Genomic DNA, 55,290 nt, shown 5'->3' with positions numbered 1-55,290 from the left:
GGTCGCGGCGAGCATCGCCTCCTTCGCCGCGGTGTAGTCGTCCCACTTGTCGAGCGAGGCGAGGTCCATCGGCGAGAGCTTCCACTGGCGCACCGGATCGATCATGCGGATCGTGAAGCGCGTGCGCTGCTCCTCCGCCGACACCGAGAACCAGAGCTTGACCAGGTCGATGCCGTCGCCGGCGAGCATGCTCTCGAAGAGCGGCGTCTGGCGGATGAACTCGTCGTACTGAGCCGGGGTGCAGAACCCCATCACGCGCTCGACTCCCGCGCGGTTGTACCAGGACCGGTCGAACAGCACGATCTCGCCCGCGGCAGGCAGGTGCGACACGTAGCGCTGGAAGTACCACTGCGACGCCTCGCGCTCGGTGGGCTTCTCGAGCGCGACCACGCGGGCGCCCCGGGGGTTCAGGTGCTCCGTGAAGCGCTTGATGGTGCCGCCCTTGCCTGCGGCGTCGCGGCCCTCGAAGACGACGACCAGTCGGCGCCCGTGCTTCTTGATCCAGTTCTGCAGCTTCAGCAGCTCGATCTGCAGGAGGCGCTTGCCCGCCTCGTACTCCTCGCGCGACATCCGCTCGTCGTAGGGGTAGCCCTCGCGCCAGGTGTCGATGCGCGTGCCGTCGCGGTGCAGGAGCACCGGGTCGTCGTCGTCCTCGTCGAGCACCACGAGATCGCGGGCGTCGTCGGGAGTCAGGGTGCGGAGGAGCTCGGGGTCGACGCGAGCGGTCTCGGAGGCAGCGGTCACGCGCCGAAGATAGACGGCTCGGGCGACGCGGGAGTGAACGGCCGGTGTCCTGGCGCGGGGCCGGCGCCGGACGTACCCTCGTCGCATGTGCCGGAACATCCACACGCTCCACAACTTCGAGCCCGCCGCCACCGACGACGAGGTCCAGGCCGCCGCGCTCCAGTACGTCCGCAAGATCAGCGGGACCACGAAGCCCTCGAAGGCCAATCAGGAGGCGTTCGACCACGCCGTCGCCGAGATCGCCCACATCACGGGGCACCTCCTCGAGGACCTCGTGTCGTCCGCTCCGCCGAAGGACCGCGAGGTCGAGGCGGCGAAGGCGCGCGAGCGCTCGGCGAAGCGGTTCGCGACGGCCTGAGCGTCAGGCGGCGAAGGAGGCGGGCGGCAGGTCCGTCTCTCCGCCGTCGAGCGCGTCCACGATGCGCTTCGCGACGGCGTCGGGAGCGAGTCCCGCCCCGAAGCGGGGCGCCTCTCCCGCCAGCGGATGCTGCGACAGCTCCGTCTCGGTGTGGCCGGGACGCGCATCGAGCAGCAGCACTCCCGCCTTCTTGTACTCGCGCGCGGAGGCCTTCACGAAGGAGTGCAGCGCGGCCTTGGACGCCGAGTACGCGGCGAGACCGGCGGTCGGCGCCTCGGCGACCACTCCGCTGATCGTGACGGCGAACGGCTCGCGCCCCTCGGAGGCGGAGGCCGCGAGCGCAGCGAAGGCGGCGGTCAGCACGCGGATCGGCGCCAGCGCGTTGACCTCGACGAGCTCCTCCAGCACGGTCTCGTCCAGCTCGGCCGACGGCCCGAAGGCGACGACGCCCGCGGCGATCACGACGCCGTCGAGCCGTCCGTGGCGCTCGATCGCCTCGGCGATCAGCCGAGCCAGCGCGTCCTCGCCTCGGAGATCGGCGACCAGCGGCTGCTCGCCCAGCGCGGCGGCGTCGCGACCGGACCGGACGGTGCGGGCGCCCCGACTCTCGAGCTCGTCGGCGATCAGCCGCCCGAGCCCTCCGGAAGCACCGAGGACGAGGACGACAGCGTCGTCGAATCTGCTCATGCCCGGAGCCTATCCGGGCCCTCTGGCGCGGATCGCTACTTCCGCGTCGCTCCCGCCGCCCCTACCCTGGGCGCCATGCCGCGACCCCAGACCCGTACCGTGCTGCGGACCCTCGTCGACGTCCTCGCGGATCCGGCCCCGATCAACGCCGGCCACGCCCGGCACGTCGCGGAGCTGATCGAGGACGTCCTCGAGGAGGACGTGCACACCGGCAGCACCCCCGCGGCGCTCGCGGCGATTGTCCTCGAGGACGAGTCCGTGGAGGACCCGGCGCTCTGAGCGCGGCGGCGCACCTGCACAGCTGAGGCGGCGAGCCGCGATTCACGGGCGAACTCCGCATTCCTGCCGCTGAGCCTTACTTCCCCGGGCTTGGCTCCGCAGACCCGTGCCGGCGGCCTCTCGATGCCCGGGCCCTCCTCACCCCGCCGCTAGACTCGTCGGGCTGAGACGAGGGGGGCTCCGGTGCAGCAGGACTCGACGGCCGCGGCCGGCTGGTATCCCGACGGGGCCGGAGCGATGCGCTGGTGGGACGGCGAGCGCTGGACCGGGGACCGGAAGTCGGCGAGCGACCACTCCCCCGCCCGGATCGTCGACGGAGCGGCACCCCACTACCGGCTCCCGAACGCCGACGCCACTCCCACCGTCGACGTCGTGGGCGAGTCGGACCGCCTCGAGGAGATCGCCGCGGTGCTCGGTCGCGCCCTGCAGAAGGACGAGCGGCACGAGCAGCGGATCGACGTGCAGCTGGTGCCGGAGCCCGACCGACCCGGAGACCCCACCGCCGTCTCCGTCCGCGCTCAGGACCGCGTGATCGGCTACCTCGCCGACTCCGCGGCTTTCCAGCCCGCCCTGGCCCGAATCACGGCGAGTGGCCTCGTGTCGACGACCGGCGCGCACCTCAGCGCGACACGGACGACTCTCGGACTGCGCGCCTCCGTCCGCCTCGCGCTGGTTGACCCGGAGCTACTGACCCCCGTGAACGCCCTGCCGACCGGCCCGTACTCGCTCATCCCCTGGGGCCGCGGCCTGCAGGTGCTGCGCGAGGACGAGCACTTCGCCCGGCTCGTCGACGTCCTGCCCGGCGGTGGCCGCGGTCTCGTCATCGTGACGCTGCATCCTCTCGAGGGCCGCATCGAGGTGCGGCTGGACGGCGCCCGGGTCGGCGAGCTCTCCCCCGCCGTCTCGCAGCACTTCGCGCCGACCGTGCGGCACCTGGGGAGTCTCGGCCTGACCGCGGCCGCGTACGCCGCGCTGCGCAGCTCCCCGCTGCAGGCCGAGCTGACCCTGCAGGCGGCCCGCGCCTCCGAGCTGCCCGAACACTGGGTCGACGGGCCTCCCGTCACTCTCCCGCCGCTGACACCGCCCGCGTCCGCCTACGACCTGCCCGCCGCGTACATGAAGCCGATGCGCCCGACTCCGCTGACCTCGGCGGAGGCGGCACGCGCGACCCGGAGGCTGATCGCGTGGATCGTCGTCGGCACCTCGCTGCTCGTCGGCCTCTCGAGCTGGATCCTCGGCGACGTCCTGAACTGAGGTCGATCAGGATCCGGATCGAGTGATCAGCCGACCGGCCTCGTCCAGTCGCCGAGCTTCCCGGCGCTGTCCTCCGCCACCACGCCTCCTGTGGCGACGCCGATCACGAGGTCGTACGCTTCGTCGTCCGGCGCGTCGAGATCGAGCCCGTCGAGCCCGAGGAATACCCCCGTCGAGAGCCAGCCGAGCCGCTTGTTCCCGTCGACCAGCGGCTGGTTGCGGACGATCGACTCGAGGAGTACCGCTGCCTTCAGATGGATGCCCGGGTAGGCCTCGCGACCGTACAGCGAGGACTGCGGTCGGTGGGCGGCGGAGTCGAGCAGTCCGAGGTCCCGCACCGATGCGACTCCGAGGTCCTCGGCGATCGCGAGCAGATCTTCGAGTCCGAGGTAGCGCACTACTGGGCGAGCCTGTCGAGCAGCGCCGCGTACCGCTCGCGCCCACGGGCCGAGAGCTCGGCGACATCTGCCCGCTGCACTCGCCGATCTGCCGCCTCGAGGATCGCGCGCACCGTCGCCTCCTGCTTGCTGATGCCCTGCGAGTCGGCGAGAGCCGCGAGGACGCGTTCCTGTTCGTCGGTCAGCCTCAATGTCATCGCCATGCGTCTATGATACCAACCTGATACCACACCGCGGTCAACAGCCCGCTGCGGATGCCGTCGTCGCGCCGATACTCCGGCCCGTGGAAACAGCTTCGGCTCGCAGGAATCCACAGATCCTGCGAGCCGAGAGCGGTTCGACGAGCCGAGGCCCGCCTACACGTTGAAGCGGAACTCCACCACGTCGCCGTCCTGCATGACGTAGTCCTTGCCCTCGATGCGGGCCTTGCCCTTCGAGCGGGCCTCGGCGATCGAGCCGGTCTCGACCAGGTCGTCGAACGAGATGATCTCGGCCTTGATGAAGCCCTTCTGGAAATCGGTGTGGATCACGCCGGCCGCCTGCGGAGCGGTCCAGCCCTTCCCGATCGTCCACGCGCGGGTCTCCTTGGGGCCGGCCGTGAGGTAGGTCTGCAGGCCCAGCGTGTCGAAGCCGATGCGCGCGAGCTGGTTGAGGCCCGACTCCGTCTGACCGGTCGACTCGAGCATCTCGGCCGCGTCGGCCTCGTCGAGGTCGATCAGCTCGGACTCGATCTTGGCGTCGAGGAAGATCGCCTGAGCCGGAGCGACGAGTGCCGAGAGCTCGGCCTTGCGGGCGTCGTCGGTCAGCACGGCCTCGTCGACGTTGAAGACGTAGATGAAGGGCTTGGCGGTCAGGAGCCCGAGCTCGCGGATCGGCTCGAGGTCGATCGTGGTCGCCGAGAGCGGCTTGCCGGAGTCGAGGAATTCGCGCGCCTTCTTCGCCGTCTCGAGCACGATCGGCTCGATCTTGCGGCCCTTGAGCTCCTTCTCGTACCGCGCCTCGGCCTTCTCGAGGGTCTGCAGGTCGGCGAGGATCAGCTCGGTGTTGATGGTCTCCATGTCGCTCGCGGCGTCGACCTTGCCGTCGACGTGCACGACGTCCGAGTCCTCGAAGCCGCGGATGACCTGCGCGATGGCGTCGGCCTCGCGGATGTTGGCGAGGAACTTGTTGCCGAGCCCCTCCCCCTCGGAGGCACCGCGGACGATGCCCGCGATGTCGACGAACGAGACGGGCGCGGGGAGGATGCGCTCCGAGCCGAAGATGCCCGCGAGCACCTCGAGGCGCGGGTCGGGCAGGTTCACGACTCCCACGTTCGGCTCGATCGTCGCGAACGGGTAGTTCGCCGCGAGCACCGTGTTCTTGGTCAGCGCGTTGAAGAGCGTCGACTTGCCGACGTTGGGGAGACCGACGATTGCGATAGTGAGAGCCACGGGCATCCATCCTACGGCGTGGCGGAGCGGGACCCGCGTGCCGCTCGCGGGCCGCGTCGGAGGTGCGTGAGAGGGTGAAGTCGTGCCTATCGACTTCACCGCCATCGACTTCGAGACCGCCAACTCGCACGGAGCCTCCGCCTGCTCGGTCGGGCTCGTGAAGGTCCGGGACGGCCGCGTCGTCGACCGGGCGGGCTGGCTCATCCGCCCGCCGCTCGGCTACGACGACTTCCTCGAGTGGAACACGCGGATCCACGGCATCCGCAAGGCCGACGTCCGCACCGCGCTCGGCTGGAGCGACCAGTTCGCCGATCTCGCCGCGTTCGCCGACGGCGACGTCTTCGTCGCGCACAACGCCGGCTTCGACATGGGCGTCATCCGCGCGGCCTGCGCGGCGACGGCGCTCGACCACGCCGAGTACGACTACCTCTGCTCGCTGCAGCTCGCGCGCAGGACGTACGAGCTCGAGTCCTACCGCCTGCCGTTCGTCGCGCGGGCCGCCGGCTTCGACGACTTCCGCCACCACGACGCGTCCGCCGACGCCGAGGCGTGCGCCGCGATCGTCGTCCACGCCGCCCGTCGCCACGGTGCGGGCAGCATGGCCGAGCTCGGCGAGCTGGCCGGAGTGGCGCTGAAGCGGCTGCGTCCGGCCGCAGCCGTCGCCGCCTGACTCAGGCCTCCGCGCGCGGGTCGCCGAACCAGTTGCTGAACAGGCGCCAGAAGTTGCGATTGCCGTAGGCGGAGCAGGCGTCGCCCTCGCCGTACAGGTTCTCGAGCGCCGCCGCGTTCGGCTGGTACGGCGTGTAGTAGTAGAGGCCCGCCGTCGCCGCGTTCTCGATCAACACGGGCGCGGTGCCGCAGGAGGCGTCGGGCGAGTACTGCACCTCGCTCGTCTCCCCCACGGGGTACCAGTCGAAGCTGCTGTCCGGGTTCGCGTAGCGCTGGAACTGCCACGCCGCTCCGTAGACCTGCCCGAAGAAGCCGAAGTAGTCGCTGTCGCAGTCGGCCGTGTCCGGGCAGCCGTAGCCCGTGGCGCTGCGGAACTGCCGCTCGCTCGGGGCGCTGTCCGAGACCAGCGACTGCTCCTTCTGCAGGAGCACCAGGAGCACCGCCGGGCTCACGTCGCACGCGGCGGCGACACCGCCGATGATCTCGGCGGCCGACTGCGCCTCGCCGCCCGCGTAGGCGGCGCACTGCTCGTCGGCGGCGACATCGCCCGTGTCCTCGGCGTAGTCGCGCAGGCACGGCACTCCCTCGCCCTCGCACTCGAGGACCCGCGCGTCGAGGAACGCCTGGATCGCGGTCGGAGCCAGCGCGTCGCCGTCGAAGAACACGGCGTCCGAGACGATGTCGCCGGGCGCGAAGCCGGAGCCGTCGACACCGCCCGAGAGGTCCGTCCACATGCGGATGCCGGCGCTCGGGGCGGGAGTCGCCGCAGCCGCCGCGAGGTCGCTCGACCCTGCGAGCAGCACCGCCGCGACGAGCGCGGCGAGCACCGCCGCTCCTCCCCGCCGACGTCGCACGTCGCGCGGGGAGGGATCGGTCGAGCTCATCCCTCCACGCTAGCGGGCACCCCCGACGCGCTCAGCCGCAGGAGACGAGGCGCGCCACGGAGTCCGAGAGCGTGCTGGGTCCGCCGAGCAGGACGACCTTCTTCGCGCCGAAGCGGGTGAGGTCGTCCAGCACCGCCTGGGGGACGCAGTCCTTCCGCACCGCGAAGAGCGGGCTCGAGGTGTAGCCGGCGGCGGTGGCGCCCGCGAGAGCATCCGGGAAGTTCTCGCCGGTGGCGAAGTACACCGTGCGCGCGGTGCCGAAAGCGGCCCGGTTGAGCTTCTCGGAGGTGTCGTAGCGGTCGCTGCCCCCGATCCGCGTCGAGGCGATCGGGAGGGAGTTCTTGATCCCCTCGCTGACCGAGAGGGCGCTGCCCGCGATCGTGAGCGTCGTCACGCCGAGTCTCGTGATGAGGTTCTTCGTCGTCGCGTCCGCGGCGGGCAGACCGCCGTTGACCAGGATCACCGGCGCCTTCGCCGTGCCGGCCGCGGCTCCGGCGCTGAGAGCGTCGGGGAACTTCTCGCCCGTCGCCATCCACGCCTTCGAGGAGCCCTGCGGGAAGGCGTACTCGATGATCTTGCGCGAGGTGTCGTAGCGGTCGCTGCCGCCGATGCGCTGGATCGAGCCGGTGTAGCGGGCGAGGTCGTTCTTGAGCGCCTCGCTCACGCTCAGCGGCGAGCCGACGACGACGATCTTCGCGGGCTTGAGGCGCGACAGCTCGTCGCGGACCGGCTGCGTCATGGAGTCGCGGTCGACCAGGAGGAGGGGGCCGCCCTGCTTCGCGGCAGCGGGCCCGGCGCTCAGCGCGTCCGGCGCGGAGACCCCGGTCGCGATGTAGACGACCGGGACCCCGGCCGAGAACGTGGACTGCGAGACCTTGACCGCCGTCTCCTGGCGGTCCTTGCCTGCGAGTCGGTCGACCTGGATCGAGCCCTGGCTGCTGGCCGTCGAGCAGCCGAGGTCCTTCGAGCCGGGGCCGCGGGAGTCGCCGGTGCCGACCCAGCGGTTCCACTCCACGGAGGCCGCGCTGACGCAGACCGTGTAGGTGCCGACGGCCGGCGCCGGCGCCGTGACGGTGAACCCGTGGTTCGACCCGGCGGCGGGGTACTCGCCCGGGATGTCGTTGCGATTGCCGTTCGCCGTCGCCGTGCGGACCGTCTTCGACCCGTCCGGCGCGGTGATCGTGACGGTCGTCGCGAGGGCGGCGCGCTGGGTCGTGGGATCGACGGTCCAGCCGGCGGCGGTCAGGGTGCCGCCCGAGATGCGGGGCGTGTCGACGCGACCGGCGGGCGCGACTCCGGCGTTGGCGAGGGAGCCGTTCCAGTCGCTGAAGATGTACCAGAAGTTGATGTTGCCGTATGTGGCGCAGGCCTGGTTGCCGGTGTTCGTCAGGGCGTAGTCGTTCGGCTGGTAGGGCGTGTAGTAGTAGAGGTTCGCCGTGGCCTGGTTGCGGATGGCGACCTGCGTCGAGCCGCAGGAGCGGTCGGGGTTGAACAGGATGCTGGGCGAGGTCCCCGCCGCGTAGGCGGTGAAGTTCTGGTCGGATCCGGGCGGGTTCGCGTACTTCTTGAACTGGCGCGCCGCTCCGTAGACCTGGGTGAAGAAGCCGGCGGAGCCGTTGTTGCAGCCGGTCTCGTCCGGGCAGTTGAAGCCGGTCGCGCGGTTGTAGAGGCGCTCCGTGGGGCTCGTGGTCGAGACCAGGCTCGTCTCCTTCTGCACGAGCACCGCGAGGACGAGCGGATTGATGCCGCAGGCCTCGCCGACGCGGACGAAGATCGTCGCCGCCGACTCGCTCGCGCTGCCGCGGTACTCCTTGCACATCGGGTCGGCGGCCTTCGTCGGCGTCGCCTGGCTGAACGCCTTCAGGCACGGGACCCCGTTGGGCGTGCCGGAGCAGTTGCGCCCCTTGTCGTCCAGCGTCGCCTGGATCTGGGCGACGGTCTTCGCGTCGCTGTCGAAGAAGTTGGCGTCGCTGAAGATGAAGCCCGCGCGGAAGCTCTTCGTGCTCTCGGCCGCGTACTGCACCTTCACGTCGCCGGGTTCCTCGTCGGCGACCGAGACGGAGGCGTCGGCCGTGCCGGGCTCGACGAGCACGGACGCGGGCGGCAGCACGTCCTCGGCCGCGGAGGCCGCGGTGACCGGGACGAGAGCGGTGCCCAGCCCTACGGCGACGGCGAGGACGGCGGTGAGCAGGCGCGATGGACGGCGGTGATTCCCCATGATTCTGAAGCCTATTCGCACCGGGACGACCCCTTTGGCCCTCGTCCGGGCGCCGCGCCGCTGACGTCCCGCTCGGATGTCGGACGTCCGTGGTGTCATCGCCGCATGGACACCTCCTTCCTCGTCGGACTCGTCATCGGCGCCCTGCTGGCCGGTCTCGCCGTCGCCCTGTGGGCCCGGTCCCGCACCCCCGATCAGGCGATCGCCCTCGAGCTCGCCACCGCGAGCGCCCGGGCCGACGGCCTGGAGGAGCGCCACGAGGCCGTGGTGGAGCAGTACCGCGAGCAGCTGGGCAGCGCCCGCGACCAGGTGCGCGAGCTCCAGGAGCAGCTGCGCGCGGTCGCCGAGCGCGAGCGGCACGACGCCCGCATCCTGCAGACCCTCTCCCCCGTCGCCGAGAGCCTGCGCGGCATGCAGGAGGCGGTCCGGCGGCTCGAGAGCGAGCGGGCCGAGCAGTTCGGAGCGATCACCGAGCAGCTCGAGGGCCAGCGGGCGGCGGGCGAGCGGCTGCGCTCCACGACCGAGACCCTCGCGTCGGCGCTGCGCTCGAACTCCAGCCGGGGTGCCTGGGGCGAGACGCAGCTGCGCAACGTCGTCGAGGCGGCCGGACTCGTGCAGCGGGTCGACTTCGACGTGCAGTTCGGCCTCGAGGGCGAGGCGGGACGCGGCCGGGCCGACATGGTGGTGAGGCTCCCCGGGGGCAAGGCGATCGCCGTCGATGCGAAGGTCCCCTTCGACGCCTACCTCGAGGCGAGCGCGATCCCGGCGGGGGCCGGCGCCGAGGAGGAGGCGCGCCGCGCCGCCCTCCTCCGGGCGCACGTGCGCGCGCTCCGCGGGCACGTCGACGCCCTCGCCGCGCGGTCCTACTGGTCGGGCCTGCCCGCCAGCCCCGAGTTCGTCATCGCCTTCGTGCCGAGCGAGCCCCTGCTCGCGAGCGCGCTCGACGCCGATCCGACCCTGCTCGAGTACGCGTTCCGCAAGCGGGTCGCCCTCGCCTCCCCCGTCACGCTCTGGTCGGTGCTCAAGACCGTCGCGTACACGTGGCAGCAGGACGTCCTGACGGACGACGCGAAGCGGCTGCTCGACCTCGGCAAGACCCTGTACTCGCGGCTGAGCACTCTCGCCGATCATGCGGAGGGACTGCGCCGGTCGATCGAGAAGACGGTCGACTCCTACAACGCCTTCGCCGGCTCCCTCGAGTCGCGCGTGCTCGTGACCGCCCGGCAGTTCGACACCCTCGATGAGACGCGCGTGATCGCTCCCGCCCAGGGCGTGAGCTCCTCGCCGAGACGCCTCACGGCCGTCGAGCTCGTCGAGCCGGAGAGCCTCTCCGACGAGCGCACCGCCTGACGCCCGCACCGCGCACGACGGAGGGGCCCGGCGCCGCAGCGCCGAGCCCCTCCGTGGAGACCTGTCCGAAGTCCTAGATCCACTTCTCCGCGAGGTGCTGCGCGGTGACGCGGCGGATGGTGCCCGAGCGCGAGCGCAGGACGATCGACTCCGTCGTGATGACGTGGCCCTCCTTGCGCACGCCCTTCACGAGCCCGCCGTTGGTCACGCCCGTCGCCACGAAGTAGGTGTTGTCGCTGCGGACGAGGTCGTTCGCGTGCAGGACGCGGTCGAGGTCGTGCCCGGCGTCGAGGGCGCGCTGGCGCTCGTCGTCGTCCTTCGGCCTCAGGATGCCCTGGATCACGCCACCGAGCGCGCGGATGGCGCAGGCGGTGATGATGCCCTCCGGCGTGCCTCCGATGCCGACGCACATGTCCAGTCGCGAATCGTGACGGGCCGCGTTGATGCCGCCCGCCACGTCGCCGTCGAGCAGCAGCCGCGTCCCCGCGCCCGCGGCGCGGATGTCCTCGATCAGCTTCGCGTGGCGCGGTCGGTCGAGCACCGCGATGCGCATCTCGTCGACCGGCTTCCGCTTCGCGCGGGCCAGCGCCCGGATGTTCTCGCCGATCGGGCGCTCGATGTCGATGATCCCGACGCCCTCGGGCCCGGTGACGATCTTCTCCATGTAGAAGACGGCCGACGGATCGAACATGGCGCCGCGGTCGGCGACGGCGATCATCGAGAGCGCGTTCTGGCGGCCGGCCGCGGTGAGCGAGGTGCCGTCGATCGGGTCGACGGCGATGTCGGCCGCCGGGCCCGAGCCGTTGCCCACGTGCTCGCCGTTGTAGAGCATGGGCGCGTTGTCCTTCTCGCCCTCGCCGATCACGACGACCCCGTCGAAGTTGACGGTTCCGAGGAAGGTGCGCATGGCGTCGACGGCGGCACCGTCGGCGGCGTTCTTGTCGCCCTTGCCGATGAACGGCACGGCGCGGATGGCCGCGGCCTCGGTGGCCCGGACGAGCTCCATGCCGAGGTTGCGATCAGGGTGGAGGTAGAGCGAGTCGTGGTCGGTATCGGTCACAGCGCGGAGTCCTTCGCGTTCGATGTTCGTGCAGACGGCGTCGTCGCAGGACCCGCGAGAGCGGGTCCCCATCCCGCTCGAAGCCTAGCGGAGGCACCACTCGGCGCCCCGGGGGAAGGCTGGCACCCGCCTCGCTAGACTCGACCGCGACGCGGGCCTCGCCCGACCCCCTCCCGTTCATCCGTCAAAGGAGATGCCATGCCCGTCGCTACCCCGGACCAGTACGCAGAGATGCTCGACAAGGCCAAGGCCGGCGGTTTCGCCTACCCCGCCTTCAACGTGTCGTCCTCGCAGACGATCAACTCGGTCCTGCAGGGCCTCACCGAGGCGGGCTCGGACGGCATCATCCAGGTCACCACGGGAGGCGCCGACTACTTCGCCGGCCACACCGTGAAGAACCGTGCCGCGGGAGCGATCGCCTTCGCGAAGTTCGCCACCGAGGTCGCCAAGAACTACCCGGTCACGGTGGCGCTGCACACCGACCACTGCCCGCAGAACGCGCTTGAGGGCTTCGTCTACCCGCTGATCGCCGCCTCCGAGGAGGAGGTCAAGGCCGGTCGCGAGCCCCTGTTCCAGTCGCACATGTGGGACGGCTCGGCCGTGCCCCTCGACGAGAACCTGGCCATCGCCAAGGAGATCCTCCCCCGCGTCAAGAACATCAACGCGATCCTCGAGGTCGAGATCGGCGTCGTCGGCGGCGAGGAGGACGGCGTCTCCCACGACATCAACGAGCACCTGTACACCACGCTCGACGACGCGATCGCGACCGTCGAGGCGCTCGGCTTCGGCGAGCAGGGCCGCTACATGGCCGCGCTCACCTTCGGCAACGTGCACGGCGTCTACAAGCCCGGCAACGTGCGGCTGCGCCCCGAGCTCCTCCGCGAGATCCAGGACGGCCTGCAGGCGAAGTACGGCACCGCGGCCCTCCCGCTCGACCTCGTCTTCCACGGCGGATCGGGCTCGACCGATGAGGAGATCGCCGAGGCGGTCCGCAACGGCGTCGTGAAGATGAACATCGACACCGACACCCAGTACGCCTTCAGCCGCTCGATCGCCGACACCGTGCTGAAGAACTACGACGGCTTCCTCAAGGTCGACGGCGAGGTGGGCAACAAGAAGATCTACGACCCGCGCGCCTGGGGCAAGATCGCCGAGACCGCCATGGCCGCCCGCGTCGCCGAGGCGACCCGTCAGCTCGGCTCCGCCGGCAACTCCGGGAAGTAGGACTCCGCTCCGTGACGAACGCACACGACCAGTCGGGCGGCTCCGAGCGCCCGAAGCCGCAGTACGGCGAGTACGCGCCTCCCGGCTGGTCGTGGAACCCTCCGGCCGACACGGTGGTCCCCGATCCCCGCGGGTCCGAGACCGAGCCGCGCCCCGCGACGGCTCCGTCCAAGCCCACGGCCGCGCATCCGGTCGACCGGCTGCTGACGATCGTCCTGCTGGCGCTCGGCGTCTTCTTCGCCGTGCCGACGCTGCTCGATCCCTCGAGCTTCGCGACGACGCTCGAGGACCTCTACACGAGTCAGGGGATCGGCACGTACGCGTCCCCGGATCTCGCGCGCACGCTCGGAGTGGCGATCGCGCTCGCGCAGTCGCTCGTCGTGGCCTTCGCCGTCTGGATCTCGATCCGCCGGCTCCGCGCGGGCAAGCGCGCCGTGCTCGTCCCGATCCTCGGGATCGTGGCCACGGTCGTGCTCTCGATGATCGTCGCCGGCATCGCGATCCTGGGCGACCCGACGTTCGCCGACTACGTCTCGCGCATGTCGAGCCAGGGCGCAGCGGGCCTGGACGCCTGAGGCGCGCCGCACTCACGCACGAGAGGCCGCCCTCCCCTCGGGGAAGGCGGCCTCTCGTGCGTGAGGGAGCGGTCAGCCGCGGACCGGCGCCGTGGTGCGGCCGCCGATCGCACGGGCGTCGCGCTTGCCGGCGACGTCCTTCCGGAGCTCCTTGGGCAGCGAGAACATGAGGTCCTCCTCCGCCGTCTTGACCTCCTCGACGTCGCCGTAGCCCGCGGCCGCGAGGTCGTCGAGGACCTCGCGCACGAGGACCTCGGGCACCGACGCGCCGCTCGTGACGCCCACGGTGCGGATGCCCTCGAGCCACTCCTGCTTGATCTCGCTCGCGTAGTCGACTCGGTACGCGGCCTTCGCGCCGTACTCGAGGGCGACCTCGACGAGGCGCACGGAGTTGGAGGAGTTGGCGGATCCGACGACGATCACGAGCTCGGCGTCGGCGGCGACCTTCTTGATCGCGACCTGGCGGTTCTGCGTGGCGTAGCAGATGTCGTCGCTCGGCGGATCCTGCAGGTTCGGGAAGCGCTCGCGGAGGCGGCGGACAGTCTCCATGGTCTCGTCGACCGAGAGCGTGGTCTGCGAGAGCCAGACGACCTTGTCCGGGTCCTTCACGACGATGGTGTCGACCTCGTCGGGGCTGCCGACCAGGGTCACGTGATCGGGGGCCTCTCCGGCGGTGCCCTCGACCTCCTCGTGGCCCTCGTGGCCGATCAGGAGGATCTCGAAGTCGTCGCGGGCGAAGCGGACGGCCTCGCGGTGCACCTTCGTGACGAGCGGGCAGGTGGCGTCGATCGCCTGCAGGTTGCGGTCGGCCGCTCCCTGCACGACGGCGGGCGACACCCCGTGCGCGCTGAAGACGATGTGGGAGCCCTCGGGGACCTCGTCGACCTCGTCGACGAAGATCGCTCCCTGGCTCTCGAGCGTCGAGACGACGTGCACGTTGTGCACGATCTGCTTGCGCACGTAGACCGGGGCGCCGTAGTGCTCGATGGCCTTCTCGACGGCGACGACCGCGCGGTCGACTCCGGCGCAGTAGCCGCGCGGAGCGGCGAGGAGCACGCGCTTCGCGCCGTCGACGGGGACGTCGCGGAGGCGCCCGGTGGCGCGGGGCATGCGCGGCATGGGCAGGCTGATAGAGACGTGACTCACCCCCCGATTCTATGCGCTCGCAGCTGAGCAGGGGCCGATGCGCTGTCGGAGGCATCCCGTACGGTGGTCGACGCGGGATCGCCCCCGCTCCCCCACCGCCCGCCCGAGCGAAGGCACCGATGACAGACGCCCCTCCCACCGCAGAGAACCCCTGGCCGGTCGGCCTGCTCGCGAGCAAGCTCAAGGGCTGGATCGAGCGCCTGGGCACGGCGTGGGTCGAGGGCGAGATCACCCAGTGGGGCGTCTCGGGCGGCAACGTCTACGGCAAGCTGAAGGACGTCTCGGGCGACGCCACCGTCGGCTTCACGATCTGGTCCTCCGTCCGGTCGCGCATCCCGGCAGATCTCGCGCAGGGTGCGCGCGTGATCGCGCTCGTCAAGCCGAATTACTGGCTCAAGGGCGGCACGCTCACCATGCAGGTGTTCGAGATGCGCCACGTCGGCCTCGGCGATCTGCTCGAGAAGCTCGAGCGCCTGCGACGGCAGCTCGCCTCCGAGGGGCTGTTCGAGCCGGGTCGCAAGAAGCGGCTCCCGTTCCTCCCCCACGGCGTGGGCCTCATCACCGGCAAGGACTCGGACGCCGAGAAGGACGTGCTGCGCAACGCCCAGCTGCGCTGGCCGGCCGTCCGCTTCCGCGTCGTGCACGCCGCGGTGCAGGGCGAGCGCACGGTGGCCGAGGTCACCGCGGCGCTGCGCACGCTCGACGCCGACGAGGGGATCGACGTCATCGTGATCGCCCGGGGCGGCGGCGACTTCCAGAACCTCCTCGGCTTCAGCGACGAGTCGCTCGTGCGGGCCGTCGCGGCCTGCGCGACCCCCGTCGTCAGCGCGATCGGCCACGAGGCCGACCGCCCGCTGCTGGACGACGTCGCCGATCTGCGCGCCTCCACCCCGACCGACGCGGCCAAGCGCGTGGTCCCGGACGTCTCCGACGAGCTCCTGCGGGTGCAGCAGGCACGACTGCGGATGACCACCCGGGTGAGCGGTCTCGTCTCGCACGAGGTCGACCGGCTGTCGCAGCTGCGCTCCCGACCCGTCCTCGCCAACCCCCGGGTCCTCGTGGATCAGCGCTCCGAGGAGCTCACCCGCTGGGTCGCCCGCGGGGCCGAGCTCGTGGAGCGGCGGATCGAGCGCGCCCACCTCGAGGTGGAGCGCCTGCACGGGCACCTGCGCGCCCTGTCGCCGCAGCACACGCTGGACCGCGGCTACGCGATCGTGCAGAACGCGGCGGGCCACGTCGTCCGCTCGCCCGGCGACGCCGGCGCGGGCGAGGCGCTCGTCCTGACCCTCGCCGAGGGAGCCGTCGCCGCCCGCTCGGAGGGCCCCGCGGACGATCCCGCCGGCCGCGGCTGACCACTCGCCGACCTCCCCCGCCGCGCCTCCCCCGCATGCCCCGATCGATAGGATCAACACCATGGCCGACGCCCGCACCGACTCCCCCGCTCCCGAGGGACTCGACTCCGACGTCTCCGAGTTCAGCTACGAGCAGGCCCGCGACGAGCTCGTGCGCGTGGTGTCCGAGCTCGAGCAGGGCAGCTCCACCCTGGAGCGCTCCCTGGCGCTGTGGGAACGCGGCGAGGCCCTCGCGGCGCGCTGCGAGGAGTGGCTGATCGGCGCCCGCGCCCGCCTCGAGGCCGCCCGCTCGGGATCGAGCGCCGGATGAGCCGCCGCAAGGAGCCGCGGGTCGTCGCCGAGCTCGGCCGTCCCGAGACGCCCGCCGAGATCGCCGCCCGCAAGGCCGAGAACTCCCGGCTCTACCGCCAGCGCAAGACGGTGAACAACCTCGTCTTCTCGCTGCTCGCCACCGTCGGCGTCGTCGCTCTGATCGTCCTGATCGTCCCGCGCGGCGACGGCACCGACCGCCCCGCCATCGACGTCCCGCTCGTCGCCTCGCAGCTCCAGCTCGGCGAGACCGAGACGCTCGTCGTGCCGGACATGCCGGAGGGCTGGTCGGCCAACGCCGCCGAGCTCCGCACCGACGGCGGCATCGACTACTGGTACATCGGCCTGCTGACCCCCGCCCCCGACTCCGGCTACATCGGCGTCAGCCAAGGCTTCGACGCCGACGAGGCGTGGGTCGCCCGCCAGCTCGACCGCGCCGGAGCGACCGGGGTCGAGCAGATCGACGGCCGCGAGTGGACGGTCTACGACCGCCGCGACTCCGGACAGGACACCGGCAACACCCCGTACGCGCTCGAGACGACCGAGGGCGCCAGCACGTACCTCGTCTACGGCACGGCCCCCGTGGAGCGCATCCGCGAGGTCGTCGACGCCGTCTCGCCCCAGATCGGCCAGGAGGAACAGTGACGAACCACGACGACAGCCTCGAGAGCGGCGCTCCGCAGACCATCCCGGTGCCGCGGGAGTCCCGCCCGCCCGCCTGGGTGTGGAAGGAGATGCTGCGCGGCAACCAGCGCTTCGTCGCCGGCGAGCCCCGCCACCCCCGCCAGGACGTCGAGCGCCGCGCCGAGCTCGCCTCCGAGCAGCGTCCGCTGGCCGCTCTCTTCGGCTGCAGCGACTCCCGCCTCGCGGCCGAGATCATCTTCGACCTCGGTCTCGGCGACCTCTTCGTCGTGCGCAACGCCGGCCAGGTCATCGCCGACTCCATCCTCGGCTCCCTCGAGTACGCGGTCGCCGTGCTCGGAGTGAAGCTGATCCTGGTCCTCGGCCACGACGAGTGCGGAGCGGTGAAGGCCGCGATCGAGTCGCAGGCACCGGGCGCCCAGCGCCTCCCGCCGCACATCGAGCACCTCATCGAGCCGATCATCCCCGCGGTGCGCCGCGTCGTCGGGCCGCAGCCCGACGGTCGCGTCCTCGTCGACCCCTCGGCCACCGACACCCTCGTGGTCGGCCGCGAGCACCTGCGCGACACGGTCGCCGAGATGCTGCAGCGCTCCCCCCTCATCGCCGATGCGGTCGCCACGGGCGCCCTCGCCGTGGTCGGAGCGAACTACCGGCTCTCGGACGGCACCGTCGTCTCGGACGTGGTCCTCGGAATCGACCCGCCGCAGCTGAGCCCCTACCTCTCGGAGCAGGAGCGCACGCTCAGCCCCCTCCAGTCCGCCGCGTCCCCCGACGCGGCGGTGCCCGGCGCCGAATGACCGGCTCCGGCGAACCGCACAGACGATCAGACAAGGACGAACACAGCGTGGTGGATCACCTCCCGACCGACTCCGGCGACTTCCGCATCGAGCACGACACGATGGGCGAGGTGCGCGTCCCGCGCGACGCCCTCTACGCCGCGCAGACCCAGCGCGCCGTCGAGAACTTCCCGATCTCGGGGGCCGGACTCGAGTCCGCCCAGATCAAGGCGCTCGCGCGGATCAAGAAGGCGGCGGCTCTCGCCAACGCCGAGCTGGGCGTGCTCGACGCCGACATCGCACGGGCGATCGCCGAGGCGGCCGACCTGATCGTGGCCGGCGGCTACGACGAGCACTTCCCGATCGACGTCTACCAGACCGGCTCGGGCACCTCCTCGAACATGAACATGAACGAGGTGCTGAGCAGCCTCGCGACGACGGCGCTCGGCCGGCAGGTCCACCCGAACGACCACGTGAACGCCTCGCAGTCCTCGAACGACGTCTTCCCCACCTCGGTGCACGTCGCCGTCACCGGTGCGCTGATCGAGAGCCTCATCCCCTCGCTCGAGCACCTCGCCGAGGCGCTCGAGGCCAAGGCCGAGCTCTGGAGCGAGGCGGTCAAGTCCGGACGCACGCACCTGATGGACGCGACTCCCGTCACCCTCGGCCAGGAGTTCGGCGGCTACGCCGCGCAGATCCGCCTCGGCATCGAGCGGGTGCAGTCGGCGCTCCCCCGCGTCGCGGAGGTCCCGCTCGGCGGCACCGCCGTCGGCACAGGGATCAACACGCCGGCCGGATTCCCGCAGAAGGTCATCGCGCGCCTCGCGGAGGAGACCGGCCTGCCCGTCACCGAGGCCCGCAACCACTTCGAGGCCCAGGGCGCCCGCGACTCGCTGGTCGAGGCGTCCGGCGCGCTCCGCGTGCTGGCCGTGAGCCTCACCAAGATCAACAACGACCTGCGCTGGATGGGCTCCGGACCCAACACCGGTCTCGGCGAGCTGCACATCCCCGATCTCCAGCCCGGCTCCTCGATCATGCCCGGCAAGGTGAACCCGGTGATCCCCGAGGCGGTCCTCATGGTCTGCGCCCGCGTCATTGGCAACGACGCCACCATCGCGTGGGCGGGCGCCTCGGGGGCCTTCGAGCTCAACGTCGCCATCCCCGTCATGGGCACGGCGCTCCTGGAGTCGATCCGCCTGCTCTCCACGTCGTCCGTCCTTCTCGCGGACAAGACCGTCGAGGGGCTCGAGGCCAACCTCGAGCGCGCTCGTGCCCTGGCCGAGTCCTCGCCGTCGATCGTCACTCCGCTGAACAAGGTGATCGGCTACGAGGCCGCCGCCAAGGTCGCGAAGAACTCCGTCGCCAAGGGGATCACGGTCCGCGAGTCGGTCGTCGACCTCGGCTTCGTCGAGCGCGGCGAGGTCACGGAGGAGCAGCTCGACCGTGCTCTCGACGTGATGAGCATGACCCACCCCGGCTGAGTTCTCTGGTTCGTCCTGCGCGATGCGCAGGACGAACCGCGGTCGGCTTCTCAAGGTGGGGGCGCCCCGCAGAGCGTCCTCCGTGCGGCTAGGGCGAAACGCTGGCACGCGTTTCACCCGTTCGCCTCGAGGGGGGCGGCTGGTCGTCCGCTGTCAGTGCACTTGTCCGGGGTGTCAGTGGAGGGCGAGGACGAGCCAGAAGGCGGTGAGCTGGAAGGGGCCGAAAGGGATCCGGGAGGAGTCGCCTCGGAGCAGGAGCGGCAGGGTCCAGGTGCCTGCCAAAAGGAACGGGAGCAGCAGACCCGTCAGCGCGGCCTCCGGGGAGAGGGTGGAGAGGGGCAACGCGAGCGCTGAACCGAGCTTCACGTCGCCCATGCCCAGACCGCCCGCGAGGTGCAGGGCCCCGAGCACGACGGACGCCGTCAGTGCGGCGAGTGCCGACCGATCCCCGCGGCCCGACAGCACGTCCCCGACCACCGAGGCGGCACCGGCCGCGAGCAGCGGCAGGGTCAGCGCGTTCGGCAGGCGGTGCTCTCGGACATCACCGAGGACGAGCGGGACAGAGACCGCCGCGACGAGTACCGCGACGACGAGCGACCCCGCAGGCAGCGGCGAGGGCACCGCGACCGCGATCAGCGCAGTCGCTCCGAGGGCTGTCGCGACGAGATCGCGCAGGGGAAGGGGCGCCGACAGCATCCGCAGACCGTAGCCGTCCGCGGACCGATCCCGTCGGCACTCTCCACAGGTGCGGATGTCACTCCGGCGCGGGCACCGGACCGAGCCAGGCGTTCGCGAAGGTCGAGTGGGCGGACTCGTCGCCGGACGGGTGGAACAGCCCCGCGAGCACGTCGCGGTAGAGGCGCGACAGCTCCGAGCTCCGCGAGTAGGCCGAGCCGCCTGCGACCCGCACCGCACTCTCCACGATGCGCAGCGCCGCCTCCGTCGTGCGGATCTTCACACCGACGAGCGAGGGGAACCACGCGGCACCGCGGTCGACCAGGGCGTCGACGTCGGCCGCGGCCGAGCGCAGCGGAGCCTCCAGGCCGTCGAGCAGGATCGCCGCGTCGGCGACGCGCCGGCGGATGTCCGGGTCGTGTGCGAGGCTGCGGCCTCCCGCCTTGAGCGACGTGCGGCGGTGCGCCGCCTCGACGGCCAAGGTCAGCGCGCGCTGGGCGACGCCGAGGTAGACGGAGGCGATCAGCAGCTCGAAGGCCGAGAAGATCGCGAAGACCAGCGGATCCGCGTTCGGCCCGACGGGCAGCGAGCGGACCATCCGCGAGGCCGGGATGCGCACCCCGTCCAGCACGGTCGTGCGGCTCTGGGTGGCCCGCATGCCGAGCGTGTCCCAGTCGTCGCGCACGCTCAGGCCGGCGACGGGGTCCGACGGAGCGTCCCGGTCGATGAAGCCGTGCACGAGCCGGGGCTCGGCTCCGCTGTCGTCCCTGCCGAAGATCCCGAGGCGCGTCCAGGCCGGCGAGAGGGAGGTGAAGATCTTGGTGCCCGTGAAGCGGTACCCGCCGTCGGGTTGCCGATCGGCCCGGACGAGGGAGTCGAAGAGGACGAGGTCGTTCCCCGGCTCGCTGTTGCCGAAGGCGAAGACGTGCCCCGCGGCGGCGTCCGCGAGCACGTGCTCGAGGGAGTCGTCGCCGCGATCGCGGAGGGCCTTCGCCACCCCGGTCCAGACGAGGTGCATGTTCACGGCGAGCGCCGTCGCCGGAGCGGCCGTCGCGAGCCGGGTCTGCTCGGCCGCCGCCTGCTCGAGGCCGACGCCGCGTCCACCGAGCTCCTCCGGCACGAGCAGCGCCAGGTAGCCGATCGCGCGGAGCTCCTCGAGGTCCTCGGCGAAGAACGCGTTGCGCTCGTCGTAGTCGGCGGCACGGAGGCGGAAGCGCTCGAGGAGCGCGTCATCGAGGATGCTCACCCGGCCCACGCTACGCCGTCGGACCGGACTCCCCGTCCCGGGTCGTCCTCGGGCTCGCAGAACCGCGTCCGGCGCGCAGGTATCCGAGGATCCTGCGCGCCGGACGCGGGTGCCGGAGCGGCGGATCGGCTCCTACGCCAGCTCGTTCGACTCCAGCATCTCGGTCACCAGCGCCGCGATCGCCGAGCGCTCGGAGCGGGTGAGCGTGACGTGCGCGAACAGCGGGTGCCCCTTCAGCGTCTCGATCACCGACGCGACTCCGTCGTGCCGGCCGACCCGCAGGTTGTCGCGCTGCGCGACATCGTGGGTCAGCACGACCCGCGAGTTCTGCCCGACGCGCGAGAGGACCGTCAGCAGCACGTTCCGCTCGAGCGACTGCGCCTCGTCCACGATCACGAACGCGTCGTGCAGGGACCGACCGCGGATGTGCGTGAGCGGCAGCACCTCGAGCATCCCGCGCTCGATCACCTCGTCGAGCACGTTCTGCGAGACCAGCGCGCCGAGCGTGTCGAAGACCGCCTGCGCCCACGGGTTCATCTTCTCGGCCGCGTCGCCGGGCAGGAAGCCGAGGTCCTGGCCGCCGACCGCGTACAGCGGACGGAAGACCATGATCTTCTTGTGCTGGCGCTTCTCCAGCACCGCTTCCAGCCCCGCGCAGAGCGCGAGCGCCGATTTGCCGGTTCCGGCGCGGCCGCCGAGCGAGACGATCCCCACCTCCTGGTCGAGGAGCAGGTCGATCGCGAGCCGCTGCTCCGCCGAGCGGCCGTGCAGCCCGAAGACGTCGCGGTCCCCGCGCACCAGCGTGATCTGCCGCTTCCCGGTCACCCGGGCGAGTGCGGAGCCCCGGTCCGAGTGGACGACCAGTCCCGTGTTGATGGGAATGCCCTCGACCGCGTCGGTGAAGAGGCGCTCCCGGTCGTAGAACTCGCTCATCGCGCCGCCCTCGAGCGTGATGTCGTCCATCCCGGTCCAGCCCGACTCCGGGGCGAGCTCGGCGAGGTACTCCTCGGCGGCGAGGCCGATCGACGCGGCCTTCACCCGCATCGGCATGTCCTTCGAGACGACGGTGACGGCCGAGCCCTCGTTCGCCAGGTTCATCGCGACGGCGAGGATGCGGGCGTCGTTGTCGCCCAGCTGCAGCCCGCTGGGAAGGACCGACATGTTCGAGTGGTTGAGCTCGACCCGCAGCGTCCCCCCGTTGCCGACGGCGATCGGGAAGTCGAGGCGCTCGTGCTTGACGCGCAGCTCGTCGAGGTGCCGCAGCGCCTGGCGGGCGAAGTAGCCGATCTCGGGATCGTGGCGCTTGCCCTCGAGCTCGCCGATCACGACGATCGGCAGGACGACCGCGTGCTCCGCGAACCGGAACATGGCCATCGGGTCCGACAGCAGCACCGACGTGTCGAGCACGTACGTGCGCAGGAGCTGATCGGAGGAGCCGGCGGACCCGTGCTGCGCTCGGCGGTGGATGCCGCCCTGCGCTCCGGCCTGCTGGTCCATACCCTGGGGAACTGTCACGACGACTCTCCACACCCCGGGGGCTTCGACACCCCCGGCTCACTGTGCGAGCCGGCCATCGGTGCGTTCCCGCACCGCGCAGTTCCCTTCACTGGTCTGCGCGATATCGAGCCGTACTTCTGTGGCCGTCTCGACCAGGCGCTTCACCTGATGTCTCGAACATAACCCCGCGAATGACATCCATGTGCTTCCCACCGCTACGAATGTGTAACCAGTGTGTGAACGCGCGGGTGGCTCAGAACGCGGCGCCCGTGCCCGCCGAGACGAGGGCGGCCCGCAGAGCCGCGAGCGTGTCGTCGCTGGTGCTGGAGTGGGCGCTGAAGCGCACGGTGCCGGGGCGCAGGCGCGCCGTCACTCCGTGCACGGCGAGGGACGCGCTCAGGGGTGCGAGCTCCTCCGCGGCCGGCTCGACCACGACGATGCCGGCGCGCTCCCTCTCGTCGCGGGAGCTGACGAGAGCGAGCCCGAACTCGTCGGCGAGGTCGACGATCGCGCTGACCCGCTCGGCGATCCGCGCGGCGATCGCGGTCACGCCCACCGAGGCGATGTCCTCGAGCGCGCCGGCGAAGCGCGCCTGAGCGATCGGGTCGGGGTTGGTCACGCTGAACGCGCCCGCGCCGGAGCGGGGCGGTGCCACCTCGTCCCACGGCTCGACGGCGTCCGCCCCGGTCCACCCCGAGAGCACCGGCGAGAGCCGTTCCAGAGCGCGCTCGCTCAGCGCGAGGAAGCCCGTGCCCCAGCCCGCCCGCACCCACTTCTGCCCGCCGGACACGATCACGTCGGCCGCGGCCCAGGGCGCGTCGACGATCCCGAAGCCCTGGATGGCGTCGACGATCAGGAGCCGATCGCCGATGACGTCGCGCAGGCCCTCGAGATCGGCGAGGTGACCCGTGCGGGAGTCGACGAGGCTGACCGCGACCGCGGTCACGTCCGGGGTGAGATGCTCGCGCACCCCGTCTGGCGTGACTCGCCCCGGTCCGCCCGGCAGCCACACCGGCGTCACGGCGCCCAGCGCCTGCTGGGCGCGCACCGCGGCGAAGGGCAGGCTCGGGAACTCCCCCGCTGACAGCAGCACGCCTCCGGTGGCGCCGAACATCGTGTGCAGGAGGCCCGTCGAGGTGTTCGGCTGGAAGACGATCTGATCGGCCGGCAGATCGACCAGGGCCGACACGGCGGAGCGGACGCGCGCGTCCTGCTTCTGCAGCTCGTCGAGCGAGCGCCCGGCCTGCAGGAGCCGGGTCGCGGCGTCCTGCTCGGCGACGGCGGTCGCCGAGACGGGACCGATGCGGGCGAAGTCGAGATAGCCCGTCTGCTCCGAGAAGGTGGCGAGGAAGTCGTCGATCCCCAGGGTGCTCGTCGTGCTCATGCCGGCCCTTCCGATGGGTGGTGCAGCGGTGCTCAGCTGCCGAAGCGGCGGTGCCGCCCCGCGTAGTCGCGCAGAGCGCGGAGGAAGTCGACCTCGCGGATGTCGGGGCCGAGCGCCTCCATGAAGTAGAACTCGCTGTGCGCGCTCTGCCAGAGCATGAAGTCCGAGAGACGCTGCTCTCCCGAGGTCCGGATCACGAGGTCCGGGTCGGGCTGGCCGCTCGTGTAGAGGTGCTCGCCGATCAGCTCGGGAGTGAGCAGCTCGGCGACGTCCTCGATGGAGGAGCCGCGCTTGCCGTGCTCGTCGAGGATGCTGCGCACGGCCTGGGCGATCTCGTGGCGCCCGCCGTAGCCGACCGCGAGGTTCACGTGCAGCCCGGTGTGCCGCGCCGTCCGCTCCTCGGCCGTGTCGAGCGCGGTGATCAGCGACTCCGGCAATCCGTCGTCGGAGCCGACGTGCTGCACCCGCCAGTCGGGCTGCTGCGAGACCTCCTCGGCGAGATCGGCGATGATCGCGATCAGCTCGGTGAGCTCGGAGCTCTCGCGGCCGACGAGGTTGTCCTGAGAGAGCAGGTAGAGGGTGACGTGCCGGATGCCGAGCTCGTCGCACCACTGCAGGAACTCGTGCACCTTCGCGGCTCCCGCGCGGTGCCCGTGCGCGGCGGTCTCGAGCGCCCGCTGCCGCGCCCACCGGCGGTTGCCGTCGATGATCATCGCGACGTGGTTCGGCAGCGTCCCGGGGACGAGGCTCGACCGCAGGCGCTTCTTGTAGACGCCGTAGAGGAGGTCCCTCCCCACAGGCAGTCTCGGCTTCGGCACATCGCTACGGTAGTCGATGCCCGGGGCGCCGAAGGGTCACCGCGTCCCGAGCGGCGCTAGGCGGGGTCACCGGAGCGAGCCGTATCCTGGGCCGCATGAGCCACCGGCCGATGCCCCCCGCCTCCGATCCGGCCCGCCGGTCCCCGACCGCAGGGGACGACGCGGTCGCGCGGGACGACGCCTCGGGGCCGGACCTCCCGAACCTCCCGCTCGTCGACGACGAGATCGAGAACGGCGCGGTCCCGGAGTCGAGGCCCACCTGGCGCGGCTGGATCCACGCGGGACTGTTCCCGCTCGCGATCGTCGCGGGCGTCGTCCTCGTCTCCGTGGCCGACGGCGCCGCCGCGAAGTGGGCCGCGGTGGTCTTCGCGACCTCGTCGCTGCTGCTCTTCGGGAACTCGGCGCTGTACCACCGCTTCGACTGGCGGCCGAGGACGAAGATGATCCTGAAGCGGATCGACCACGCCAACATCTTCCTGCTGATCGCGGGCACCTACACGCCGCTCGCCGTGCTCGCCCTGCCGCCCGAGCAGGGCACGCTGCTGCTCGTGCTCGTCTGGTCGGGCGCGCTCCTGGGCATCGGCTTCCGGGTGTTCTGGATCTCGGCGCCGCGCTGGCTCTACGTGCCGCTCTACCTCCTCCTGGGCTGGGCGGCCGTGATGTACCTCGGACCGCTGCTCGAAGCGAGCGCGACGATGATGGTCCTCGTCATCGTCGGCGGACTCTGCTACACGGTCGGAGCCGTCGTCTACGGGATCAAGCGGCCCAACCCCGTTCCCGGGGTCTTCGGCTTCCACGAGATCTTCCACGCTCTCACCGCGGTGGCGTTCCTCTGCCACTGGACCGCCGCGCTGCTGATCTCGATCGACCCCGCCTACAACGGAGGCTGAGTACCCGTCAGCGGTCGGAGGAGGGGCCCTCGGGTCGCTCTGCGGCCGCCGCGGCATCGCGGTCGCGTTCCTCGGCGTCGAGCCGCTCCGCCACCTGCTCGCGGTAGGTGGTCCGGCGCACGCGGCGCACCATGTCGAGGGCGAGCAGCACGGCGGCCACGGCGATCACGAGCATCGTGATGAAGCCGAAGAGACCGGGTGTCACCGTGTCCTCGTTGAAGTCCGGAGCCGGCGACGGGGTCGCGGCGGCGACGCGGGCCAACGCGAGACCGGCCGCATCGGCAACGGCGGAGACGGCGGCGGGGATCATGCGGATCCCTCCTTCTGCTCAGCGAGCGGGTAGGCCACGTCGACTCCGGCGAAGAGATCGGTCTCGGGGGTCGGCGCGTCCACGCGCGACTGCACGAGCTGGAAGTCGTCGGTGGGCCACGCGGCGTCGATCGCCTCGTGCGGGAGGAAGAAGAACGCGTTGTCGGGGGCGACCTGACTGGCGTGCGCGCGCAGTGCGGCGTCCCTCCGGTCGTGGAAGCCCGAGATCAGCACCTGGGTCGTCGCGAGGTAGGGCGCGTCGTCGGTCCAGCGCTTCATCTCCTCGAAGGTCGCCAGGCGCGGGTCCTCGGGGTCGAGGGAGCGCAGGTGCTCGGCGATCGCCCGCAGCTTCTGACCGCTGAAGACGCGGTCGTAGTAGAGCTTCGCGACCGGCCACGGCTCGCCGAGCCCCGGGTACTCGTCGGGCTCTCCGGCGGCGCGGAACGCCTCCATCGCGACCTGGTGCGCCCGGATGTGGTCCGGGTGCGGGTAGCCTCCGTTCTCGTCGTAGCTGATGATCACGTGCGGCTTGAAGCGGCGGACGAGGCGCACGAGCGGGGCCGACGCCGTCTCGAGCGGGAGCGCCGCGAAGCTCGACGGCGGCACGGAGCCGTCCTCCTCCATGCCGGAGTCGACGAAGCCGAGCCAGGTGTGCTGGACGCCGAGGATCCGCTGCGCCTCGGCCATCTCGAGGCGGCGCAGGCCGCCCATGTCGCGCTCGGCGTGCGCGCGGGCGGCGAGCGCCTCGTTGAGGACGGAGCCGGCCTCGCCCCCGGTGCAGGAGACGACCATCACCTCGGCGCCCCGGTCGGCGTAGGCCGCGAGGGTCGCGGCACCCTTGCTCGACTCGTCGTCGGGGTGGGCGTGCACGGCGAGGAGGCGCGGGACCTCCCGCACCTCCGAATCGACGGAGACCTCGGCGGCCTGGGACACGATCGCTCGATTCCTCGGGGTTTAATGGGGTCGACGCGCTGGCTCCACGAGCACGCGTCGTCCGTCAAGAGTAGACGCAACATCCAGGGAGTTCCGTGGTCGCCCGCACGTCCGACAGCTCCGAGCGGAGCGACGAGATCGCGGAGGGCGCCGACGGCACCGCGCTCGAGCCGGACGGGTTCCGCGACGCCGGTCCCCTCGCCTCGCGCTACGGACGCACGCCCCGCACCCGCCGCGGCAGCCGCTGGCTGTTCGGGGCCGTCGCTCTCGCCTTCGTCGCCGTTTTCGCCGCCTGGGTGGTCTGGGCGGGCCTGGACAGCGGTCGCGACGGCGTCGACGTCCAGGACACGGCGCACCAGGTCGTCGACGACCGCACCGTGACCGTCTCCTTCGACCTCACCGCGCCGGTCGGCACGGAGGTCGCGTGCGCCGTCCAGGCGCTCAACGAGCAGTCCGCCGTGGTGGGCTGGCTCGTCGTCGAGTACCCCGCCTCCGACGACCGCTTCCGCTCCTTCACCGAGACCGTGCGCACCACAGAGCTCGCGAACACAGGTTTGATCTCGTCCTGCTGGCTCCCGTAGGGTTGCCGGGTGCCCTGACGGACTCGTCGGGGCCTTGTCTTTTTCCCGCCGCCGACGGGCGCCGGGCGACACGGACGACGGGGTGCGAGCTCCTCGGCCCGCCGCTCGCCCGCGCTGCACGCGGCAGTCACGTGAGGAGCCCACCATGGCCGACCAGCCTCAGGTCACCTGGATGACCCAGGAGTCGTACGACCGCCTCCAGGCGGAGCTGAACGAGCTGTCCACCGCCGGACGCGAGGAGATCGCGAAGCGGATCGAGGTCGCTCGCGAGGAGGGCGACCTCAAGGAGAACGGCGGCTACCACGCCGCGAAGGACGAGCAGGGCAAGATCGAGGCGCGCATCCGGCAGCTGACCTCGCTGCTGCGCGAGGCCGAGATCGGCACGCCGCCCGAGAGCCACGGAGTGGTCGAGGCCGGCACGATCATCACCGCCGAGATCGCGGGCGACGAGTCGCGCTTCCTGCTCGGCAACCGCGAGATGGCGGGCGAGAGCGACCTCGACGTCTACAGCCCCCAGAGCCCGCTCGGATCGGCGATCATGGGCCTCAAGCTCGACGACTCGACCAGCTTCGAGGCTCCGAACGGCCGGACCATCACGGTCCGCATCGTCAACGTCGAGACCTGGAACGGCCACTGATCGTCCTCCGGTCGCCCGTCCACGGCGTTGTCGTCGGTCGCCGTACCTGACGGTACGACTCCTTCCTCCGCCTTGCGGACGGACGACCGGAGAACGATCCGCCGACCGAGACGCCACCTGTGGGGGCCTGGAGGGGCCCGGCGGGTGGCGTCTTCCGTTGGCGCAGCAGGTCAGTTCTGCGAGACCCGGGGCTCGTAGCCGGCGTCGCGGAGGACCTGGAGGACGCGCTCGGCGTGCTCGGGCCCGCGGGTCTCGACGCTGATCTCGAGCTCGACCTCGCTGATCTGCAGCCCCCGGCCGTGCCGGGTGTGCAGCACCTCGACCACGTTGGCGTTCGCCTCCGAGATCAGCTCGGAGATGCGCGCGAGCTGGCCCGGGCGGTCCGGCAGCCCGATGCTCATCTTGAGGTAGCGCTCCGACGCGGCGAGTCCGCGGCTGATCACGCGCTCCATCATGAGCGGGTCGATGTTGCCGCCGGACAGGATCACGGCGGTCGGTCCCGCGTCGCGGATCTTCCCGGTGAGGATCGCGGCGATGCCGACCGCGCCGGCGGGCTCGACGACGAGCTTCGCGCGCTCGAGCAGGACGAGCAGGGCGCGGGCGATGTCGTCGTCCTCGACCGTGACGACCTCGTCGACGACGTCCCGGATGATCTCGAAGTTGAGGGTGCCGGGCATCGCCACGGCGATGCCGTCCGCGATCGTCGGGGTGATCGTGATGAGCGTCGGCTCGCCGCTCGCGAGGGACAGCGGGTACGGGGCCGCGTTCGCCGCCTGCACCCCGATGACGCGCAGGGTGCGCCCCTCGCGGGCCGCCTTCTGCTTGGCGGCCGACGCGACGCCCGCGATCAGCCCGCCTCCTCCGATCGGCACGACGATCGTCTCGACGCCCGGAGCCTGCTCGAGGATCTCGAGGCCGATGGTCCCCTGCCCCGTGACGACGTCGGGGTGATCGAACGGCGGGATGAAGACCGCTCCGGTGCGCTCCGCGAATTCGATCGCCGCCGCGAGGGCCTCGTTGAAGATGTGCCCGCTCAGGACGACGTCGGCGCCGTAGTCGCGGGTCGCGGCCAGCTTGGGCAGGGCGACTCCGATGGGCATGAAGATCGTCGCGTCGATGCCGAGCTCGCGGGCGGCGTAGGCGACGCCCTGCGCGTGATTGCCGGCCGAGGCCGCGACGACGCCGCGCGCGCGCTCCTCGGGCGAGAGGCGCGACATCCGGAACACCGCTCCGCGGATCTTGTAGGAGCCCGTGCGCTGCAGGTTCTCGCACTTGAGGAACACGGGCGAGCCCAGCACCTGGGCGAGGAACGTGCTCGTCTCCATGGGGGTGTTCGCGATCACGGGGGCGATCACGCTGCGGGCCTCCTCGAACTCGAGGAGGGACGGTCCGACGACGCGGCTAGTCTGCATGCTCTGCGGCAACTTTCTCGGGGGTTCGGGTGGGCGAGCGCCAGGCACCGCTCGCGACGTAGTTGACCATGACGTTGAGGGTCGCGACGAAGGGGACCGCGAAGAAGGCGCCGGCGATGCCCGCGACGATGGAGCCGCCGGCGACCGCGAGGACGACCGCCAGGGGGTGGATCTTGATCGCCGATCCCATCACGAGCGGCTGGAGGATGTGCCCCTCCAGCTGCTGCACGCCGAGGACGACGATCAGCAGGATCAGGGCGATGAGCGGGCCGTTGTAGACGAGGGCGATGAAGACCGCGAGCGCCCCGGTCGCCACCGCGCCGATCACGGGCACGAAGGAGCCCAGGAACACGAGGACGCCGATCGGGATGGCCAGCGGCACACCGAGGAGGGCGGCGCCGACGCCGATGCCGACGGCGTCGATGAAGGCGACGAAGATCTGCACCTTCACGAAGTTGGTGAGCGTGACCCAGCCGGCGCGGCCCGCGCCGTCGACGGCGGGGCGCGCGCGGTGCGGGAAGAGCCGCACGACCCAGCGCCAGATGTTCGGGCCGTCGATGAGGATGAAGAGGGTCGAGAAGAGGGTCAGCAGCACGCCGGTGAGCACGTGGCCGATCGTCGATCCGACGCTGAGGGCCCCGCTGACGAGCATCCCGGAGTCCTGCTGCAGAGCGGTGAGCGCCTGCTGCGCGTACTGGTTGATCTCGCCCTCGGTCAGGTGCAGCGGCGACTCGAGCAGCCACGCCTTCAGGTCGTCGTAGGACTCGACCGTCTGGCGGCTGAGGTCGTCGAAGCCCTGGTACACCTGCGTGACCACCAGGAAGAGCAGCCCGCCGATGATCACGATGATGCCGAGCTCGGCGATCGTGATCGCGAGCCACTTGGGCCACCGGTGCCGCTGGAGGAAGCCCGAGAAGGGCACGAGCAGTGCGGCGATGACGATCGCGACCAGCAGCGGGATGACGATCAGCCGCAGCTCGATGATCAGGAGCGCCAGCACCGCGAGGGCGGCGACGACCACGAGGACGCGCCACGCCCAGGCGCCGGCGATGCGCATCCCGTCGCTCACGAAGGCCGAATCGGGAACCGGACGGGACGTCCCCGGCACGCGCTGGACCGGCGGCGCCGCGGTGTCGACGACGCGGGGGCCGGAGGAGCGGCGGGACCTGCCGAGTCTCATCTGCCCAGACTAGGCCCCGGTGCATTCCGGAGGCGGTATCGACTGCGAGGACTCAGGAGGCGGCCTTCACGGCCACGGGGCGGGACGAGAGCGCGAGTCCGACGCGCTGCCCGGGCTCGAGTCTCCCGCTCGCCGCGTGCTGCACGACGAGCTCGGTCCCCTGGTCGGTGCGCAGCGTCGAGCGCCGCACCGGGCCGAGGAAGCTCGACGAGACGACGACCGCGTCCAGGGCTCCCTCGGCGCCGGCCGCGACCACGTCGATGTCCTCGGGGCGGAGGAACGCCTCGACGGCACCCTCGGGCGACGTTCCGTCCACGAGGGGCAGCCGGACGCCGAGGACGTCGACGGCTCCGTCCGACACCGTGCCGGGGAGAACGTTCGAGAGACCGACGAAGTGCGCGACGAACGCGGTGCGCGGCCGGGTGTACAGCTCCTCCGGGGCGCCGAGCTGCTCGACGCGGCCCGCGCTCATCACGGCGACCCGGTCGGCGACGGCGAGCGCCTCCTCCTGGTCGTGCGTCACGAAGAACGTGGTGATGCCCACCTCGGTCTGGATGCGCCGGATCTCGTCGCGCAGCTGCACGCGGACCTTGGCGTCGAGCGCCGAGAGGGGCTCGTCGAGCAGGAGCACCCGGGGGCGGGTGACGAGTGCTCGCGCCAGGGCCACGCGCTGCTGCTGCCCGCCCGAGAGCTGGTGCGCGTAGCGGTCGCCCAGGGCGCCGAGCCCGACGAGGTCGAGCGCGTCCTGAGCCCGGGCACGGCGCTCCTCGGCACCGACACCGCGGGTGCGCAGGCCGAACTCGACGTTCTCGCGGGCGCGCAGGTGCGGGAAGAGCGAGTACGACTGGAACACCATGCCCATGTCACGGCGGGCGACCGGCGTGCCCGAGACGTCCTCGCCGTCGACGAGGATCCGTCCCGAGTCGATCCGCTCGAGACCGCTCAGGGCGCGCAGGGCCGTGGTCTTCCCGCAGCCCGAGGGCCCGAGCAGGGCCACGAACTCCCCCGGTGCGACGTCGAACGAGACGCCGTCGAGCGCCCGCGCCGATCCGTACTGCTTGACGACGTCGACGAACGACACCCGGGCGCCCGGAGTGGTCGGGGGCTGCACGCTCATGCGGCGCCTTTCGAGGAGGGCGCCGCGCCGAGCGGGAGGCCGATCCGTGCGAGACGGCCGATCCCGAGCAGCAGCGCGAACGCGAAGAGGAGGGAGAGGAGGGAGAAGATGACGGCGACGAAGGCGTCCGAGCGCGAGACCTGCACGAGACCGGTCTGCAGCGTGGTGCGGCTCAGGAGGGACGCGACCGTGTACTCGCCGAGGACCACCGCCACGGTGATGAGCGCGGCGGCCACGAGCCCGCGCCGGAGATTCGGCAGCAGCACCCGCACCAGCACGGCCCACCAGCCGGCGCCGAGCGAGCGCGCCGCCTCCGAGAGGGTGACGACGTCGAGCCCCGAGAGGTCGGCGGCGACGGCACGGTACGCGTACGGCAGCACGAGGATCCCGTAGGCGAGCGCGAGCGTCCACGGAGCGGACCCGGCGACGCGGGTGACGACGGAGTAGACCGGGGCGAGCCCCACGACGAGCACGATCGCCGGGACGGTCAGCGGGAGCAGGCAGACGAGCTCGAGCGGGCGCCGCAGCCGCGGCATCCGGATCTCGACGAGCAGCATCGTGGGCACCAGGAGCACCAGCACGAGCAGTGCGGTCACGACCGCCAGCAGCAGCGAGTTGCCGATCCCCTGGAACAGGGAGCGGTAGCCGCGCTCGTTGGCCGGATCGACGATCGCCGCCCAGTGGGAGAGGTCGTAGCCGCCCGCACCGCGGAGCGTGAACTCGGCCATCGCGATCAGCGGCACGGCGAAGACGATGCCCGTGACGATCAGCACCAGCCGGGCGAGAGGGCGGGTCACCGCTGCCACCGCCGCGCACGGCGCTGGAGCAGCGAGTAGCCCGTCATCAGCACCACCATGACCACGAGCATGCCGAGCGCCAGCGCCCCCGCGACGTTCTCGCGGCCCAGGACGGTCTCGGAGACCAGGGCGGCGCGGATCTGCAGCGGCACGATCTGCGCGCCCTGGCTGATCAGCGCGGCCGCCGTGGCGAACGACGAGAAGGCGTTCGCGAAGAGCAGCAGCACCGAGCCGAGGAAGGACGGGGCGAGCACCGGCACGGCGACCCGCCACCAGTACGTCGCCCGTCCGCCGCCGAGCACCGCACTCGCCTCCGCCCACTCCGGCCGGAGCCCCTCGAGGGCGGGCAGGAAGGTCAGGACCATGAGCGGCACCTGGAAGTAGAGGTACGGGAGCACGAGGCCGACCACCTGGTAGAGCCAGACACCGTCGGCGTAGAGGTCGACGCCGATCCCGGCGAGGAGGGTGGTGACGAGCCCCTGCACGCCGATCGTCGCGATGAACGCGAAGGCAAGCATGACGCCGCCGAACTGGGCGAGCACGCCGGCGGCCGCGTCCACCACCGAGCGGAGGGGACCGCGCGGGTCCGAGCCCACGAGGGCGAGGCAGACGATCGCGCCGAGCACGGCGCCGACGATCGCGGTGAACGCGGAGAGGCCGAGCGAGGCCCCGAAGGCCGAGAGGACGACCGGATCGCCCAGTGCGAGCAGGTTGGCCGCGGTGAGCCGCCCCTCCCCGTCGACGAAGCCGGTGGCGACCGCGAGCACGGTCGGCACGGCGAGGAACAGCAGGACGTAGACCGCGAACGGCGCGACGCCCAGGATCTCGGGGACGCCGCGCCGTGCCCGGGACGCGCGGGTCCCGGGCACGGCGCGGACGGCGGCGGTCGTCACTGGATCGCCGACGGCCACTTCTCGGCGAGCAGCGCGGAGGCGGCCGCCGTCTGCTCCTCGGTGAACTGCACCAGATCGCTCGGGGCCTCACCGACGGCGTCGAGCGCCTCCTGGTCGACCGTTCCCGCCTCGACCATCGCCGCGAGGCGGACGGGGTACGCGCCGGCCGCGAGGTAGAGGTTCTGAGCGGGGTCGGAGTAGAGGTACTCCTGCCAGAGGCGGGCGGCGGCCGGGTGCGGGGCGTCGGCGTTCACGGCCTGGTTGTAGTAGCTGCCCACGGCGGCGTCCGGCAGGACGGTGGTCTCCCACTCGCGGGTGCCCTCGTTCGCGGTGCCCGCCGCGAGGTTGTTGTAGCTCCAGTCGAAGACCACGGGGGTCTCGCCCGAGGCGATGGTGGCCTCGGTGGGGTCGAGCGGGAGGAAGTTGCCGGCGTCGTTGAGCTTCTCGAAGAAGTCGATGCCGGGCTGGATGTCGTCGGCCGAGCCGCCCGACTGCAGCGCCGCGAGCTGGACCGCGGCGGCGGCGGCTCCGGCCTGGGTCGGGTCGCCGTTGATCGCGACGGCGCCGCGGTACTCCGAGCCGAGGAGGTCCTCGATCGACTCGGGCTCGGGGACGGCCTCCGGGTCGTAGCCGATCGACATGAGCCCGGTGTAGTCGTTCACCCAGAGGCCGGTGGCCTCCTTGTTCTCCTCCGGGATGTCCTCCCAGGTCTCGACCTTGTAGGGAGCGAAGACGTCGGTGTTCGCGAGGGCGACGGCGGGGCCGAGGTCGAACACGTCGGGAGCGGTGTCCTGACCGGCGAGGTTCTCGGCGGTGCTGATCTCCTCGGCCGAGGAGACGTCGGGGTCGGCGGAGTTCACGGTGATGCCGTACTCCTCCTCGAAGCCCGCGATGAGCTCGCCGTAGTTGGCCCAGTTGTCGGGCAGGGCGATGACGTTGAGCTCGCCCTCGGCCTTCGCCGCCTCGATCAGGGCGTCGAGACCACCCAGATCGGCGGCAGAGGTGGCGGTCGACGCGTCGACGGCGCCCTCCGACGAGGCGGTGGCGTCTCCGGAGCAGGCGGAGAGGGTCAGGGCGAGGGCGGTGGTCGTTGCGGCCACCAGGCCGATGCGCGAGCGGCGCTGGGTCTTCACGGGTCCTCCAGGAGTCGGGTCGGCGCACCCGGCGGGGTCGCCTCGGGCACCGTAGGAGCGGAGGGCGACGACCCGGGGACGGCCGGGTGAACCGGGGGAGAACGACGGGGGCGGCGTCCGCGCCGACGATGTCGGAGGCCTTCGCTAGCGTGGACGGACCATGACCGAGCAGATCTCCCCCGCCCTCGCGCGCCGCATCGCCCTCGCCGCGCAGGGCTTCGGAGCGCCGCGGCCGCCGCGCGTCGGCACGCGGCAGATCGTCCAGGCCGTCGACCGCATCCGACCGCTGCAGCTCGACTCGGTCAACGTCTTCGAGCGGAGCCACTACCTGCCGCTGCTCGCGCGGCTGGGGCCGTACGACCGGGCGCTGCTCGACTCCGTCGCCTTCACGCCGAAGGGGCACTACCTCGAGTACTGGGCGCACGAGGCGGCGCTGATCCGCCGGGCCGACGTCCCGCTCTACCGCTGGCGGATGGAGCACTACCGCCGCACCGCCCTCCCCGAGCACGAGGGGTGGGCCGCCGAGAACAGGTCCACGCTCGACTGGCTGAGGGCCGCTCTGGCCGACGGGCCCCTGCGCGCCTCCGAGATCGAGCACGAGTCGAACACCCGCACGGGCCCGTGGTGGGGCTGGTCCGACATCAAACGCGGCCTCGAGGTGCTCTTCCGCTGGGGCGAGGTGGTGAGCGCGGGCCGGACCCGGTTCGAGCGCTCGTACGCCCTCGCCGAGCGGATGCTGCCGCGCGAGGTCCTCGAGACCGAGGTGTCGGAGCAGGACGCCGTCCGCGAGCTCGTGCGCCGCTCGGCCGTCGCCCACGGCATCGGCACGCTCGGCGACCTCGCCGACTACCACCGCCTGCGGCAGGCGCCGGCGCTCGCCGCGGTCCGCGACCTCGTCGACTCCGGCGAGCTCGTCCCGGTGGAGGTGCGCGGGTGGGAGCGATCGGGCCGTCCGATCGCCCTCTGGCGCCACACCGCCGCCCGACGGCCGCGCACGCTGCGCGCCGACGCGCTGCTCTCCCCCTTCGATCCCGTCGTCTGGCACCGCCCGAGAGCGGAGCTGCTCTTCGGCTTCCACTACCGGATCGAGATCTACCCCCCCGCCGAGAAGCGCGTTCACGGGTACTACGTCCTCCCGGTGCTGCTCGACGACGTCCTCGCCGCCCGGGTCGACCTCAAGAGCGACCGGCAGAGGAGGGTGCTGCGCGTGCAGGCCGCCTGGCTCGAGCCCGATGCTCCCGCCGACACGGCGGAGCGGCTCGCCGTGCTCCTCGTCGAGGCCGCGGCCTGGCAGGGGCTCGAGGGCGTCGAGGTCGTCGAGCGGGGCACGCTCGCGCCGGCGCTGCTCGCCGCGCTCCGCACCGGCCACGCGGATGTCCTAGCGTGAGCGGCATGGTGGACGAACGCTCCGGATCGATCGCGCTCGCCCTCTCCGAGAAGTGCGTGGGGCTCCTCCTCGAGCGCGGCACGGTGAAGGGCGTCAGCTCGATCGATCCCGCGCACGCCGCCGGCATCTCGCTCCGCACCTTCCACCGCTACCTGGGCGGCAAGGAGGACTGCGTGCGGCCCGTGCTCTACGCGGCCATCTCGGCGATGGGCCGCGAACTCCTGGCGCGCCCCGCCGACGAGCCGCTCCACCGCGCCCTCGGCGCCGCCTTCGCCGCCGCCGCGTCCGGGCCGCAGCTCGACCGCACGCTCCGGCTGATCCCGCTGCTCACCGAAACCTCCGCCATGCGCGCGGTCTGGGCGCAGTCCCTCCACGACGGCGAGGCGGCCCTCACCCCGTCGATCGCCGAGCGGATGGGGCTGGAGCCCGAGGAGACGCCCCGGGCGGCCGTCCTCGCCACCGTCGTGATGGCCCTGGTGCGCCGGGCGCTCGTCGACGCCGTCGCCACCGGGGTCGATCCCGCGCCCGTGTTCGACGAGTACCTGATGACGCTCGGCGGCGGACCGCTCGCCGCGCCCACCGGGCACTAGAGCCGACGGTCAGCCTCTCCCCCGCTCAGGGATCGACGACAGGTGTCCGCTCGGGCACCTCAGAACTGGACGCGCGGCGGCTCCGAGATCGCGGCGAGGTTGTCCACCTCGAAGAAGTCCCGCTCCGAGAAGCCGAGCCGCCGCGAGAAGAGCGTGTTGGGGAACACCTTCACCTTGGTGTTCATCTCGCGCACTCCGCCGTTGTAGAACCGGCGGGCCGACTGGATCTTGTCCTCGGAGTCGACGAGCTCGCCCTGGAGCTGGAGGAAGTTCTGGCTCGCCTGCAGCTGCGGGTACGCCTCCGCCACGGCGAAGATCGACTTGAGCGCCTTCTGCATGTGGTCCTCGGCGACGGACGCCTCCGCCGGCCCCTGTGCGGACAGCGTCTCGGCCCGGGCGCGCGTGACCTGCTCGAACACCTGGCGCTCATGGGCGGCGTAGCCCTTCACCGAGTCGATGACGTTCGGGATCAGATCCGCGCGCCGCTTCAGCTGCACGGTGATGTCGCTCCACGCCTCGTCGACCCGGACGTTGAGGGTGACCAGGGAGTTGTAGGTCGCCCAGAGGTAGATCCCGAGGATCACCACGAGGGCCACGACGACGATGAGCGGGACCAGCCATTCCATGCCGACAAGTGTAGGGAACGCGGGTCGGCCGCTCTCACGGGCACGGCGCTTTCGCAGTGTCCGCGGGCGCGTCTACTTCAGCGTCTTCTGCAGCAGCACCGTGCTGAGCCAGCGGTTGAACTTGAAGCCGACCCGGCCCATCCGCCCCACCTCGACGAAGCCGTACTGGGCGTGCATCGCCAGCGACGCCTCCGCCCCCTTGTCTGCGATGACGGCCATGATCTGACGGATGCCCACGGCCTTCGCCCGCTCCAGCAGCTCGGTCATCAGCGCCTTGCCCAGGCCCTTGCCGGTGGAGGCCGCGCGGAGGTAGATCGAGTTCTCGACCGTGAAGCGGTACGCGCGCTTCGAGGACCAGGGCGAGACCATCGCGTAGCCGAGGATCTGCCCGGACGGCGACACCGCGACGATGAAGGGCAGCCCGAGCTTCTGGTTCCTGGTGAACTTCGAGCGCCACTCCTTGATCGTCGAGTCGTCCTCGTCGAACGTCACGACGGTGTTGCGCACGTAGTGGTTGTAGATCTCGCGGATGTCGGGGAGGTCCTCCTCGCGCGCCTCGCGGATCTCGTACGAGAAGTCGGGCTCGGGCGGAGGCGTCCTCCGCAGGTGCGGCGGCAGGACGCGTCGCTGCTCGTACTCTTCCTCAAGCATGGGGGTCCCCTCCGTCGATCCGGGCCGCGCGCGCGGACAGCGTCCAGCGTATCGGCGCACCGCCGGGCTCTGCGGCGCGGCCGCTCACTCCGACAGGCGCCAGTCGACCGGCTCGGCGCCGCGCTCGACGAGCAGCGCGTTCGCCCGGCTGAAGGGGCGCGAGCCGAAGAAGCCCCGGGAGGCCGACAGGGGGCTCGGATGCGCGCTCTCGACGATCCCCGCGTCGCCGAGGAGCGGGCGCAGGCCCGCCGCATCCCTCCCCCAGAGGATCGCGACGAGGGGAGCGTCCCGCGCCGCGAGCGTCCGGATCGCGTGCTCGGTGACCGCCTCCCAGCCCTTCCCGCGGTGCGAGGCGGGAGCGCCGGGCGCGACGGTCAGCACGCGGTTGAGCAGCATCACGCCGCTGCTGGTCCAGGCGCCGAGGTCGCCGTGCTCGGGAGGAGTGACGCCGAGGTCGTCGCGCAGCTCGCGATAGATGTTCTGGAGGCTCCGCGGCACCGGGCGGACGTGCCGCTCGACCGCGAAGGAGAGCCCGATCGGATGCCCCGGCGTCGGGTACGGGTCCTGGCCGACGATGAGCACGCGCACGTCCGCGAGCGGAGCGCGGAAGGCCCGGAGCACGTCCGCGCCCGCGGGCAGGTAGGGCCGACCGGCGGCCACCTCGGCGCGCAGGAAGTCGCCCATCGCGGCGATGTCCGGGCCCACCGGTGCGAGCGCCGACGCCCAGCCCGCGTCGATCAGGCCGGCAGCCGCCAGCTCCTGGAGGTCCACGGGTCAGCTCGCGGCGAGCGTGGCCACGAGCACCCCGGACTCGCCGGCGCTCGCGCGCCAGACGGACCCGGCGCCCGAGACGCGCAGCGCTCCCGTGCCGACCGTCAGAGCGGTCGACTCGTCGATCGCGACCCCGCCGTCGACGAGGCCGGCCTCGACCGCGGCCACGAGGCGGCCGAGCGTGCCCCACTGCGCGGCGTGCACGTCTATCGAGACGTCGACCAGGCCGATGCCCTCGAGCACCGTCACCTCGTCGAGCTCCTCCGCGGCGTCCTCCGGTGCCACGACGACGCCTCCGATGCGGGATCCGCCGACGATCGCCCGGTCCGCCGCGATGGCGGCACCGGCCGAGAACCCGGCGTAGGGGGTCCCGGAGGAGACCAGGTCGCGCAGGCGCTCGAACGAGTCCTCGAGGGCGTCGCGGTACGCGGGGGTGAGCCCGCCGCCGACGAAGATCCCGTCGACCTCGTCGAAGACCGACGGGTTGATGCGTCCGCCCTCGGGCTTGAGCACGGCGACCGGCTCGATCGGGCCGACCGACGCGAGCGTCGCCGCGTATCCGGCGTAGGCCTCGGGCCCCAGCCCGTCGTGCACGACGACGATCGCGATCCGCGGGCCCTCGATCCGGCCGGCGTCGACGGCGCGGGCGCGCGCCTCCGCCAGGAAGGCGCCGTAGAGGTCGGAGTCGTGCTCCGCCCCGCCTCCGCCGCCGATCAGGTGGACGCTCATTCGCCGTCCTCAGCGAGAGCGCCGTCGACCGGAGGGAGGGCCGACCAGGGGAAGACGATCCAGCGCGGGGTGCGGCGCCAGAAGAAGTCCGGCTCGAGCACGGTGCGGGGCTTCGTGTAGAGCGTGACGGTGCGCACCTCGGCACCCATGGCCTCGATCAGCTTGACCGACAGGGCGAGCGTGTGGCCGGAGTCGGACACGTCGTCGACGAGCAGGACCCGCTTGCCGCGGACCGAGGCCTCGTCCAGGAGCGGAGGCAGCACGACGGGGGCGGCGAGCCGCGCCTCGACACCGGTGTAGAACTCGACGTTCAGCGCCCCGCAGCTCTTGATGCCGAGCGCGTACGCCACGGCTCCCGCGAGCAGCAGACCGCCGCGGGCGATGGCGACGACCAGCTCGGGCCGGTAGCCCGTGGCGACCACGTCGTCCGCGAGATGCCGCGCGGCGTCGCCGAACTCGAGCCAGCCGAGGACCTCCTTCTCCGTGGCGGCGAGGAGGGCGGCGGAGTCGTCGGCGTCGGAAACCATGATGGACAGGCTAGAGCGTCGCGCGCCTCCGCGTCACATCGCCCGAGGGCGGTCGGACGCCCCCCGTCAGAGCTTCGGCGCCAGCGGACCCCGGACGACCTTGTGCGGCGCGGCCTGCGCGACGGGCTTGATCGTCACCAGATCCAGGTTGACGTGCGCGGGGAGCTCCACGGAGGAGACGATCGCCGCGGCGACGTCCTCGGCCACCAGGGGCGCGGCGACTCCGTCGTACACCTTGTCGGCCCGCTCCTTGTCACCGCCGAACCGCACCAGGGAGAACTCCTCGGTGTGCACCATGCCGGGCGCGATCTCGACCACGCGGATCGGCTCGCCCGCGAGCTCGAGGCGCAGCACGGCCACCAGGGCGTGGGCCGCGAACTTGGCCGCGTTGTACCCGCCGCCGCCCTCGTAGGCGACGTGACCGGCGATGGAGGTGACCGTGACGATGTCGGCCGAGCCCTCGGAGCCGGCGTCGGCGACGCCGCGGCGCAGCAGCGGGAGGAGCGCGCTGGTGACCAGCTTCACCGAGAGCACGTTGATCTCGAACATCCGGGTCCAGTCGGCCGGGTCGGACGCCTCCACGGTATCGAGTCCGAGCGCACCGCCGGCGTTGTTGACGAGCGCGTGCACGGCTCCGGTCGCGGCGAGGTGGTCCCGCAGGGCGTCGACCTGGGCGGAGTCGGTCAGATCCGCGACGAAGAAGCCCGCCCCCGTCTCGGCGGCGAGCGCCTCGAGCCTCTCGCGCCGGCGGGCCACGGCCACGACGTCCCATCCGTGCTCCCGGAACAGGCGGACCGTGGCCGCACCGATCCCTGAACTCGCTCCTGTCACGACGACGCGTCGAACCACGCTCGTCCCCTTCCGTCAAGCCTCGGACACCACCGACTCCGTCGTCGCCCCCAACGCTAGTCTGACCCGGTGAACCCCGCCGACCCCGCACCCGCGACCGGCGGAGTCGGCGCTCCTCCCAAGCGCCGCGTCCCGCTCTGGGACAACGCCCGCTTCGTCTGCGTGACCCTGGTGGTCATCGGGCACGGGATCCAGCGCCTGACCGCCAACTCCGACGTGTCGCTGATCGTCTACCTCACGGTGTACGCGTTCCACATGCCGGCGTTCGCCATCATCTCCGGCTACTTCTCGAAGGCCGGAGCGCCGAACGCGCGCGCGATGCGCCGGGTGATGACCGACATCCTGCTTCCCTACCTGATCATGGAGACGGTCTGGACGCTGGTGCAGCTGGCGGTCGAGGGCAAGACCGAGTTCAACCCGACCAAGCCCAGCTGGACGCTCTGGTTTCTGCTCGCGCTGGGCATCTTCCGTCTCGTGCTCCCCTACCTCGCGCTCCTGCGCTGGCCGCTGCTGATCAGCGTCGTCCTCGCGGTGGGGGTCAGCTACTACGACAACATCGACTCGACCTTCTCGCTGGCGCGCGCGATCGGGATCCTGCCCTTCTTCGTCTTCGGCTGGCGGCTGCGCGGCTGGCGGACCGGCTCGCGGCTCCTGGTCGACCGCTGGCTCGCTCTGCCGACGGGCAGGGTCCTCGCCGTGCGCGCGGTCGCCCTCGTCCTCTTCGCCGTCACGGCGATCGTGATGACGGTGAACATCGACGCTTTCCGCGCGGCCGACCTGCGCTACTGGTTCTTCTACGACCGTCCCTACGACGCGCTCGGCGAGACGGAGTGGTGGGCCGGCCTGGTCCGTCTGGCGCTGATGCTGACCGCGGTCGTCCTCTCCCTCGCCCTCTTCGCGCTGATCCCGCGCGGGCGCACGGTGCTGACGCACTGGGGCCAGTCGACGATGTACGTCTACCTGCTGCACAGCTTCGTCCTCTACCCGCTGCGGGAGTCGGGGGTGCTCTCGGCCGCGGACAGCACGTTCGCCCTGGTGCTGATGATCGTGCTCTGCATCGCGGTCTCGGTGGTGCTCTCGCTCGGCTGGACGCGGACCGTCTTCCACAAGCTCGTCGAGCCGCGCGCCGCCTGGCTCTTCGCCCCCGTGCAGGACGAGCGGCCCGATCGGCCGCGTCGCGCTGATCCGACGGGCTCCAAGCGCGATCCGCGCGCCGCGTCCGATCGCAGCACGCCCGACCGCACCGCACCGCGCTGAGGCGCTCCCCGTCGCGGGATGACCTCGTGTGTCGGCGGACCTCGCCCCGGCCCGGCCGCCCGCCTAGGCTCGTCGCGGCGGAGAACGGACTCCGCCCCTCCGCCGTCACGACCCGATTGGACGCACCATGACCGACCCCGCCGAGTGGCAGTTCGAGACCAAGCAGATCCACTCGGGAGCGGCGCCGGATCCGGTCACCAAGGCGCGCGCCACACCGATCTACCAGACGACCTCCTACGTCTTCGACAACGCGGAGCACGCGAAGAACCTCTTCGCCCTCGCCGAGTCCGGCAACATCTACACCCGCATCCAGAACCCGACGCAGGCCGTCGTGGAGGAGCGCCTCGCCGCGCTCGAGGGCGGCTCCGGCGCCCTGCTCCTCGCCTCCGGCCAGGCGGCCGAGACCGCGGCGGTCCTCAACATCGCGCACGCCGGCGACCACATCGTCTCGTCGTCCTCGATCTACGGCGGCACCTACAACCTGTTCAAGTACACGCTGGCCAAGCTGGGCATCGAGACGACGTTCGTCGAGAACCAGGACGACCAGGAGGAGTGGCGCCGCGCGGTGCGCCCGAACACGAAGCTCTTCTTCGCCGAGACCATCGGCAACCCCAAGATCAACATCCTCGACATCCGCTCCGTCGCCGACGTGGCGCACGCCGCGGGCGTCCCGCTGATCGTCGACAACACGATCGCGACGCCGTACCTGATCCGCCCGTTCGAGCACGGCGCCGACATCATCGTGCACTCGGCCACCAAGTTCCTCGGCGGACACGGCACGGTCATCGGCGGCGCCATCGTCGACGGCGGCACTTTCCCGTGGAGCGAGAACGCGGCGAGGTTCCCCGGTCTCACGACGCCGGACGAGTCCTACCACGGCGCGGTCTACACGGCCGCGGTCGGCGACTCCCTCGCCTACATCATCAAGGCCCGCGTGCAGCTGCTGCGCGACCTCGGTGCGTCCATCGCCCCGGCGAGCGCCTGGCAGCTGATCCAGGGAATCGAGACCCTCTCGCTGCGGATCGAGCGCCACGTGCAGAACGCGCAGGAGATCGCGGAGTACCTCGAGAACCACTCCGACATCGCGTCGGTGAACTACTCCGGTCTGCCCACCTCGCCCTGGTACGCGGCCGCGAACCACTACGCCCCGAAGGGCGTCGGAGCCGTGCTGTCGTTCGAGCTCAAGGGCGGAGTCGACGCGGGCCGCGCGTTCGTCGACTCGCTCACCCTGTTCTCGCACCTCGCGAACATCGGCGATGTCCGCTCCCTCGTCATCCACCCCGCATCGACGACGCACTCGCAGCTCACCCCCGAGCAGCAGCTGACCGCGGGTGTGACGCCCGGACTCGTCCGCCTCTCGGTGGGTCTGGAGAGCATCGACGACCTGCGCGCCGACCTCGCCCAGGCCCTGCGGGCGGCCCGTGCCGTGGTCGAGGCCTCGCGCGCGAACGCCTGATCCGCCTCCTGGCCCGTCGCCGGCTGCGCCGGAACGGACGGGATCCCCTGCCGCGGCGGGGGATCCCGTCCGTTCCGGGCTGTCCCGCGACAGGACGCCGGGGGGGGCGTCACGAGCACCGGCGCCGGTCGGCGCCACGACGGACGGGCGTAACAAAGACCGGAGCGGGGCGGCGCTCTGACACGATGGAGACCGCTATGGACTGGCAGCAGACACTCGAGGACACCGTCCCGTCGGCGTTCGTCACCGAGCGCCAGCTCCGCTCGGTGATCGGCAAGCCGCCCGCCACCGGGGCCTGGCGCGACGGCGATCACCCCGGCAACCGCCGCTTCGTCGACGTCGGCCCCTTCGACTTCGAATCGGGCGGGCACCTCCCGCACCTGCGGATGGCCTACGAGACCTGGGGCGAGCTCTCCCCCTCCGGCGACAACGCGATCCTCGTGCTCCACGCGCTGACCGGGGACTCGCACCTCCTCGGCCGGGGCGAGACCGGCCACGCGACCGACGGCTGGTGGTCGGGACTCGTCGGACCCGGCGAGGTCATCGACACCGATCGCTGGTTCGTGGTCGCGCCCAACATGCTCGGCGGCTGCCAGGGGACGACCGGGCCGGCCTCGCTCGCTCCGGACGGGCACGAGTGGGGCGCGCGGTTCCCGTACACGAGCATCCGCGACCAGGTCCGGGCGCAGGTCCTCTTCTCGGACCTGCTCGGGATCGAGCGCTGGCACACGGTCATCGGCGGCTCGATGGGCGGGATGCAGGCGCTCGAGTGGGGCATCGACCATCCGGAGCGCGTGGCCCGGCTCGCCGTGCTCGCCGCTCCGCCGCGGGCGACCGCCGATCAGATCGCGCTCAACTTCGTGCAGCTCGAGGCGATCCGCAGCGACGCGAACTTCGCCGGCGGGGCCTACTACGACGCCGGCGACGGTCAGGGCCCGTACCACGGGCTCGCCCTGGCCCGCCGGATGGCGCTGCTGAACTACCGCAGCCCCTCGGAGCTCAACGACCGCTTCGAGCGCAGCTGGCAGTCGGGCCTGAGCCCGCTCGGCGGCGGAGGGCGCTTCGCGGTCGAGTCCTACCTCGACTTCCACGGCAACAAGTTCACCCGCCGCTTCGACGCCAACAGCTACATCACGCTCGTCGAGGCGATGAACTCGCACGACGTCGGCCGCGGCCGCGGCGGCGAGGCGGAGGCGCTCTCCCGCATCACCAGCCCGACCCTCGTCCTCGGCATCGACAGCGATCGGCTCTTCCCCGTCGAGGGTCAGCGGATCATCGCCGTTCACGCTCCGGGCAACATCGACGGGGACGAGGTGGCCGTGATCAGCTCCACCTTCGGCCACGACGCCTTCCTGATCGAGGACGACGTGGTCGGCGGGCACCTCTCGCGCCTGCTCGCCGTGTGAGCCGCTCCCGGCCCGAGCGCCGGCAGTGGCTATCGTGAGTCGGGGGCCCTTCCCCCGACGATCCGAGGGAGTCGCCCCGTGCCCATGATCCGCAGCGTGCGGGAGCGCGACCGCCTCCTGCAGCAGTCCGCGCGAGCGGTGGGCCTGCTGACGGACGGCGCGGCGCTCGTGCTGGTCCTCGTGCCGGGCACCCTCGATCCGCTGGCCACGCCCTTCGCCGTCGCGCTGCTGCTCGGACTCGCCGTGGTGCACGTCCAGCTCGGCAGGAGCGGCGCCCGGCTCTGGCTGGTCGCCAGCGGTGTCGGCGGGCTCCTGCTGGGCGCGGGGATCGCCGTCGACGTCGCGGACTCCCCCGGCTTCGCGGCGTTCGTGCTCGCGAGCACCGCCAACGCGATCACGAGCACCGTCGCCGTGGTCGTCAGCACGTCCCCCCGGCGCGCACTGACGCTGCTCCCGATCATGCTCGCGAGCCTCGTGCCGTCGATGCTCGCCGCCAGCACCGCGATGACACTCAACGTCGCGATCCTCAGCCTGCTGCCGTGGGGCTGCCTCTGCGCGTTCGCCCTCTGGATCAGCACCGCGGTGCCGCGGGTGGTGCGTCGGATCGACAGCATCGGCAACGCGCACCGCGTCGAACGGCAGGCCAGCGAGACGGAGGCGCAGCGCCGTCAGGGCGCCCGGCTCCTGCACGACACGGTGCTCGCCACGCTGACCCTGCTCGCCCACTCCGGGGTCGGCGTCTCCGTCGACGCCCTCCGCCAGCAGGCGGCCGAGGACGCGCAGCTCCTGCGGCAGCTGCGGCTCGGCGGAACCCCCACCCCCAGCGCCTCCGGCTCGTACCAGCTGACGAGCGTCACGAGCGCGCCGGCCGCGCACACCCTCGAAGGCGTCAAGAACCGCTTCGGACGCATGGGCCTGGACGTCATCTGGCACGGCTCGGGCCAGATCGTGCTCAGCGGAGCCGCCCTGGACTCGTTCCTCATGGCCCTCGCCGAGTGCCTCGAGAATGTGCGGCGGCACTCCGGGGTCAACTCGGCCGACGTCACGATCACCGAGGACGACGGCACGGTTCGCGCGATGGTGACCGATGCGGGAGTCGGCTTCGACATCGGCACGGTCCCCGCCGCCAAGCTCGGCTTCAAGGAGTCCGTGGTGGCGCGGCTCGCGGACGTGGGCGGGCGCACGCGCCTCTTCAGCGCGCCCGGTGCCGGCACGACCGTCGTCCTGGAGGTGCCGAAGTGACCGAGCCCGTCGCCCCGCTGCTCAACGGCGCTCCCCGCCGCCGGGGGCGTCCCTCCCGCGCGGCGTCCTCGGCCAAGCAGCAGCACGAGGGGCTCGGCACGAGCTACCTGGGCAGTGGGCTCACCGGCATCGCCCTCGCGATCATGGGCTACGAGCTCCTCGTCTTCCTCGGCAGCCTCGACGAGTACTCGCGGCCGGGCCTGGGAGCCGCGGCGTGGCTGCTGCTCGGAGCGACCTTCGGCGGGACCGTACTGGCCATCGGTCTCACGGGCCAGAGCCTGCCCTCCTGGGCCTACGCGGCGTTCCTCGCCGGGGCGTCGGCGGCCGTCGTGCTCGATCTGGCCGCCGTGCTGGGAGCGGGCTCGCAGGCGGCCCCCACAGCCGCCGTGGCCGCCGCGGTCGCGCACACGGCCCTCATCGTGCACCGGCGCGGAGTCGAGATCGTCGCCGTCGCGCTGATCGTCGCAGCCGCCGAGCTCGCCGTCTTCGCCGCGATGGAGTGGGGCGACCCCGATGCGGTCTCGGTGCGCGTGAGCGCCCTGGTGCTCACCCTGACGCCCGCCGTGGTCGTCGTCGTGATGATGCGCGGCTTCCGCCGCATGGTGCAGCTCGAGATCGACCGGGCCCTGGTGCAGAGCACGACCGTCGGACCGCGCTACGCCGTCGGCATGCTCGCCTCGGAGGAGCTCGCCCGCCTCGACCTGGCCGCGGAGCGCCTGCTCGCCGAGGTCGGCGACGCGAGCACTCCGCTGCCCCTCGACGCCGACCGGGCCGCGCACGCGGCGTCCCTCGCGACGCAGCTGCGCCTCCACCTCATCGAGGGCCGCCGCGAGACCTGGCTGCACCACGCGATCCTCGAATCCGAGTTCCTCGCCCCGCTCGTCCACCTCGACGATCCCAACGGCACCGCCGGACTGCTCGGCCAGGCCCAGCGCGACGGCCTGCTCTCGGCCATCTGGCTCATCCTCGACGGTGCCGTCGGCACTCCCGCGGCCCTCCACGTCGAGGCCGGATCGCCCCGCGAGCCCTCCCCCGACGCCCCGGCGCGCACGCTCCTCGTCCCGATCGCACTCCGATGCGAGGGTGTGCCACTGCGCGGAGTGGATCCCGCGACGTGGGAGGCTATCGCTCAGGTCGGCGCCTCGCGCACCCCGTCCCGCGACGGCGAGCTGCGGATCGAGATCGACTGCCTGGTCGAGAACCCGGTCGACCGATGACCGGCGGCCGCGAGACGCCGATGAGCCAGAGCCCCCAGACCCCGGGACCCCCCGAACCGCAGACGCCCCGAACAGCCGAAGGACTCCGATGACCCACTCCGCCGAGCCGAAGATCACCCTCGCCGTCGTCGACGACCACAAGATGCTCCTGGGCGCCCTCACCGAGTGGATCAGAGGCGCCGCCTCCGACATTCAGCTCGTCGCCGCGGTCGCCTCCTGGCCGGAGCTGCTCACGCACCCCGAGTTCCCGGTCGACGTGGTCCTGCTCGACCTCGACCTCAAGGACAACATCCCGATCTCGGTGAAGCTCTCGACGCTGAAGACCACCGGGGTGAAGACGGTGCTCATGAGCACCTACTCCGAGCCCGCCGTCGTCCGCGAGGCCCTGGCCTCGGGAGCCCTCGGCTACCTCGTCAAGACCGAGGACGCCGACATGATCGTCGAGGCGATCCGCGCGGCGAAGGACGGCCACTCCTACATCTCGCACGAGCTCGACATGGCGCTGTCGACGGGCGACTCCGACGGCGCGCCGAAGCTCAGCGCGCAGGAGCGCCGCGTCATGGCCCTCTACGGAGGCGGCGAGCCCGTGAAGTCCGTCGCCTTCGAACTCGGCATCTCGGAGGAGACGGCGAAGTCGTACCTCAAGCGCATCCGCGAGAAGTACCGCGTCGTCGGCATCGACGTGGGCACCAAGGTCGCGCTGCGCAAGCGCGCCATCCACGACGGGATCCTGATCGAGACGGACTGAGTTGCTCTGCCCGGCGGTCCCCGCCCGCCGGGCCGCAGTCGGCTTGTCCACATGGTCGCGGACCGCAGAGCGGCCTGCGGCGCCCTGCGTGAATCCGCTGGCACGCGGATTCACGTCGCGGGGCTGCACCTGTCGCACGGCGGTCCCCGCCCGCCTTGCCGCAGTCGGCTTTCCAGCGCGGTGCGGAACGCGGAGCGGCCTGCAGCGCCCTGCGTGAATCCGCTGGCACGCGGATTCACGTCGCGGGGCTGCGCCCTTCGCGCGGCGGTCCGCGCCCGCCGGGCCGCAGTCGGCTTTCCGACGCGGTGCGGACCGCGGAGCGGCCTGCGGCGCCCTGCGTGAATCCGCTGGCACGCGGATTCACGTCGCGGGCTGGCGCCGGCGCTATTCGAGCGCTCGCAGCACTCTGCTGGTCGAGTAGTCGCCCGCAGGGCGGCGTATCGAGACCCACGTCCGCCCGCAGCTCCGGAAGAAGGGGCCGTTGCCCGAGCTCGGGAGAGATGTGCGAGCCGGCTGATCGCGCAGCACGCCGCTGGCGAGGATCGCGGCGTCCCGCCCCTCCGCTCGCAGTGTCGGGAGCCGAGGGACGCCACCCGGCGCTCCCTAGAGCGCGTTGATGGGGACGCTGCCGGTGCCGGGGGCGGCGGGCTCGCGCGGGGCGGGGTAGGCAGTGCCGCGGACGCGGTCGATCGCGAGACTGCCGAGGGCGAGGAGGATGCCGGCGGCGGTGAGGACCACGCCCACCCAGATCGGTGAGAGGTAGCCGAGTCCGGCCGCGATCGCGACCCCGCCGAGTGCGGCGCCGACCGAGTTGCCGATGTTGAGCGCGGAGTGGTTCAGTGCGGCGGCGATCGTCTGGCTGTCGCGCGCGACGTCCATCAGACGGGTCTGGATGGCGGGCGAGGCTCCGGCCGAGAACCCGGCCGCGAGGAACGCGAACACCAGGAGCCCCACGACGGTCGTCGCGGTGAGCGCGAGACCCACGAGGGACACCCCCACGCCCGCGAACAGCACGAGGAGAGCGAGCCGCACGTTCTTGTCCGCCGCCCAGCCGCCCGCGAGGTTGCCGACGGTCATGCCCAGGCCGATCACGACCAGGACCCACGGCACGGCGCCTAGCGGCAGCCCGGTGACCTCGGTCGAGAGCGGGGTGATGTAGCTGTACATCGCGAAGAGACCGCCGAAGCCGATCGCGCCGATGGCGAGCGTCATCCAGACCTGCAGGCGCCCGAAGGCCTTGAGCTCGTTGCGCATCGTCGCCGCGGGGTTCCCCGGCTGGTGCGGCACGAGGAGGGAGACCGCGACGACGGTGGCGGCGAAGATGGCCGCCACCACCAGGTAGGCGGAGCGCCAGCCGGCGTTCTGGCCCACCCACGTGATCGCGGGCACACCCACCACGTTGGCGATCGTCAGTCCGGACAGCACGAACGCGACGCCCTTGCCGCGGCTGCCCGGTCCCATCAGATCGGCGGCGACGAGGGAGGCGATGCCGAAGTAGGCGCCGTGCGGGAGCGCGGCGACGAACCGGGCGACCAGCACGAGCTCGAAGGTCGGCAGCAGCGCCGAGGCGACGGTGCCGAGCGTGAAGGCGACGAGCAGACCGAGCAGCAGGCGCTTGCGCGGCCACCGAGCGGCGGCCGCGGCGATCGTGGGCGCCCCCACGACCACTCCGAGTGCGTACGCCGAGATCAGCATCCCGGCCTGCGAGTTCGCGAGCTCGGTGTCGGTCGCCCAGACGCCGGGAAGCAGATCGGCGGCGAGCTGGGGCAGCAGACCCATCGCCACGAACTCCGTGGAGCCGATGCCGAAACCGCCCATCGCGAGGGCGAGGAGGGCGAGACGGGTCCGGGCGGGCGAGAGAGTCACCGGACCAGGGTACGGGCATTCCGAGCGGAGTCGAAACGATTCGAGCGGGAGAGCGCTCCCGCTCGACTCACTCCCCCAGTGCCTGCCCCAGGCGCTGGATCTTGGCGTCGATCTCGCCGGAGTAGCCGGGCCGGATGTCGGCCTTCAGCACGAGCGAGACGCGGGAGCCGAACGCACCGACCGCCTCCGTGGCCCGCTTGACGACGTCGAACACCTCGTCCCACTCCCCCTCGATCTCGGTGAACATCGAAGTGGTGCGGTTCGGCAGACCGGAGTCGCGCACGATGCGCACCGCTGCGGCGACCGCGTCGTGGACGGAGGCGTCGGGGCCTTCGCCGCCCGAGGGAGCGACCGAGAACGCGACGAGCATGATGACCTCCTGCAGCGCGGCCGCCGGTCGGCCGCTGGATCCGAGCCTACGAGCCCGGAGGGATCAGCGCGCGGCCGCGGACGCTCCGAGGGGGACGTCCTCGAATCGGGTGACGACTCGGCGCGACCCCGAGCGCCAGAGCTCGCGCACGACCCAGCCGAGCAGCATCAGCAGCAGCACGTTCCGGACCGACAGCACGAGCACCATCCACCAGTGCGACCAGAGCAGGAACAGGTACAGGTACGGGTAGACGAGCTGCGTGAACGCCGCGACCCACAGGGTCAGCTTCGCGGGGGTGCGGAAGGCGTCGCGGTCGACGACCAGCCCGGCGATCACCGGCGGGGCGAGCCAGACGACGTACTGCGGCGAGAGCACCTTGTTGACGTCGATGAACACCACGACGAAGGCCAGCGCGAGCAGCGGGAGCAGGCGCGCGGCCGAGGCGCCGGAGCGCAGGGCGCGCAGCCCCAGGCCGGCGACGACCAGGATGGCGGCCGCGAGCAGCGGGGTCATCAGTTCGGCCGCGGCCTCCGTGCCCGGCCCGTGCATCTCGAACGTGTTGATGTCGGCCGCGTACCAGACGTAGCTGCCGGAGCCCGGGAGCACCGAGAGCCACATCCACGGCGTGCTCACCACCGCCTCGATCTGCAGCCCGCGGGTGGTCTGGTCCGAGACGAAGCTGAAGACCTGCTCGCCACCTCCGGCCAGCACGACTCCGAGCACGATGACGGCGGAGGCGAGGACCGGCACGACGATGCGCCGCACCCGACCCCGCAGCACCAGCACGGCGGCGGCGAGCACCGCTGCGGGCCAGACCTTGACCCACGTGGCGATCGTCAGGAGGAGCGCGGAGGCCCCCGGCCGCGTGCCGACCCACAGCATCCCGGCGATGACCGGCGGAGCGGTGAAGGCGTCGATCCGCCCGACCGCGATGGGCCCGAGCAGGACGAGGAACAGCAGCCACCAGCGCGCAGCGGCCAGTCGCGCGGGCCGGCGGCCGTGCAGGAGGAGACCGAAGGCCGCCGCATCGGCGAGAGCGACGAGGACGAGCCAGACGACGTCGTATCCGGCGGCGCCGAAGAGCCACGATGCGGCGATCGGCGCCCAGGCGAGGATCGGGTAGACCCAGCCGGTGTCGATCCCGGCGACGCCGCCACCCTCGACCGCCGTCTGCATCCACTGCTTGTAGACGATGCTGACGTCTCCCATCGGCAGCCCGGGCGCGAACAGCGCCAGCACCGAGAGCAGCAGGTGCACCAGGGCGAATCCGCCCCAGAGCACGGCGGCGGAGTCGCGGTTCTCGCGCAGCCGGACCGTGGGGCGGGTCCTCGCCGGGGTTCCTGGGGTCGTCACGGCGTCATCATAGAGCGGCCGTCGAACGGCATCCTGGCAGGCGCGAAGTGCCGGGGCAGCGGTCAGTAGCCGGCGAACGCATCGGTGCGGATCCGCTTCGCTCCGGCCCCGCGGAGGGCTCCGCGCACCGAGTCGACGAAGGTCGGCGACCCCGAGACGTATCCGACGCGGCGGGGCGCGTCCGGGACCAGATCGGCGAGCGAGGCGGCCGTCAGCCGTGCCGAGGAGTGGGTCCAGCCGTCGGGAAGTTCTTGCGGCGCGTCGGGCGACAGGAGCACGACCCGCGCTCCCGATGCCTGCAGCAGCTCCCGGTAGGCGGCGTCCTCGAGCGCGGCCGCCGCGTAGACGACCACGACATCGCGCGACGGGCCGTCCGCGAGGGCCGACAGCTGGCTGGCGAAGGGGGTGATGCCGATGCCGCCGGCGACGAGCAGCAGCGGCACGGAGGGATCCGACGGCAGGACGAAGTCCCCGCCGACGCCCGTCGCCCGCACCACGGTGCCCGGCTCGAGGGCGGCGAGGGCGCGTTTGAAGCTGCTCGCCTTCTCGGGCACGCGCATCGCGATCGCGATCTCGCCGTCGCGGGGAGTGGAGGCGATCGAGAACGTGCGGCGACTCCCCCTCGCGTCGGAGCGGTGCGGCAGATCGAGCTCGATCCACTGCCCGGGCTCGAAGGGCAGCGGCGAGGCCGGCCGGAAGCGGTACTCGGTGATGCCCGGCGCGATCGCCTCCGCGGAGCGCAGCTCCAGCGGCAGGCGTCGGCGCTGGCGGAACGCGAAGGCGAACGCGAGGGCGTTGCCGACCACGAGACCCAGCTCGGGGCTCGAGTAGAGGATCCCCCAGTGGAACGGCACGCTGGTCAGCAGCGCCGCCACCACCGCCACGACGAGCTGCTGCGAGCGGCGGGGCGCGAGCGTCAGCGGCTCCGTGAGCATGAAGGCGCCCGCGAAGACGAACGGGTACGCCGTGAGGACCGACAGCGCGGCCGCCCCGACCTCCTGGCCGGCGAGGACGGACTGGGACACGGACACCGATCCGGCGACCAGCACGAAGACCAGGAAGATCGACCAGCGGCGCACCCGCGCCACGATCAGCAGCGCGGCGACGAGCACCCAGGGCCACAGAGCGCCCGTCGGCAGCACCCAGGCGGCGGCCGTCAGCGAACCCTCCGCCGGGGTGCCCTCGAGCAGCCCCTGGGCGAGGGCGACGAGGAGGACCGCCACTGCGGCCGGGTTGAACACGTGGCGCCCCCGCCAGGCGAGGACGTACTTCGACGCCGCCGCGATGGCGCCCACCAGGGCGACGACCAGCAGGGCGCCCGGCTCCGCGGTGGGGAAGAGCAGGAAGGCGATCAGGAGCCCGGTGACGAGCGAGGACTCGAGGTGCGCGGGCGAGCGCACCGCCTTCGCGAGCAGCCAGGTCACCGCTGTCGTGGACGCGACGGCCACCACGGCGGTCGCGGCGATCTCGAGCGGTCGGAAGAAGATCAGCCCCGCTGCGGAGTAGCCGAGGGCGACCGCGAGGAGCGCGGCGAGCGTCATCCAGACCAGGCGGTACATGGTGATGCGCCCGAGGGCGCGATCGAGGGTGCCGATCATCGGAAGACCTCTCCGGGGAAACGGGGCGAGTGGTGGAGGGTGCCGTCGCTGAAGACGCGGACGAACTCGAAGTCGAAGCGCTCGGCGAGGACCTCGGGAGGGCTGACGAACAGCGCCGTGGCGAGCCCGTCGGCGAGCAGAGCCGTGTCGGCGATCGCCCAGGTGGCGACCACGGTGTCGACGGGTCGGCCGGTGCGCCCGTCGAGCACGTGGTGCAGGCCGTCGCCCCAGGCGCGGCGGTTGCTGGCGGAGGCGCAGAGCGCGCGCTCATCGGGGACCGCCACCCCGATCGCCCGCGCCGGGTCGTAGGGGTGCTCGAGGGCGACGCGGAAGGGACCGGCGGCGCGGGCGCGGAGGTCCCCTCCGGCGTCGACCACCGAGTGCTCGACGCCCTCGGCGTCGAGCTCGGCCAGGACGAGATCGACGAGCTGGCCCTTCCCCGCCGCGCCGACGTCGAGGACCACCGCTCGCGATGTGGACACGGTGCGGCCCCCCGCCGAGCGGGCGTCGGACCAGGAGGGCGGCGGGGCGGCGGGTCCGCGCGGGACGAGCGTGTAGTCGGCGTCGTACCCCAGTTGCTCGAGGGCGTCGCCCACGAAGGGCGTCACCGCGCCGGCGGTCACCTCGTCGAGGGCGTCGTAGAGGGCGAAGAGGTCGTCCGCCTCCTCCGGGAAGACGTGCTCGCCCGGTCCGGTGCGCAGGCGCGACACCGCGGAGTCGTCGCGGAAGCGCGACCAGGTGCGGTCGTACTCCGCGATGCGCGCCCCGACACGAGCGCGCACGCCCGCGTCGAGGGCGACGCCGGAGTCGATGCGCCAGACGGTCCCGATCGCGTCGAACCGCCAGACGTGCTCGAGCACGTGCCGGTCGTCAGGCCGCGGCATCGGCCTTGATGGTCTCGACGGCATCGTTGAAGCCGCCGGAGGTGAGGGAGGATCCCGAGACGACGCTCACGTCGAGCTCGTCGAGGGGCATGCCGACGACCTCGCCGGAGATGCCGCTCGCGAAGCGCTCCTGGTACTGCTCGCCGGTGGGGTTCTCGGACTGCGGGGTCACGGTCACGGCCGTGACGACGCCGCCCTCGAGCGTGAGCTCGACGCCGACGGTCTCGTTGCCGCCGGGAGAGGTGTAGGCGCCCTCGGCGTCGTAGGTGCCGTCGGCGTACGCGCTGTCGCCGGCTGCGGCGTCACCCGTGGCGGCCTCGGTCGAGGTGGTCGCGGGCTCGGAGGCGGCGGAGCTCGGCGCCGTCGTCTCGTCGGCGGAGTCGGTGCCGGCGGTGGCCGTGCTGGAGCAGGCGGCGAGGGCGGCGAGGGTTCCCGCGCCGGCCAGGAGGGTCAGGGCGTAGCGGACGGGAGTCGTGGTCTTCGCGGTCATGTCTGTTCTCCTGAGTGGGGGCGGACGCGGCTGTCGCTCCCGACCGTAGGGACGGGAGTTGTGGGGTTCCGATGAGGCGGCCGTGCGACCCCGGTGACGGAGCCGCGGTGCGCGCTTCTCCCGGGACAACGGCTCGACTGCGGGATCGGTTCAGCCTCCCGGACCATAGCCGGGCTGTCCTTCTCGGGCATCGCCCTCGGGCGTCACCCGAGGAGGCTCGCGACGACGCGCGGGAGGTGCTCGGCGATGTCGAGGGCGGCGATCGGTCCGCCGGCGGACGCGCGCGCGCCTGCTCGGGCGTGAAGGACGGAGGCGGCTGCCGCGGCGGAGGCGAGCTCGCGGTCGCCGAGGGCCGTGTTCCCGGCCTCGGCGTCGGCCGAGCTCCCCGCGAGCAGGGCGCCGAGCACTCCTCCGAGCACGTCGCCGCTGCCGGCCGTCGCGAGCCAGGGAGTCGATCCGCTCACCTCGAGGGCGACGTCCCCCGCGACAACGTGCGTCGTGCTGCCCTTGAGCAGCACGCAGACCTCGAACTGCTCGGCGGCGCGGCGCGCCCATCCGGCCGCGTCCGCCGCGATCCCTGCCGCGTCGACCTCGACCCCGGCGCGCTGGAGCATGCCGGCGAGCTCGCGGAAGTGCGGAGTGACGATCACGGGCCCGTCGACCTCGCCGATCAGGTCGAGCGCTCCGGCGTCGAGCACGACGGGCACTCCCGAGTGCAGCTGCTCGAGCAGCACCCGCCGCTCGGAGTCGGAGCGGTCCGCGGCGCTGGTGCCCGAGCCCACGAGCCACGCCTGCACGCGCCCCGCACCGGTGACCACCTCGGGTCGCCGCGCGAGCACGAGCCCCGAGGGCCCCTCGGGCCCGAGGTACCGCACCATGCCGACTCCCGTCCGCACGGCCGCCTCCACCCCGAGGACCGCCGCCCCCGGATACCT

General features: G+C 72.0%; 58 protein-coding genes (1 of these 58 only partly in view). 23 read left to right on the top strand and 35 right to left on the bottom strand.

Features of this window, described 5'->3' with window-relative positions; all coding sequences use genetic code 11:
* Positions 1–744: the 5' portion of a polyphosphate kinase 2 gene (ppk2, locus tag NB037_RS01200; RefSeq protein WP_372490666.1), read on the bottom strand. Its footprint begins 210 nt before the window's first position; 744 of the gene's 954 nt are visible here — the first part of the coding sequence; its start codon is at positions 742–744; its stop codon lies beyond the left edge, outside the window.
* An 85-nt stretch (positions 745–829) separates the two neighbouring features.
* Between ppk2 and NB037_RS01195 the strand changes: the two genes are divergently transcribed.
* On the top strand, positions 830–1,102 hold the full coding sequence (locus tag NB037_RS01195; RefSeq protein WP_251942861.1) for a DUF2277 domain-containing protein: 273 nt from the start codon (positions 830–832) through the stop codon (positions 1,100–1,102).
* 3 nt (positions 1,103–1,105) lie between these two features.
* Here NB037_RS01195 and NB037_RS01190 read toward each other — a convergent pair whose 3' ends face one another.
* Positions 1,106–1,789: an SDR family NAD(P)-dependent oxidoreductase gene (locus NB037_RS01190; RefSeq protein WP_251942858.1), complete on the bottom strand. Its 684-nt coding sequence runs from the start codon at positions 1,787–1,789 to the stop codon at positions 1,106–1,108.
* Positions 1,790–1,864: 75 nt separating this feature from the next.
* Between NB037_RS01190 and NB037_RS01185 the strand changes: the two genes are divergently transcribed.
* Positions 1,865–2,068 (top strand): hypothetical protein, encoded by a 204-nt coding sequence (locus NB037_RS01185; RefSeq protein WP_251942856.1) that lies wholly within the window; start codon positions 1,865–1,867, stop codon positions 2,066–2,068.
* Between the two features lie 183 nt (positions 2,069–2,251).
* Positions 2,252–3,322 (top strand): DUF2510 domain-containing protein, encoded by a 1,071-nt coding sequence (locus tag NB037_RS01180; RefSeq protein ID WP_251942854.1) that lies wholly within the window; start codon positions 2,252–2,254, stop codon positions 3,320–3,322.
* A gap of 26 nt (positions 3,323–3,348) precedes the next feature.
* Here the strand turns inward: NB037_RS01180 and NB037_RS01175 are convergent, their stop codons facing one another.
* The 3 genes from NB037_RS01175 to ychF all read right to left on the bottom strand — a co-directional run bounded on the left by NB037_RS01175 (position 3,349) and on the right by ychF (position 5,150).
* On the bottom strand, positions 3,349–3,720 hold the full coding sequence (locus NB037_RS01175; protein WP_251942851.1) for a type II toxin-antitoxin system death-on-curing family toxin: 372 nt from the start codon (positions 3,718–3,720) through the stop codon (positions 3,349–3,351).
* A complete protein-coding gene (locus NB037_RS01170) occupies positions 3,720–3,923 on the bottom strand; it encodes a CopG family transcriptional regulator (protein ID WP_251942849.1) in 204 nt (67 codons plus the stop codon). Before NB037_RS01170 ends, NB037_RS01175 begins: the two co-directional genes overlap by 1 nt.
* A gap of 153 nt (positions 3,924–4,076) precedes the next feature.
* Positions 4,077–5,150, bottom strand: coding sequence for a redox-regulated ATPase YchF (gene ychF / locus NB037_RS01165; protein ID WP_077221952.1), 1,074 nt, complete (start codon positions 5,148–5,150; stop codon positions 4,077–4,079).
* 82 nt (positions 5,151–5,232) lie between these two features.
* Between ychF and NB037_RS01160 the strand changes: the two genes are divergently transcribed.
* Positions 5,233–5,820, top strand: a complete 588-nt coding sequence (locus NB037_RS01160; protein ID WP_251942847.1) for an exonuclease domain-containing protein — start codon at positions 5,233–5,235, stop codon at positions 5,818–5,820.
* 1 nt (position 5,821) lies between these two features.
* On the opposite strand, the gene NB037_RS01155 is transcribed toward NB037_RS01160, so the two are convergent.
* Together NB037_RS01155 and NB037_RS01150 are read right to left on the bottom strand one after the other, a co-directional pair.
* The gene (locus tag NB037_RS01155) at positions 5,822–6,703 is read right to left on the bottom strand and encodes a hypothetical protein (protein ID WP_251942845.1); all 882 of its coding nucleotides are present in this window, start codon (positions 6,701–6,703) and stop codon (positions 5,822–5,824) included.
* A 31-nt stretch (positions 6,704–6,734) separates the two neighbouring features.
* A complete protein-coding gene (locus tag NB037_RS01150; RefSeq protein ID WP_251942844.1) occupies positions 6,735–8,921 on the bottom strand; it encodes a cell wall-binding repeat-containing protein in 2,187 nt (728 codons plus the stop codon).
* A gap of 105 nt (positions 8,922–9,026) precedes the next feature.
* On the opposite strand from NB037_RS01150, the gene NB037_RS01145 reads away from it, so the two are divergent.
* Positions 9,027–10,271, top strand: a complete 1,245-nt coding sequence (locus NB037_RS01145; protein ID WP_251942842.1) for a DNA recombination protein RmuC — start codon at positions 9,027–9,029, stop codon at positions 10,269–10,271.
* Between the two features lie 73 nt (positions 10,272–10,344).
* Here the strand turns inward: NB037_RS01145 and glpX are convergent, their stop codons facing one another.
* Positions 10,345–11,277: a class II fructose-bisphosphatase gene (gene glpX / locus NB037_RS01140; RefSeq protein ID WP_242683115.1), complete on the bottom strand. Its 933-nt coding sequence runs from the start codon at positions 11,275–11,277 to the stop codon at positions 10,345–10,347.
* 252 nt (positions 11,278–11,529) lie between these two features.
* Here glpX and fbaA point away from each other — a divergent pair, with 252 nt between their 5' ends.
* Both fbaA and NB037_RS01130 read left to right on the top strand, forming a co-directional pair.
* On the top strand, positions 11,530–12,555 hold the full coding sequence (fbaA, locus tag NB037_RS01135) for a class II fructose-bisphosphate aldolase (protein WP_207404834.1): 1,026 nt from the start codon (positions 11,530–11,532) through the stop codon (positions 12,553–12,555).
* Positions 12,556–12,566: 11 nt separating this feature from the next.
* Positions 12,567–13,130 (top strand): DUF6264 family protein, encoded by a 564-nt coding sequence (locus tag NB037_RS01130; RefSeq protein ID WP_251942840.1) that lies wholly within the window; start codon positions 12,567–12,569, stop codon positions 13,128–13,130.
* A gap of 72 nt (positions 13,131–13,202) precedes the next feature.
* On the opposite strand, the gene NB037_RS01125 is transcribed toward NB037_RS01130, so the two are convergent.
* Positions 13,203–14,249: a 4-hydroxy-3-methylbut-2-enyl diphosphate reductase gene (locus NB037_RS01125; RefSeq protein ID WP_251943054.1), complete on the bottom strand. Its 1,047-nt coding sequence runs from the start codon at positions 14,247–14,249 to the stop codon at positions 13,203–13,205.
* Positions 14,250–14,395: 146 nt separating this feature from the next.
* On the opposite strand from NB037_RS01125, the gene xseA reads away from it, so the two are divergent.
* The 5 genes from xseA (at position 14,396) to NB037_RS01100 (ending at position 18,836) form a co-directional block, all read left to right on the top strand.
* Positions 14,396–15,628, top strand: a complete 1,233-nt coding sequence (gene xseA / locus NB037_RS01120) for an exodeoxyribonuclease VII large subunit (RefSeq protein ID WP_251942837.1) — start codon at positions 14,396–14,398, stop codon at positions 15,626–15,628.
* Between the two features lie 61 nt (positions 15,629–15,689).
* Entirely contained in the window at positions 15,690–15,938 is a 249-nt protein-coding gene (locus NB037_RS01115; protein ID WP_207404841.1) for an exodeoxyribonuclease VII small subunit, read from the top strand.
* Complete coding sequence (locus tag NB037_RS01110; RefSeq protein ID WP_251942835.1) at positions 15,935–16,582, top strand: DUF4245 domain-containing protein; 648 nt, start codon at positions 15,935–15,937, stop codon at positions 16,580–16,582. Before NB037_RS01115 ends, NB037_RS01110 begins: the two co-directional genes overlap by 4 nt.
* Positions 16,583–16,671: 89 nt before the next feature.
* Positions 16,672–17,376 carry a carbonic anhydrase gene (locus NB037_RS01105; protein WP_251943051.1) on the top strand — a complete coding sequence of 235 codons (705 nt, stop codon included), beginning with the start codon at positions 16,672–16,674 and terminating at the stop codon, positions 17,374–17,376.
* Between the two features lie 47 nt (positions 17,377–17,423).
* Entirely contained in the window at positions 17,424–18,836 is a 1,413-nt protein-coding gene (locus NB037_RS01100; protein ID WP_308202029.1) for a class II fumarate hydratase, read from the top strand.
* A gap of 174 nt (positions 18,837–19,010) precedes the next feature.
* Here the strand turns inward: NB037_RS01100 and NB037_RS01095 are convergent, their stop codons facing one another.
* The 5 genes from NB037_RS01095 to NB037_RS01075 form a co-directional block, all read right to left on the bottom strand.
* Positions 19,011–19,532, bottom strand: a complete 522-nt coding sequence (locus NB037_RS01095; protein ID WP_251942833.1) for a prepilin peptidase — start codon at positions 19,530–19,532, stop codon at positions 19,011–19,013.
* A 58-nt stretch (positions 19,533–19,590) separates the two neighbouring features.
* The gene (locus NB037_RS01090) at positions 19,591–20,766 is read right to left on the bottom strand and encodes an acyl-CoA dehydrogenase family protein (protein ID WP_251942830.1); all 1,176 of its coding nucleotides are present in this window, start codon (positions 20,764–20,766) and stop codon (positions 19,591–19,593) included.
* 123 nt (positions 20,767–20,889) lie between these two features.
* Positions 20,890–22,254, bottom strand: coding sequence for an RNA 5'-3' helicase PhoH2 (gene phoH2, locus NB037_RS01085; protein ID WP_251943047.1), 1,365 nt, complete (start codon positions 22,252–22,254; stop codon positions 20,890–20,892).
* 253 nt (positions 22,255–22,507) lie between these two features.
* Positions 22,508–23,638 (bottom strand): aminotransferase class V-fold PLP-dependent enzyme, encoded by a 1,131-nt coding sequence (locus NB037_RS01080; protein ID WP_251942828.1) that lies wholly within the window; start codon positions 23,636–23,638, stop codon positions 22,508–22,510.
* A 32-nt stretch (positions 23,639–23,670) separates the two neighbouring features.
* Positions 23,671–24,456: an isoprenyl transferase gene (locus NB037_RS01075; protein ID WP_207404853.1), complete on the bottom strand. Its 786-nt coding sequence runs from the start codon at positions 24,454–24,456 to the stop codon at positions 23,671–23,673.
* A gap of 95 nt (positions 24,457–24,551) precedes the next feature.
* Between NB037_RS01075 and trhA the strand changes: the two genes are divergently transcribed.
* Complete coding sequence (gene trhA, locus NB037_RS01070) at positions 24,552–25,346, top strand: PAQR family membrane homeostasis protein TrhA (protein ID WP_251942826.1); 795 nt, start codon at positions 24,552–24,554, stop codon at positions 25,344–25,346.
* A 7-nt stretch (positions 25,347–25,353) separates the two neighbouring features.
* Here the strand turns inward: trhA and NB037_RS01065 are convergent, their stop codons facing one another.
* Together NB037_RS01065 and mca are read right to left on the bottom strand one after the other, a co-directional pair.
* Positions 25,354–25,656 carry a hypothetical protein gene (locus tag NB037_RS01065; RefSeq protein ID WP_251942824.1) on the bottom strand — a complete coding sequence of 101 codons (303 nt, stop codon included), beginning with the start codon at positions 25,654–25,656 and terminating at the stop codon, positions 25,354–25,356.
* Positions 25,653–26,588: a mycothiol conjugate amidase Mca gene (gene mca / locus NB037_RS01060; protein ID WP_251942822.1), complete on the bottom strand. Its 936-nt coding sequence runs from the start codon at positions 26,586–26,588 to the stop codon at positions 25,653–25,655. Before mca ends, NB037_RS01065 begins: the two co-directional genes overlap by 4 nt.
* Positions 26,589–26,683: 95 nt before the next feature.
* On the opposite strand from mca, the gene NB037_RS01055 reads away from it, so the two are divergent.
* Positions 26,684–27,169, top strand: coding sequence for a DUF4307 domain-containing protein (locus tag NB037_RS01055; protein ID WP_251942820.1), 486 nt, complete (start codon positions 26,684–26,686; stop codon positions 27,167–27,169).
* Positions 27,170–27,314: 145 nt separating this feature from the next.
* Positions 27,315–27,806 carry a transcription elongation factor GreA gene (gene greA, locus NB037_RS01050; protein ID WP_207404859.1) on the top strand — a complete coding sequence of 164 codons (492 nt, stop codon included), beginning with the start codon at positions 27,315–27,317 and terminating at the stop codon, positions 27,804–27,806.
* A gap of 170 nt (positions 27,807–27,976) precedes the next feature.
* Here greA and ilvA read toward each other — a convergent pair whose 3' ends face one another.
* From ilvA to NB037_RS01020, 6 genes are read right to left on the bottom strand one after another with little or no spacing between them, the layout of a single operon-like run.
* A complete protein-coding gene (gene ilvA / locus NB037_RS01045; RefSeq protein ID WP_207404861.1) occupies positions 27,977–29,218 on the bottom strand; it encodes a threonine ammonia-lyase in 1,242 nt (413 codons plus the stop codon).
* Positions 29,208–30,398, bottom strand: coding sequence for an AI-2E family transporter (locus NB037_RS01040; RefSeq protein ID WP_251942818.1), 1,191 nt, complete (start codon positions 30,396–30,398; stop codon positions 29,208–29,210). The genes ilvA and NB037_RS01040 overlap by 11 nt, the downstream gene beginning before the upstream one ends.
* 52 nt (positions 30,399–30,450) lie before the next feature.
* The gene (locus NB037_RS01035; RefSeq protein WP_251942816.1) at positions 30,451–31,515 is read right to left on the bottom strand and encodes an ABC transporter ATP-binding protein; all 1,065 of its coding nucleotides are present in this window, start codon (positions 31,513–31,515) and stop codon (positions 30,451–30,453) included.
* The gene (locus NB037_RS01030; RefSeq protein WP_251942813.1) at positions 31,512–32,312 is read right to left on the bottom strand and encodes an ABC transporter permease; all 801 of its coding nucleotides are present in this window, start codon (positions 32,310–32,312) and stop codon (positions 31,512–31,514) included. Before NB037_RS01030 ends, NB037_RS01035 begins: the two co-directional genes overlap by 4 nt.
* A complete protein-coding gene (locus NB037_RS01025) occupies positions 32,309–33,205 on the bottom strand; it encodes an ABC transporter permease (protein ID WP_372490664.1) in 897 nt (298 codons plus the stop codon). The genes NB037_RS01030 and NB037_RS01025 overlap by 4 nt, the downstream gene beginning before the upstream one ends.
* Positions 33,202–34,338 (bottom strand): ABC transporter substrate-binding protein, encoded by a 1,137-nt coding sequence (locus tag NB037_RS01020; protein WP_251942811.1) that lies wholly within the window; start codon positions 34,336–34,338, stop codon positions 33,202–33,204. Before NB037_RS01020 ends, NB037_RS01025 begins: the two co-directional genes overlap by 4 nt.
* Positions 34,339–34,498: 160 nt before the next feature.
* On the opposite strand from NB037_RS01020, the gene NB037_RS01015 reads away from it, so the two are divergent.
* Complete coding sequence (locus tag NB037_RS01015; protein ID WP_251942809.1) at positions 34,499–35,725, top strand: winged helix-turn-helix domain-containing protein; 1,227 nt, start codon at positions 34,499–34,501, stop codon at positions 35,723–35,725.
* Between the two features lie 5 nt (positions 35,726–35,730).
* Positions 35,731–36,315: a TetR/AcrR family transcriptional regulator gene (locus NB037_RS01010; RefSeq protein WP_251942807.1), complete on the top strand. Its 585-nt coding sequence runs from the start codon at positions 35,731–35,733 to the stop codon at positions 36,313–36,315.
* Between the two features lie 59 nt (positions 36,316–36,374).
* Here NB037_RS01010 and NB037_RS01005 read toward each other — a convergent pair whose 3' ends face one another.
* The 6 genes from NB037_RS01005 to NB037_RS00980 form a co-directional block, all read right to left on the bottom strand.
* Positions 36,375–36,941, bottom strand: coding sequence for a LemA family protein (locus NB037_RS01005; RefSeq protein WP_251942804.1), 567 nt, complete (start codon positions 36,939–36,941; stop codon positions 36,375–36,377).
* A 72-nt stretch (positions 36,942–37,013) separates the two neighbouring features.
* Positions 37,014–37,592, bottom strand: coding sequence for a GNAT family N-acetyltransferase (locus NB037_RS01000; protein WP_251942802.1), 579 nt, complete (start codon positions 37,590–37,592; stop codon positions 37,014–37,016).
* 84 nt (positions 37,593–37,676) lie between these two features.
* Positions 37,677–38,363, bottom strand: a complete 687-nt coding sequence (locus tag NB037_RS00995; protein WP_251942800.1) for a uracil-DNA glycosylase — start codon at positions 38,361–38,363, stop codon at positions 37,677–37,679.
* Positions 38,364–38,366: 3 nt separating this feature from the next.
* Positions 38,367–39,092 (bottom strand): Type 1 glutamine amidotransferase-like domain-containing protein, encoded by a 726-nt coding sequence (locus tag NB037_RS00990; RefSeq protein ID WP_251942798.1) that lies wholly within the window; start codon positions 39,090–39,092, stop codon positions 38,367–38,369.
* The gene (locus tag NB037_RS00985) at positions 39,089–39,619 is read right to left on the bottom strand and encodes a phosphoribosyltransferase (RefSeq protein WP_207404886.1); all 531 of its coding nucleotides are present in this window, start codon (positions 39,617–39,619) and stop codon (positions 39,089–39,091) included. The genes NB037_RS00990 and NB037_RS00985 overlap by 4 nt, the downstream gene beginning before the upstream one ends.
* A gap of 66 nt (positions 39,620–39,685) precedes the next feature.
* Positions 39,686–40,468: an SDR family NAD(P)-dependent oxidoreductase gene (locus tag NB037_RS00980; RefSeq protein WP_251942796.1), complete on the bottom strand. Its 783-nt coding sequence runs from the start codon at positions 40,466–40,468 to the stop codon at positions 39,686–39,688.
* Positions 40,469–40,537: 69 nt separating this feature from the next.
* Here NB037_RS00980 and NB037_RS00975 point away from each other — a divergent pair, with 69 nt between their 5' ends.
* The 6 genes from NB037_RS00975 (at position 40,538) to NB037_RS00950 (ending at position 47,794) form a co-directional block, all read left to right on the top strand.
* Positions 40,538–41,725, top strand: a complete 1,188-nt coding sequence (locus NB037_RS00975) for an acyltransferase family protein (RefSeq protein WP_251942794.1) — start codon at positions 40,538–40,540, stop codon at positions 41,723–41,725.
* Between the two features lie 127 nt (positions 41,726–41,852).
* Positions 41,853–43,181 carry a bifunctional o-acetylhomoserine/o-acetylserine sulfhydrylase gene (locus NB037_RS00970; RefSeq protein WP_251942792.1) on the top strand — a complete coding sequence of 443 codons (1,329 nt, stop codon included), beginning with the start codon at positions 41,853–41,855 and terminating at the stop codon, positions 43,179–43,181.
* Between the two features lie 197 nt (positions 43,182–43,378).
* Positions 43,379–44,587 (top strand): homoserine O-acetyltransferase MetX, encoded by a 1,209-nt coding sequence (metX, locus tag NB037_RS00965; protein WP_251942790.1) that lies wholly within the window; start codon positions 43,379–43,381, stop codon positions 44,585–44,587.
* 84 nt (positions 44,588–44,671) lie between these two features.
* Positions 44,672–45,829: a sensor histidine kinase gene (locus NB037_RS00960; RefSeq protein ID WP_251943043.1), complete on the top strand. Its 1,158-nt coding sequence runs from the start codon at positions 44,672–44,674 to the stop codon at positions 45,827–45,829.
* Positions 45,826–47,046 carry a hypothetical protein gene (locus tag NB037_RS00955; protein ID WP_251942788.1) on the top strand — a complete coding sequence of 407 codons (1,221 nt, stop codon included), beginning with the start codon at positions 45,826–45,828 and terminating at the stop codon, positions 47,044–47,046. The genes NB037_RS00960 and NB037_RS00955 overlap by 4 nt, the downstream gene beginning before the upstream one ends.
* An 88-nt stretch (positions 47,047–47,134) precedes the next feature.
* Positions 47,135–47,794 carry a response regulator gene (locus tag NB037_RS00950; RefSeq protein WP_207404896.1) on the top strand — a complete coding sequence of 220 codons (660 nt, stop codon included), beginning with the start codon at positions 47,135–47,137 and terminating at the stop codon, positions 47,792–47,794.
* Positions 47,795–48,397: 603 nt separating this feature from the next.
* On the opposite strand, the gene NB037_RS00945 is transcribed toward NB037_RS00950, so the two are convergent.
* The 7 genes from NB037_RS00945 to NB037_RS00915 all read right to left on the bottom strand — a co-directional run.
* Positions 48,398–49,660 (bottom strand): MFS transporter, encoded by a 1,263-nt coding sequence (locus NB037_RS00945; protein WP_372490663.1) that lies wholly within the window; start codon positions 49,658–49,660, stop codon positions 48,398–48,400.
* A 67-nt stretch (positions 49,661–49,727) separates the two neighbouring features.
* Entirely contained in the window at positions 49,728–50,030 is a 303-nt protein-coding gene (locus NB037_RS00940; RefSeq protein ID WP_251942786.1) for a thiamine-binding protein, read from the bottom strand.
* Between the two features lie 63 nt (positions 50,031–50,093).
* On the bottom strand, positions 50,094–51,383 hold the full coding sequence (locus tag NB037_RS00935) for a glycosyltransferase family protein (protein WP_251942783.1): 1,290 nt from the start codon (positions 51,381–51,383) through the stop codon (positions 50,094–50,096).
* Positions 51,384–51,445: 62 nt separating this feature from the next.
* The gene (locus NB037_RS00930) at positions 51,446–52,981 is read right to left on the bottom strand and encodes an FAD-dependent oxidoreductase (RefSeq protein WP_251942781.1); all 1,536 of its coding nucleotides are present in this window, start codon (positions 52,979–52,981) and stop codon (positions 51,446–51,448) included.
* Positions 52,978–53,865: an FAD:protein FMN transferase gene (locus tag NB037_RS00925; RefSeq protein WP_251942778.1), complete on the bottom strand. Its 888-nt coding sequence runs from the start codon at positions 53,863–53,865 to the stop codon at positions 52,978–52,980. Before NB037_RS00925 ends, NB037_RS00930 begins: the two co-directional genes overlap by 4 nt.
* The gene (locus tag NB037_RS00920) at positions 53,852–54,355 is read right to left on the bottom strand and encodes an FMN-binding protein (RefSeq protein ID WP_251942777.1); all 504 of its coding nucleotides are present in this window, start codon (positions 54,353–54,355) and stop codon (positions 53,852–53,854) included. The genes NB037_RS00925 and NB037_RS00920 overlap by 14 nt, the downstream gene beginning before the upstream one ends.
* A 203-nt stretch (positions 54,356–54,558) precedes the next feature.
* Positions 54,559–55,290 (bottom strand): ADP-dependent NAD(P)H-hydrate dehydratase (locus NB037_RS00915; RefSeq protein WP_251942775.1); only part of this gene is annotated, 732 nt, incomplete at its 5' end.

The sequence above is a fragment of the Rathayibacter rubneri genome, from assembly GCF_023743255.1.
Taxonomy (GTDB): Bacteria; Actinomycetota; Actinomycetes; order Actinomycetales; family Microbacteriaceae; genus Rathayibacter; species Rathayibacter rubneri.
The sequence above is the reverse complement of the archived record's forward strand: the minus strand, read 5'-3'. Positions and strand labels throughout refer to the sequence as shown.

Excerpts from the sequence above, each read along its gene's own strand:
- fbaA (WP_207404834.1), top strand. The coding sequence starts at position 11,530 with ATGCCCGTCGCTACCCCGGACCAGTACGCAGAGATGCTCGACAAGGCC.
- NB037_RS01115 (WP_207404841.1), top strand. The coding sequence starts at position 15,690 with ATGGCCGACGCCCGCACCGACTCCCCCGCTCCCGAGGGACTCGACTCC.
- NB037_RS01150 (WP_251942844.1), bottom strand. The coding sequence starts at position 8,921 with ATGGGGAATCACCGCCGTCCATCGCGCCTGCTCACCGCCGTCCTCGCC.
- NB037_RS00920 (WP_251942777.1), bottom strand. The coding sequence starts at position 54,355 with ATGACCGCGAAGACCACGACTCCCGTCCGCTACGCCCTGACCCTCCTG.
- phoH2 (WP_251943047.1), bottom strand. The coding sequence starts at position 22,254 with ATGGACCAGCAGGCCGGAGCGCAGGGCGGCATCCACCGCCGAGCGCAG.
- NB037_RS00930 (WP_251942781.1), bottom strand. The coding sequence starts at position 52,981 with ATGATCGGCACCCTCGATCGCGCCCTCGGGCGCATCACCATGTACCGC.
- NB037_RS01145 (WP_251942842.1), top strand. The coding sequence starts at position 9,027 with ATGGACACCTCCTTCCTCGTCGGACTCGTCATCGGCGCCCTGCTGGCC.
- NB037_RS01170 (WP_251942849.1), bottom strand. The coding sequence starts at position 3,923 with ATGGCGATGACATTGAGGCTGACCGACGAACAGGAACGCGTCCTCGCG.
- NB037_RS01185 (WP_251942856.1), top strand. The coding sequence starts at position 1,865 with ATGCCGCGACCCCAGACCCGTACCGTGCTGCGGACCCTCGTCGACGTC.
- metX (WP_251942790.1), top strand. The coding sequence starts at position 43,379 with ATGGACTGGCAGCAGACACTCGAGGACACCGTCCCGTCGGCGTTCGTC.
- trhA (WP_251942826.1), top strand. The coding sequence starts at position 24,552 with ATGAGCCACCGGCCGATGCCCCCCGCCTCCGATCCGGCCCGCCGGTCC.
- NB037_RS01105 (WP_251943051.1), top strand. The coding sequence starts at position 16,672 with ATGCTGCGCGGCAACCAGCGCTTCGTCGCCGGCGAGCCCCGCCACCCC.
- NB037_RS01155 (WP_251942845.1), bottom strand. The coding sequence starts at position 6,703 with ATGAGCTCGACCGATCCCTCCCCGCGCGACGTGCGACGTCGGCGGGGA.
- NB037_RS01125 (WP_251943054.1), bottom strand. The coding sequence starts at position 14,249 with ATGCCGCGCATGCCCCGCGCCACCGGGCGCCTCCGCGACGTCCCCGTC.
- NB037_RS00950 (WP_207404896.1), top strand. The coding sequence starts at position 47,135 with ATGACCCACTCCGCCGAGCCGAAGATCACCCTCGCCGTCGTCGACGAC.
- NB037_RS01190 (WP_251942858.1), bottom strand. The coding sequence starts at position 1,789 with ATGAGCAGATTCGACGACGCTGTCGTCCTCGTCCTCGGTGCTTCCGGA.
- NB037_RS00940 (WP_251942786.1), bottom strand. The coding sequence starts at position 50,030 with ATGCTCGTCGCGTTCTCGGTCGCTCCCTCGGGCGGCGAAGGCCCCGAC.
- NB037_RS01095 (WP_251942833.1), bottom strand. The coding sequence starts at position 19,532 with ATGCTGTCGGCGCCCCTTCCCCTGCGCGATCTCGTCGCGACAGCCCTC.
- NB037_RS00970 (WP_251942792.1), top strand. The coding sequence starts at position 41,853 with ATGACCGACCCCGCCGAGTGGCAGTTCGAGACCAAGCAGATCCACTCG.
- NB037_RS00990 (WP_251942798.1), bottom strand. The coding sequence starts at position 39,092 with ATGAGCGTCCACCTGATCGGCGGCGGAGGCGGGGCGGAGCACGACTCC.
- ilvA (WP_207404861.1), bottom strand. The coding sequence starts at position 29,218 with ATGCAGACTAGCCGCGTCGTCGGACCGTCCCTCCTCGAGTTCGAGGAG.
- NB037_RS01015 (WP_251942809.1), top strand. The coding sequence starts at position 34,499 with ATGACCGAGCAGATCTCCCCCGCCCTCGCGCGCCGCATCGCCCTCGCC.
- NB037_RS00960 (WP_251943043.1), top strand. The coding sequence starts at position 44,672 with ATGATCCGCAGCGTGCGGGAGCGCGACCGCCTCCTGCAGCAGTCCGCG.
- NB037_RS01080 (WP_251942828.1), bottom strand. The coding sequence starts at position 23,638 with ATGAGCACGACGAGCACCCTGGGGATCGACGACTTCCTCGCCACCTTC.
- NB037_RS01040 (WP_251942818.1), bottom strand. The coding sequence starts at position 30,398 with ATGAGACTCGGCAGGTCCCGCCGCTCCTCCGGCCCCCGCGTCGTCGAC.
- NB037_RS00925 (WP_251942778.1), bottom strand. The coding sequence starts at position 53,865 with ATGCCGCGGCCTGACGACCGGCACGTGCTCGAGCACGTCTGGCGGTTC.
- NB037_RS01000 (WP_251942802.1), bottom strand. The coding sequence starts at position 37,592 with ATGCTTGAGGAAGAGTACGAGCAGCGACGCGTCCTGCCGCCGCACCTG.
- NB037_RS01010 (WP_251942807.1), top strand. The coding sequence starts at position 35,731 with ATGGTGGACGAACGCTCCGGATCGATCGCGCTCGCCCTCTCCGAGAAG.
- NB037_RS01035 (WP_251942816.1), bottom strand. The coding sequence starts at position 31,515 with ATGAGCGTGCAGCCCCCGACCACTCCGGGCGCCCGGGTGTCGTTCGTC.
- NB037_RS01110 (WP_251942835.1), top strand. The coding sequence starts at position 15,935 with ATGAGCCGCCGCAAGGAGCCGCGGGTCGTCGCCGAGCTCGGCCGTCCC.
- NB037_RS01065 (WP_251942824.1), bottom strand. The coding sequence starts at position 25,656 with ATGATCCCCGCCGCCGTCTCCGCCGTTGCCGATGCGGCCGGTCTCGCG.
- NB037_RS01195 (WP_251942861.1), top strand. The coding sequence starts at position 830 with ATGTGCCGGAACATCCACACGCTCCACAACTTCGAGCCCGCCGCCACC.
- xseA (WP_251942837.1), top strand. The coding sequence starts at position 14,396 with ATGACAGACGCCCCTCCCACCGCAGAGAACCCCTGGCCGGTCGGCCTG.
- greA (WP_207404859.1), top strand. The coding sequence starts at position 27,315 with ATGGCCGACCAGCCTCAGGTCACCTGGATGACCCAGGAGTCGTACGAC.
- NB037_RS01005 (WP_251942804.1), bottom strand. The coding sequence starts at position 36,941 with ATGGAATGGCTGGTCCCGCTCATCGTCGTCGTGGCCCTCGTGGTGATC.
- NB037_RS00985 (WP_207404886.1), bottom strand. The coding sequence starts at position 39,619 with ATGGTTTCCGACGCCGACGACTCCGCCGCCCTCCTCGCCGCCACGGAG.
- glpX (WP_242683115.1), bottom strand. The coding sequence starts at position 11,277 with ATGGAGCTCGTCCGGGCCACCGAGGCCGCGGCCATCCGCGCCGTGCCG.